This window comes from Rhizobacter sp. OV335 (genome assembly GCF_900142965.1).
Lineage (GTDB): Bacteria > Pseudomonadota > Gammaproteobacteria > Burkholderiales > Burkholderiaceae_C > Rhizobacter.
In genome coordinates this window covers 1-52,608 of record NZ_FRCQ01000039.1, presented here as the reverse complement: position 1 = coordinate 52,608, position 52,608 = coordinate 1, and the positions used below count along the sequence as shown (strand labels likewise).

General features: G+C 69.5%; 47 protein-coding genes and 1 pseudogene. 28 read left to right on the top strand and 20 right to left on the bottom strand.

What is annotated here, in order from left to right:
- Window positions 1–187: 187 nt before the first annotated feature.
- The 5 genes from BUE42_RS28400 to BUE42_RS33990 all read right to left on the bottom strand — a co-directional run bounded on the left by BUE42_RS28400 (window position 188) and on the right by BUE42_RS33990 (window position 5,176).
- Window positions 188–808: a PqiC family protein gene (locus BUE42_RS28400; protein ID WP_083614696.1), complete on the bottom strand. Its 621-nt coding sequence runs from the start codon at window positions 806–808 to the stop codon at window positions 188–190.
- Window positions 805–2,433, bottom strand: a complete 1,629-nt coding sequence (locus tag BUE42_RS28395; RefSeq protein ID WP_235002665.1) for a PqiB family protein — start codon at window positions 2,431–2,433, stop codon at window positions 805–807. The genes BUE42_RS28400 and BUE42_RS28395 overlap by 4 nt, the downstream gene beginning before the upstream one ends.
- 130 nt (window positions 2,434–2,563) lie before the next feature.
- Entirely contained in the window at window positions 2,564–3,211 is a 648-nt protein-coding gene (locus tag BUE42_RS28390; protein ID WP_073468641.1) for a paraquat-inducible protein A, read from the bottom strand.
- Window positions 3,208–3,921 (bottom strand): paraquat-inducible protein A, encoded by a 714-nt coding sequence (locus tag BUE42_RS28385; RefSeq protein WP_083614692.1) that lies wholly within the window; start codon window positions 3,919–3,921, stop codon window positions 3,208–3,210. The genes BUE42_RS28390 and BUE42_RS28385 overlap by 4 nt, the downstream gene beginning before the upstream one ends.
- Window positions 3,922–4,015: 94 nt before the next feature.
- Window positions 4,016–5,176 (bottom strand): sigma-54-dependent Fis family transcriptional regulator, encoded by a 1,161-nt coding sequence (locus tag BUE42_RS33990; RefSeq protein WP_159445510.1) that lies wholly within the window; start codon window positions 5,174–5,176, stop codon window positions 4,016–4,018.
- 269 nt (window positions 5,177–5,445) lie between these two features.
- On the opposite strand from BUE42_RS33990, the gene BUE42_RS28375 reads away from it, so the two are divergent.
- Genes BUE42_RS28375 through BUE42_RS28365 form a run of 3 tightly spaced genes read left to right on the top strand, consistent with a single transcriptional unit; the run spans window position 5,446 to window position 9,141 of the window.
- On the top strand, window positions 5,446–6,453 hold the full coding sequence (locus tag BUE42_RS28375; protein WP_235002663.1) for a sialidase family protein: 1,008 nt from the start codon (window positions 5,446–5,448) through the stop codon (window positions 6,451–6,453).
- Window positions 6,450–7,088: a hypothetical protein gene (locus tag BUE42_RS28370; protein WP_073468638.1), complete on the top strand. Its 639-nt coding sequence runs from the start codon at window positions 6,450–6,452 to the stop codon at window positions 7,086–7,088. Before BUE42_RS28375 ends, BUE42_RS28370 begins: the two co-directional genes overlap by 4 nt.
- 13 nt (window positions 7,089–7,101) lie before the next feature.
- Entirely contained in the window at window positions 7,102–9,141 is a 2,040-nt protein-coding gene (locus BUE42_RS28365) for an LTA synthase family protein (protein WP_073468637.1), read from the top strand.
- A 7-nt stretch (window positions 9,142–9,148) separates the two neighbouring features.
- Here BUE42_RS28365 and BUE42_RS28360 read toward each other — a convergent pair whose 3' ends face one another.
- The 4 genes from BUE42_RS28360 to BUE42_RS33980 all read right to left on the bottom strand — a co-directional run bounded on the left by BUE42_RS28360 (window position 9,149) and on the right by BUE42_RS33980 (window position 13,485).
- Window positions 9,149–9,658, bottom strand: coding sequence for a hypothetical protein (locus BUE42_RS28360; RefSeq protein WP_143171821.1), 510 nt, complete (start codon window positions 9,656–9,658; stop codon window positions 9,149–9,151).
- A 76-nt stretch (window positions 9,659–9,734) separates the two neighbouring features.
- Window positions 9,735–10,871 carry a DUF1513 domain-containing protein gene (locus BUE42_RS28355; RefSeq protein WP_073468635.1) on the bottom strand — a complete coding sequence of 379 codons (1,137 nt, stop codon included), beginning with the start codon at window positions 10,869–10,871 and terminating at the stop codon, window positions 9,735–9,737.
- Complete coding sequence (locus BUE42_RS33985) at window positions 10,868–12,301, bottom strand: di-heme oxidoreductase family protein (protein ID WP_073468634.1); 1,434 nt, start codon at window positions 12,299–12,301, stop codon at window positions 10,868–10,870. The genes BUE42_RS28355 and BUE42_RS33985 overlap by 4 nt, the downstream gene beginning before the upstream one ends.
- Window positions 12,298–13,485 carry an imelysin family protein gene (locus BUE42_RS33980; protein ID WP_143171820.1) on the bottom strand — a complete coding sequence of 396 codons (1,188 nt, stop codon included), beginning with the start codon at window positions 13,483–13,485 and terminating at the stop codon, window positions 12,298–12,300. Before BUE42_RS33980 ends, BUE42_RS33985 begins: the two co-directional genes overlap by 4 nt.
- A 180-nt stretch (window positions 13,486–13,665) precedes the next feature.
- Here BUE42_RS33980 and BUE42_RS28340 point away from each other — a divergent pair, with 180 nt between their 5' ends.
- Window positions 13,666–14,997 (top strand): DUF6445 family protein, encoded by a 1,332-nt coding sequence (locus BUE42_RS28340; protein ID WP_073468633.1) that lies wholly within the window; start codon window positions 13,666–13,668, stop codon window positions 14,995–14,997.
- Between the two features lie 77 nt (window positions 14,998–15,074).
- On the opposite strand, the gene BUE42_RS28335 is transcribed toward BUE42_RS28340, so the two are convergent.
- Complete coding sequence (locus BUE42_RS28335) at window positions 15,075–15,566, bottom strand: heme-degrading domain-containing protein (protein ID WP_073468632.1); 492 nt, start codon at window positions 15,564–15,566, stop codon at window positions 15,075–15,077.
- Between the two features lie 255 nt (window positions 15,567–15,821).
- On the opposite strand from BUE42_RS28335, the gene BUE42_RS28330 reads away from it, so the two are divergent.
- The 11 genes from BUE42_RS28330 to ntrC all read left to right on the top strand — a co-directional run bounded on the left by BUE42_RS28330 (window position 15,822) and on the right by ntrC (window position 27,313).
- Window positions 15,822–16,847 carry a hypothetical protein gene (locus BUE42_RS28330; RefSeq protein ID WP_143171819.1) on the top strand — a complete coding sequence of 342 codons (1,026 nt, stop codon included), beginning with the start codon at window positions 15,822–15,824 and terminating at the stop codon, window positions 16,845–16,847.
- 39 nt (window positions 16,848–16,886) lie between these two features.
- A complete protein-coding gene (locus BUE42_RS28325; RefSeq protein WP_073468649.1) occupies window positions 16,887–17,699 on the top strand; it encodes a TIGR00266 family protein in 813 nt (270 codons plus the stop codon).
- A 158-nt stretch (window positions 17,700–17,857) separates the two neighbouring features.
- Window positions 17,858–18,829, top strand: a complete 972-nt coding sequence (locus BUE42_RS28320; protein WP_073468648.1) for a YncE family protein — start codon at window positions 17,858–17,860, stop codon at window positions 18,827–18,829.
- Window positions 18,813–19,583 carry a polysaccharide deacetylase family protein gene (locus BUE42_RS28315; protein ID WP_073468630.1) on the top strand — a complete coding sequence of 257 codons (771 nt, stop codon included), beginning with the start codon at window positions 18,813–18,815 and terminating at the stop codon, window positions 19,581–19,583. Before BUE42_RS28320 ends, BUE42_RS28315 begins: the two co-directional genes overlap by 17 nt.
- A gap of 24 nt (window positions 19,584–19,607) precedes the next feature.
- The gene (locus BUE42_RS28310) at window positions 19,608–20,600 is read left to right on the top strand and encodes a sterol desaturase family protein (protein ID WP_073468629.1); all 993 of its coding nucleotides are present in this window, start codon (window positions 19,608–19,610) and stop codon (window positions 20,598–20,600) included.
- 45 nt (window positions 20,601–20,645) lie between these two features.
- A complete protein-coding gene (locus BUE42_RS28305; protein WP_073468628.1) occupies window positions 20,646–21,527 on the top strand; it encodes an EI24 domain-containing protein in 882 nt (293 codons plus the stop codon).
- Window positions 21,524–22,318: a competence/damage-inducible protein A gene (locus BUE42_RS28300; RefSeq protein ID WP_073468627.1), complete on the top strand. Its 795-nt coding sequence runs from the start codon at window positions 21,524–21,526 to the stop codon at window positions 22,316–22,318. The genes BUE42_RS28305 and BUE42_RS28300 overlap by 4 nt, the downstream gene beginning before the upstream one ends.
- A 246-nt stretch (window positions 22,319–22,564) precedes the next feature.
- Complete coding sequence (gene glnA / locus BUE42_RS28295) at window positions 22,565–23,980, top strand: type I glutamate--ammonia ligase (protein WP_073468626.1); 1,416 nt, start codon at window positions 22,565–22,567, stop codon at window positions 23,978–23,980.
- A gap of 154 nt (window positions 23,981–24,134) precedes the next feature.
- Window positions 24,135–24,644, top strand: coding sequence for a hypothetical protein (locus BUE42_RS28290; RefSeq protein ID WP_073468625.1), 510 nt, complete (start codon window positions 24,135–24,137; stop codon window positions 24,642–24,644).
- A gap of 20 nt (window positions 24,645–24,664) precedes the next feature.
- Complete coding sequence (gene glnL, locus BUE42_RS28285; RefSeq protein ID WP_369823016.1) at window positions 24,665–25,768, top strand: nitrogen regulation protein NR(II); 1,104 nt, start codon at window positions 24,665–24,667, stop codon at window positions 25,766–25,768.
- A gap of 42 nt (window positions 25,769–25,810) precedes the next feature.
- Window positions 25,811–27,313 (top strand): nitrogen regulation protein NR(I), encoded by a 1,503-nt coding sequence (gene ntrC, locus BUE42_RS28280; RefSeq protein ID WP_073468624.1) that lies wholly within the window; start codon window positions 25,811–25,813, stop codon window positions 27,311–27,313.
- Window positions 27,314–27,341: 28 nt separating this feature from the next.
- Here ntrC and BUE42_RS28275 read toward each other — a convergent pair whose 3' ends face one another.
- The 4 genes from BUE42_RS28275 to BUE42_RS28260 all read right to left on the bottom strand — a co-directional run bounded on the left by BUE42_RS28275 (window position 27,342) and on the right by BUE42_RS28260 (window position 30,245).
- Entirely contained in the window at window positions 27,342–27,689 is a 348-nt protein-coding gene (locus tag BUE42_RS28275) for an HrpB1 family type III secretion system apparatus protein (RefSeq protein WP_143171818.1), read from the bottom strand.
- Window positions 27,690–27,777: 88 nt separating this feature from the next.
- Window positions 27,778–28,149: a hypothetical protein gene (locus BUE42_RS28270; protein ID WP_143171817.1), complete on the bottom strand. Its 372-nt coding sequence runs from the start codon at window positions 28,147–28,149 to the stop codon at window positions 27,778–27,780.
- 120 nt (window positions 28,150–28,269) lie between these two features.
- Complete coding sequence (gene xth, locus BUE42_RS28265) at window positions 28,270–29,037, bottom strand: exodeoxyribonuclease III (RefSeq protein WP_073468621.1); 768 nt, start codon at window positions 29,035–29,037, stop codon at window positions 28,270–28,272.
- 35 nt (window positions 29,038–29,072) lie between these two features.
- On the bottom strand, window positions 29,073–30,245 hold the full coding sequence (locus BUE42_RS28260) for an acetate/propionate family kinase (RefSeq protein WP_073468620.1): 1,173 nt from the start codon (window positions 30,243–30,245) through the stop codon (window positions 29,073–29,075).
- An 88-nt stretch (window positions 30,246–30,333) separates the two neighbouring features.
- Here BUE42_RS28260 and BUE42_RS28255 point away from each other — a divergent pair, with 88 nt between their 5' ends.
- Together BUE42_RS28255 and BUE42_RS28250 are read left to right on the top strand one after the other, a co-directional pair.
- Window positions 30,334–32,721 (top strand): phosphoketolase family protein, encoded by a 2,388-nt coding sequence (locus BUE42_RS28255; RefSeq protein WP_369823015.1) that lies wholly within the window; start codon window positions 30,334–30,336, stop codon window positions 32,719–32,721.
- Window positions 32,722–32,794: 73 nt separating this feature from the next.
- A complete protein-coding gene (locus BUE42_RS28250) occupies window positions 32,795–33,364 on the top strand; it encodes a GNAT family N-acetyltransferase (protein WP_073468619.1) in 570 nt (189 codons plus the stop codon).
- Here BUE42_RS28250 and BUE42_RS28245 read toward each other — a convergent pair.
- Window positions 33,312–33,578 carry a hypothetical protein gene (locus tag BUE42_RS28245; protein ID WP_143171816.1) on the bottom strand — a complete coding sequence of 89 codons (267 nt, stop codon included), beginning with the start codon at window positions 33,576–33,578 and terminating at the stop codon, window positions 33,312–33,314. The genes BUE42_RS28250 and BUE42_RS28245 overlap by 53 nt on opposite strands.
- 256 nt (window positions 33,579–33,834) lie before the next feature.
- Here BUE42_RS28245 and BUE42_RS28240 point away from each other — a divergent pair, with 256 nt between their 5' ends.
- The 4 genes from BUE42_RS28240 to BUE42_RS28225 are packed head-to-tail and all read left to right on the top strand — an operon-like array spanning window position 33,835 to window position 39,935.
- Entirely contained in the window at window positions 33,835–37,302 is a 3,468-nt protein-coding gene (locus BUE42_RS28240; protein WP_143171815.1) for a response regulator, read from the top strand.
- Window positions 37,299–38,159: a CheR family methyltransferase gene (locus tag BUE42_RS28235; RefSeq protein ID WP_073468617.1), complete on the top strand. Its 861-nt coding sequence runs from the start codon at window positions 37,299–37,301 to the stop codon at window positions 38,157–38,159. The genes BUE42_RS28240 and BUE42_RS28235 overlap by 4 nt, the downstream gene beginning before the upstream one ends.
- Entirely contained in the window at window positions 38,156–38,758 is a 603-nt protein-coding gene (locus BUE42_RS28230) for a chemotaxis protein CheB (RefSeq protein ID WP_073468616.1), read from the top strand. The genes BUE42_RS28235 and BUE42_RS28230 overlap by 4 nt, the downstream gene beginning before the upstream one ends.
- Window positions 38,759–38,774: 16 nt before the next feature.
- On the top strand, window positions 38,775–39,935 hold the full coding sequence (locus BUE42_RS28225) for a hybrid sensor histidine kinase/response regulator (protein WP_083614698.1): 1,161 nt from the start codon (window positions 38,775–38,777) through the stop codon (window positions 39,933–39,935).
- A 187-nt stretch (window positions 39,936–40,122) separates the two neighbouring features.
- Here the strand turns inward: BUE42_RS28225 and BUE42_RS28220 are convergent, their stop codons facing one another.
- The 4 genes from BUE42_RS28220 to BUE42_RS28205 all read right to left on the bottom strand — a co-directional run bounded on the left by BUE42_RS28220 (window position 40,123) and on the right by BUE42_RS28205 (window position 42,432).
- Window positions 40,123–40,554, bottom strand: a complete 432-nt coding sequence (locus BUE42_RS28220) for an OsmC family protein (protein ID WP_073468614.1) — start codon at window positions 40,552–40,554, stop codon at window positions 40,123–40,125.
- 68 nt (window positions 40,555–40,622) lie between these two features.
- Window positions 40,623–41,198, bottom strand: coding sequence for a DUF4337 domain-containing protein (locus tag BUE42_RS28215; RefSeq protein ID WP_073468613.1), 576 nt, complete (start codon window positions 41,196–41,198; stop codon window positions 40,623–40,625).
- 18 nt (window positions 41,199–41,216) lie between these two features.
- The gene (locus BUE42_RS28210) at window positions 41,217–41,714 is read right to left on the bottom strand and encodes a dihydrofolate reductase (RefSeq protein WP_073468612.1); all 498 of its coding nucleotides are present in this window, start codon (window positions 41,712–41,714) and stop codon (window positions 41,217–41,219) included.
- Between the two features lie 37 nt (window positions 41,715–41,751).
- Window positions 41,752–42,432, bottom strand: a complete 681-nt coding sequence (locus tag BUE42_RS28205; RefSeq protein WP_083614688.1) for a GntR family transcriptional regulator — start codon at window positions 42,430–42,432, stop codon at window positions 41,752–41,754.
- Window positions 42,433–42,489: 57 nt separating this feature from the next.
- Here BUE42_RS28205 and scpA point away from each other — a divergent pair, with 57 nt between their 5' ends.
- The 7 genes and pseudogenes from scpA to BUE42_RS28170 all read left to right on the top strand — a co-directional run bounded on the left by scpA (window position 42,490) and on the right by BUE42_RS28170 (window position 51,919).
- Complete coding sequence (gene scpA / locus BUE42_RS28200; RefSeq protein WP_073468611.1) at window positions 42,490–44,679, top strand: methylmalonyl-CoA mutase; 2,190 nt, start codon at window positions 42,490–42,492, stop codon at window positions 44,677–44,679.
- A 34-nt stretch (window positions 44,680–44,713) separates the two neighbouring features.
- A pseudogene (locus BUE42_RS33975) lies at window positions 44,714–44,905 on the top strand (GIY-YIG nuclease family protein); the annotation flags it as partial.
- Window positions 44,906–45,178: 273 nt separating this feature from the next.
- Window positions 45,179–46,162 carry a methylmalonyl Co-A mutase-associated GTPase MeaB gene (gene meaB, locus BUE42_RS28190; protein WP_073468643.1) on the top strand — a complete coding sequence of 328 codons (984 nt, stop codon included), beginning with the start codon at window positions 45,179–45,181 and terminating at the stop codon, window positions 46,160–46,162.
- Window position 46,163: 1 nt separating this feature from the next.
- Window positions 46,164–47,696, top strand: a complete 1,533-nt coding sequence (locus BUE42_RS28185) for an acyl-CoA carboxylase subunit beta (RefSeq protein WP_073468610.1) — start codon at window positions 46,164–46,166, stop codon at window positions 47,694–47,696.
- 11 nt (window positions 47,697–47,707) lie between these two features.
- A complete protein-coding gene (gene accC, locus BUE42_RS28180) occupies window positions 47,708–49,708 on the top strand; it encodes an acetyl-CoA carboxylase biotin carboxylase subunit (protein WP_073468609.1) in 2,001 nt (666 codons plus the stop codon).
- A 115-nt stretch (window positions 49,709–49,823) separates the two neighbouring features.
- On the top strand, window positions 49,824–50,288 hold the full coding sequence (locus tag BUE42_RS28175; protein WP_073468608.1) for a VOC family protein: 465 nt from the start codon (window positions 49,824–49,826) through the stop codon (window positions 50,286–50,288).
- A gap of 71 nt (window positions 50,289–50,359) precedes the next feature.
- Window positions 50,360–51,919 (top strand): type 1 periplasmic-binding domain-containing protein, encoded by a 1,560-nt coding sequence (locus BUE42_RS28170; protein ID WP_073468607.1) that lies wholly within the window; start codon window positions 50,360–50,362, stop codon window positions 51,917–51,919.
- A gap of 19 nt (window positions 51,920–51,938) precedes the next feature.
- Here BUE42_RS28170 and BUE42_RS28165 read toward each other — a convergent pair.
- Window positions 51,939–52,608 (bottom strand): porin (locus tag BUE42_RS28165; protein WP_143171813.1); only part of this gene is annotated, 670 nt, incomplete at its 5' end.

Here is a 52,608-nt window from a genome sequence, read left to right as displayed (position 1 = left end):
GCGCAGCACGCTTCGTGAACTGACTGTCGCCGACTGTTTGACCACAACGAACGAAGTGAGTGACGGGAGTTTCGGCGACGGGCCATGAAACCAGTCAGCGCAGGGCAGTCATTGCCCCGCCAGGGGCGATGACCGCACCCGACGGCGAGCCACAGCCTCCCCGCGCGCGCCTTTGTCGCGCCACGCCTCAGCAAGCAGACACTGCAGTTGCCGATTGATCCATCGCCCTGAGTCGCTCACCGATCTGATCCGCCAGCCGCTGCACCGCGCGGCGATGCGCCGCAGCGATCGACGGCGGGTCGGATCCCGCGGTCTCATGCAGCCGACTCGTGCAAGCCACCGTGCGCACCGGCGTCGCGACGGACGTGGCCGACCAGGCCGCTTCGATCCACGCCTCGCGGCCGAGCATCGACTCGAAGCGCTGCACCTCGATGCGCAGTCGCCAGCCGCTCGCCGGGCCGGGCTGCGTGCGCGCATCGACCGCATTGAAACGCTCGGCCATCCGGGCCATCACCGCGGCACGCAACTCATCACGCAATGGCGCGACCCAGCGCTCGCCTTCGAGCACGCGCAGGCTGTCGTCGCTGGCGCGCAGCACCCACTGCGGCTGGTCAACTGCGGCGGGCACCGTGACCGGGCCGAGTTCGACGACCAGCGGCGTGGCGCTTGCCGGTGCGGAAGCCGCCGTCGCAGACGACGACGCCGCCAGCAGGCTGTGAAACCGCACTGGCGGCTGCGACGCACACCCCGCCATCGCGACGACGACCACCGCCATCGCCACCACCGATGCCTTCGCCCAAGCCCTCATCGCCCGTTCTCCAGCGAAGGCAGCGGCGGATCCGCCGGCTTGCCGCGCAGCAGCGATTCCGGGTGGCGCTGCAGGTAATCAGTCAGCACCCGCAGCGATTGCGCGGCCCGTTGCAAGTCGGTCATCGTCTGCTCCACGTTGCGTTGCACCGGCGCGTCGGGGTCGAGCAGGTTGCGGTCGAACTTGCCGAGCGAACCCTGCATCGCCTCGAGCGTCTTGCGCACCTCGGCCAGCGATTGCTGCGCCTCGGGCGACAGCTTCGAGATCGCCTCGCGCGCCTGCGCCAGCGTGGTCCGCAGGTCGCGGCCGATGTCGTCGAACGGCACCTTGTTGATCTTCGCGACGATCTCGGCGATCTGCGGCTGCACATCGGACAGCGTGCCCGGCACCGTCGGCACCTGCGGCACGCCATCGGCCATCGCGAGGGTGGCCGGCCGGCTCTTCGGCACGAAATCGAGCGCGACGTACATCTGCCCGGTCAGCAGGTTGCCGGTGCGCAGCTGCGCGCGCACCCCGTTCTCGACCAGCCGCTGGAACAGCCGCACGTTCAGCTCGCGCCGGTCACGCTGCCGCTGGTCCCGGTCCTGGCCTGGGCCTTGCCCCTGCGGCGCCTCGACCAGCGCACCGCGCACCGCACCCAGCCGCAGCGGGTACACGTCGGCGGTGACCTCCATCGGGTAGCGCTTGCGCTGCGCGTCGTAGCCCGGGCGGATGGCGCGCACCTCGCCGATCTCTACCCCGAGGAAATCGATCGGCGCCCCCACCGACAGCCCGCGCACCGACTGGTCGAACACGAACTTCAGCCGCATCGGCGGACCGTCCGGCGGCGAGATCGCGGCCTTGCGGTTGCTGAACAGCCAGAAGCGCGTGCCGGCCGCCGCCTCGACCTCGTCCTTCGCGTTCGGCGTCGCGAGTTCGGAATGCTCGAACGCGACGCCGCCCGCGATCACCGAGGTCAGCGCCTGCGTGTCCACCGTCAGGCCGCTGGCGTTCAGCGTGAAGTCGAAGCCGCTCGCGTTCCAGAAGCGCGAACGGTTGTTGACCAGCCGCTCGTACGGCGCCTCGACGAAGATCTGCACCAGCAGCTCGTCCTTCTCGGCATCGAGCGTGTAGCCGACGACCCGGCCGACGCGCGTGCGGCGGTAGAAGATCGGCGAGCCCACGTCGAGCGAGCCGAGGTCGGGCGCGCGCAGCACGAAGCTGCGGCCCGGCTCGCCGCGCAGCACGAAGGGCGGCACCTCGAGCCCGACGAAGGCCTTGCGGTCTTCGGTGGACACGCCGGCATCGGCGCCGATGTACGCGCCCGACACCAGCGTCGCCAGCCCGCTGATGCCGCCGACGCCGATGCGCGGCCGCACGACCCAGAAGTTGGTGTCTTCCACCGCGAGCGACGCGGCCGAGCGCGCGAGCCGCACCGACGCGATCACGCGCTTGCGGTCCTCGCTGAGCGACACCGCATCGACGCGGCCGACCACCACTTCCTTGTAGCGCAACTCGGTCTTGCCGGCCTCCAGGCCCTCGGCGGTGCGGAACTCGATCGTGATGTGCGGGCCGGCCTGCAGCAGGCTGTTGACGACCAGCGAAATGCCGACCGCCAGCGCGATCACCGGCACCAGCCACACCACCGAGGGCAGCGAGCGCTTGCGGCTGACGACGGTCGGAGACGGGGGTGGGGACGGGGGCGGGGACGAAGGCGGGGGCGGCGGCACAGGCGCCGGTGTCGGCGCAGAGTCGGATGCGGGTGTGGGAGCGTCGTCAGCCATGGGCAGGGGAAGGATTGTCGTCGACCTCGTCGGGCCACAGCAGGCGCGGGTCGAAGCTGGCGCTGGCCAGCATCGTCAGCACCACCACCGCACCGAAGGCCAGCAGGCCGGGCCCGGGTTCGACGATGCCGAACGCGCCGAAATTCACCATGCCGACCAGCAGCACGACGACGAAGACATCGAGCATCGACCAGTGCCCCACCGCCTCGACCAGCCGGTACAGGTGGGTGCGCGGCACGCCCCGCACGCAACTGCAGCGCTGCGCGGTGAAGGCGAGAAAGGACAGCGTGGCGATCTTCAGGATCGGCACCGCGATGCTCGCGACGAACACGATCAGCGCCAGGCCCCACGAGCCGGCATCCCACAGGTCGCCGATGCCGCCGAGGATGGTGTGGCTGTCGCGGCCGAACACGTTCGAGGTGATCAGGATCGGCAGCAGGTTGGCCGGCGCATACAGCAGCAGCGCGGCCGCCAGGCAGGCCCAGGTGCGCTGCAGGCTGTCGGGGATGCGCTGGTGCAGCGCATTGCCGCAGCGCGGGCACGCGATGTCGTCGTGGTCGTCCAGCACGCCGGCATCGATGCGTTGCGACACCAGCCCGCAGGCACTGCAGTTGTAGAGGCGGGCGCAGCGGGCGTTCATCGGGTGGCGGCCTCGCGATTCTGTTCAGCCTGCCATTCGCTGCCGAGCTGCCACAGCCGGTGCAGCCCGGCGGCGCTGCTCGACGTGAGCAGCATCGTCAGCACGCCGTACGCGAACAGCGCCGGCCCGGGCACCACGCTGGCCAGCCCGGCGGCGCGCACCACGGCGACCAGCGCGCCGAGCATGAACACCTCGACCATGCTCCAGCGGGTCGCGAAGCGCAGCAACCGCATCGCCGGCATGAAGCCCTGCGGCAGCCGGCGCCGGCTCATCGGCCACAGCAGGTACAGGCGCAGCGCGATCACGAGGAACGGGAACACCACCGCAGTCGCGCCGGCCAGCATCGCGCCGAGCGGCTGGCCGGCCTCCCAGGTCTGCCACAGCGCCTCGGGCAGGGTCACCGGATCGGGCGCGCCGCGCACCGAGATCCACACCAGCGGCGTCAGGTTGCCGATCACGAAGCACAGCAGCCCGGCGATCGCGAGCGCCAGCAGGCCGGGCAGCGAGACCCGGTGGCCACGGCCGAGCAGCGCCCGGCAGCGGCGACAGTGCGCGGTCTGCCCCGGCTGCAATGGCACGCGTTGATGAACCGCATCGCATTCCTCGCAGATCACCAGGTCGGGCCGCGGCTGCAGCACCACCGGCGCGTCGGCCGCCACGGCGGGCGGACCGGCGGGCGGGGCGGGGCGGGCGGTGGTGGAGTCGGTCATTCAGGTGCGCGGTACGGCGATCGCCGATCGTAGGGATGGAAGTGGGCGCGGAGTGTAGGACAAGGGCTGATTTGCAGGCGTGGCAGGGCCTCGCTCACTCGCTCACCCCCGGGCCGGCCGCGCGCAGCCGGCGGTAGACGGTGTTGCGGGCGACGCCGAGTTGCCGGGCCGCCATCGACACGTTGCCGCCGGCGGCCGCGACGGCACGGCGGATCGCGTCGGTCTCCAGCGCTTCGAGCGTCGCCGGCGGCCGGGCCGGCTCGGGCTCCGGCGCCCGCCCCAGGCCGGCCGGCAAGTCCACCTGCGCCAGCGTCGCCCGCGAAACCAGGCCCGCCGCCGACCAGAAGGCCGGCCACTGGAACACCGCTCGCACGTGCAGCGGCGCGCCGGCCGCCGGGCCGAGCACCGGGCGCAGCGTGAGCGGCGTGTCGCCATGGCGCCGGCCGTGCTCGGCGAACGCGCCGATGCCCAGCCCCAGCAGCCCTTCCAGCCCGAGCATGCGCAGCGCGCCGATGCTGAGGCCGAGTTGCGCGAGCGCGCTGCGGTTGGCGCCGAGGATCGCGCCATCGGTGTCGACCGCCAGCAGCCCTTCGCGCACCGTGCCGATGCAGGCCGGCTCGGCATGGAAGTGCAGCCGCAGCCCGCTGCGGAAGCGGTCGACGAAGCACTGGTTCTCGATCATCCGCGCCGACAGGTCGACCAGCGCCAGCGTGTGCGGGTGGTACGAGCGCTGGTCGCCGCTGACGTCGAGCACGCCCATCACGCGGCCGGCGTGGTCGAAGATCGGCGCGGCCGAGCAGGTCAGGAAGCGGTGGGCGCGCAGGAAGTGCTCGTCGCCGTGCACCAGCGTCGGTGCTTCGGTGAAGAGCGCGGTGCCGACCGCGTTCGTGCCCTTGCCCGGCTCCGACCAGTTGACACCGGGCGAGAGCGCCACCTGCTGCGCGCGTTCGAGGAAGGAGTCGTCGCCCAGGCTGTGCAGGATGCCGCCGTTCGGGTCGGTCAGCGCGACCATGCTGTGCGACGACGCGATCTGGTCGAACAGCAGCTCCATCACCGGCGTCGCCTGCTCGTGCAGCCGGCGGTGGCGCTCGCGCGCTTCGTTCAGCCGCGCCGCCGAGGCCCGGTTCAGCTCGGGCACCGCGGCCTCGTCGAGCCCGAGGGCGGCGCAGCGCTCGTGCGATTGCGCGATCGCCTGCAGGTGCTGCGGCGAGGCCACATCGGCGGCGTGCCGGCTGGCGGGGGACTGAGGGAACATGCTGCCTCCTTCGCGTGCCGGCATTCTGCATGTTCGAGCGGGATCGCGCTCGGCGCGGTGGTGGTGGCCCCCGGCTGTCACAATCTGCGCCTTTCAAGCAAGGGCACAGGCGTGGAATGAGACGGGCGCAGCGGTCGTCGAGGATGTTGGTGCTGGCACTGGCCTGTGTGATGTTGGGCGCAGCCGCCGAGTGGCGGCGTGCCGCGGCAACCGCTGCGACGGCGCGCGAGCCGCGGCTTGCGGTGAAGCCCGCGACTGCGCCCGCGAAGATGCCACGCCTGACCCCACGCTCGTCGCAACGCATTCCGATGCCCGACGGCGTGCCGGCCGCCCATGCGAGCGCGCTGGCGGTGCTGCCGAGCGGCGAGCTGCTCGCGTTCTGGTGGGCCGGTTCGCGCGAGAGCGCACCCGACGTCAGCCTCTACCTCGCGCGCTGGGCCGACGGCCGCTGGAGCGCCGCGCAGAAGGTGGCCGACCGGGCCTGGCTGGGCCGCGAACTCGGCTTCGGCGTGCGCCGCATCGGCAACCCGTCGGCCTGGGTCGCGCCCGATGGCCGGGTGCACGTCTTCATGGTCGCGACCGGGCTCGGCGGCTGGGCCGCGGCGCGCGTCGTGCAGCTCGAATCGACCGATGCCGCGCACAGCTTCTCGGTGCGCCGCGTGCTGCCGCTGACGCCGCTGGCCGACACCAGCGTGCTGGTGCGTACCAACCCGGTCGGGCTCGACGATGGCGGCTGGCTGCTGCCGGCGTATTTCGAGCTGCGCAACAAGTACCCGATGCTCATCGCGTTCGATGCCGACGGCGCGCCGCGCTGGCTGAGCCGCATCGGCCGCTCGACGACCGCGCTGCAGCCGGCGCTGCTGCCGGTGTCGGGCACCGAGCTGCGCGCGGTGATGCGCGACATCGGCCCGTCGCACCGCGTGCAGCAGGCGGTGAGCCACGATGCCGGCCGGCACTGGGAAGACGCACCGCCGCTGGCCATCCCGAACCGCGACGACTCGGTCGCCGCGCTGCGGCTGGCGAACGGCGGCTACGTGATGCTGCACAACGACACGTTGCCCGGCGGCTCGCCGCGCCAGTGGCTGCGGCTGTCGACCTCGGTGGATGCGCTGGCCTGGGCGCCGGCGCTCGACGTGCAGCGCGGCCAGGCCGGCGACGAGTTCTCGTACCCGAGCGTGCAGCAGCTGGGCCGGCAGCTGCACGTCACCTACACCGCGCAGCGGCAGGCGATCGGGCACCAGGTCTATGACATCGAGGACGGGGAGGGCGCGCCATGACGCTGCCGGAACTCGCCCAGCAAATGGTGTGGGCACGTCTGGCCTGGGGTGCCGTGGCGGCGGCGTCGTTGCTGTCGCTGTTGCCCCTGCGCGGGCTGAAGCGGCGCGCCGCCGTCACGCTGATCGCCTTCACCGCGATGTGGCTGCCCGGCCCCGCATCCCCCGCCTGGTGGCTCGGCCTCGCATTCCAGCAACCGAGCGCGCTGTTCGCCGCGCTGTGCGCCGTCTCGGTCTGGAAGCGCTTCGCCGATCGCCCCGGGCAGCAGACGCTGCCCGTCGCGCTCGCCGCGGCGCTGCTGCTCGGCGGCCTGGTGCTCTACGCCGATGCCGTCGGCGCGCTGTCGCTCGGCCTGTACCCGTGGGGGTTCGATGCGACGCAGGCGCCGGTCGCGGCAGTCGTGCTGTCGGTGCTCGCGCTCGCGGTGATCGTGCGCGGCCGCCAGGTCGCGGCCGGCTGGGCCGTGCTGCTGGCCTTGACCTTCCACGCCGTGACGCACCTGCCGACCGGCAACCTGTTCGACGCGCTGCTGGACCCGCTGCTGTGGCTGTGGGCGCTGGCGCGCTGTGTGACCTTCGCTTTCGCTGTCGTGTCCGCGCGGCTGCGTCGCCGCGCGGCCGTGGCGCCGAGCTCCTGAGACCAGATCGACCATGTCCCTGCTGCGCCTGCATCTTCGCCTCGCCCTCGCGATGGCCGCCGTGCTCCTCCTCGTCGGCACTCTCTGCCGCGCCGTCTTCGGCCTCTGGTTCGCACCGCCCGATGCGGCGTTGTCGCCCGGCGACTGGGCAGCGGCGCTGTGGCTCGGCGCGCGCTTCGACCTGCGCGTCGCGCTCGACACCGTGCTGCTTGCCTGGCTGCTGGCCACGCTGCCGTGGGTCGGCCGCTGGCTGCGCCCGCCGCGCGCACGCGCCTTCTGGTGGACGTACTGGATGCTCGCCGCCTTCGTGTGGGCGCTCGGCGTGGTGCTCGATGCCGGCCACTTCGCGTACCTCGCGCAGCGGCTGACGGCCGTCATCATCTCGCTGGCGCGCGACATCGGCGAGGCGACCGGCATGGTCACGCAGACCTACCCGGTCGGGCGCATCACGCTCGCCGTGGTGGCGTGGCTGGTGCTGTGCCACTTCATCTTCGGCTGGCTGTGGCAGCGCATCGTGTCCACGGATCAGCAGACCCGACAGGCGCCCCGCAAGCGCTGGCAGGTCGGCGTCGCCGAGACCGTCGTCGTGCTGCTCGCGGTGTTCGGCATCCACGGCAAGTTCTCGCAGTACCCGCTGCGCTGGAGCGATTCGATCGAGCTGCAGAACGCGTTCGCGCAGCAGCTGTCGCTGAACCCGCTGCACAACCTGTACGACACCTGGACCTTCCGCGCGCAAAGCCTGGGCGACGCCGAGATGCGGCCCGATGCCGATGCGATCCGCGCCTTCGTCGGCCTGCCGCCGCTGAAGCCGGGCGAGCCGATCTCGTTGCTGCGCACGGTGCCGCCGAAGCCCGAACGCGCCGGCCAGCCGCCGATGAACGTCGTGCTGGTGCTGCTGGAAAGCTTTGCGGCGCACAAGGTCGGCGCGATCGGCAGCCCGCTCGGCGCGACGCCGAACTACGACGCGCTCGCCAAGGACGGCCTGCTGTTCACCCGCATGATGAGCGCGCACGGCCACACCGCGCGCGGCGTCTTCACCACCGTCACCGGCATGCCCGATGTCTCGGTCGAATCGACTGCGTCGCGCAACCCGGCCGCCAGCAACCAGCAGTCGATCATCAACGAGTTCGCCGGCTACAAGAAGTTCTACTTCATCGGCGGCAGCACCTCGTGGGCCAACGTGCGCGGCGTGCTGACGGCCAGCATCGACGACATCGACATCGTCGAGCAGACGCGCCTGAAATCACCGGTGGTCGACGTCTGGGGCGTCTCCGACAAGAACCTGTTCCTGGAGGCGAACGAGATGTTCCGCGCCCAGCAGAAGCCGTTCTTCGCGATGATCCAGACCAGCGGCAACCACCGGCCGTACACCATCCCCGACGAAGACAAGGCCGCCTTCCAGCCGCCGACGCCGACCGACGCGCAGCTGGAGGACAACGGCTTCATCTCGGTCGACGAGTACCGCGCGTTCGCCTACCTCGACTGGTGCATCGGCCGCTTCATGGCGGCGGCCCGCCAAGAGACTTACTTCAAGAACACGCTCTTCGCGTTCATCGGCGACCACGGCATCATCGGCGTGACCGGCCCGCACCTGCCGAAGTCATGGCACGACCTCGCGATCACGCAGGGCCACACGCCCTTCCTCGTCTACTCGCCGGGGCATGTGGCGCCGCGCCGCATCGACCACTGGGCGCAGCAGGTCGACGTGCTGCCGACACTCGCGTCGCTGGCCGGCATCGGCTACCGCAACACCACGCTCGGGCGCGACCTGCTCGATCCGCAGTTCGATGCGAGCCGCGTCGCCTTCGAGTTCCAGTTCACCGGGCCGCGCCAGCTGGGCGTGCTGGTCGGCACGCACATGCTGGTCGACCGGCAGCCGCCGGCGCTGTTCGACATCCTGTCGGACAAGCCGTCGACCAACCTGCTGCAGCAGCAGCCGGTGGCGCCGGAGATCGCGGCGCTGCAGCAGCAGTGGGGGCACTTCCCGGCAGCGTACGGCCATGCGGCGCTGTACCTGCAGACGCACAACCACAAGCTGCCGAAGGCTCAGTGACCAGGACTCAATGACGCCTCGATTCCCCGAGCGGTGCCGCGGTGCGCTCGACGTCGCGGAGCTCGTCGAGCTGGCCGGGCGCGGTGTCCAGCGGCAGCGGTGACGAATCGAAGGGCGCGAGGTCGCTGTCGCCGTTGTCGGGGATCGCGGCATCGAGCTCGGGCAGCAGGATGTCGATGTCGGCCGCCAGCCGTGCAGCGCGCTCGGCGCGGCTGGTGGCCAGCGCGGCACGTGCCGCCTTCACGCGGCGCAGTGCATGGCGCGATTCGCGCTCGGCGAGGTCGATCTCGCGCTTCGGGCCGCACAGGAAGCCGCCGCCCTTGAACCACACATAGACCTCGGTGCCCGGCAGCATCGGCTGCTGGTTCGGCGCGATCAGCATCTCGACGATGCCGAAGGAAAGGGTGATGCGAACGGCCTGCTTGTCGGATACCACCGCCACGTGGCGGCTGCGTGCGACTTGCTCGAGATGCTGCGCGGGAAGCGGCAGCAACGGCCATGAGAGCACTCGGTTCATGGGTTGGATCCCCCTGTCGTGTTGTGCGCAAACGATAGCGAAGGAGCCGCAATTACGGACGAAGGTTTACGGGGCGTTACCCCTCTTTCGCCGCAACGTCTCGAAGCACCAACCAATGGTTGTCCAGTTGCAGACCAATTGGAAGACCAACTTGCGACCGATCGTCTTTTTTTGCGTCAGATACCTTTGTTGCCGATCGTTGGGCTTCCGATCGCCCGGCGGCCCACAGCGCACGAGATGCATCAAGTGCAACAGCGCAGGCCTCTCGCAGCGGCATGAGGCCCTGCCACTGGCCGTCGGCTTGCCAGCGCGCGAGGCCTTGCGCGCGTGGGCAGCCGATCACGAAGCCGTCATCGTCCGCGGTGATGTCGCCGCCGTAGCCGGCCAGTGCGGGCGATGCAGCGGGTTGCAGCGCGCGGCCGTCGAAGCGCGCCAGCACCGGCGCGGCGCTGCGCAGCGTCGCGTCGCCGTGCTCGGCCTGCATCGCGATGCCGAGCACCGCGTTGCTGCCGTGCCCATGCCACGCGAGATGGCGCAGGCTGAGCCGCGCATCGTCGACTTGCCAGCGGCCCTGCAAGTCGCCCTGCGCGGCATCGATCCGCACCAGCGAAGAATCCATGCGATCGAGACCGAGCTTCATGCGGCCGGTCTCGGGCCGGATCTCGATGCCGCCGTTCGCGACGACGAGGCGCGTGAACGGCGCGGCGTGTTCGTCCCACAGCAGCATGTGCGGGTCGCGGCCGTGCGTCGGCCATTCGGCGCGCTTGTCCAGCGTGCGGGCATCGCGCACGCCGATCAGGCCGGCACCGCTGTCGAGGTCCGTCTCGCTGGTGTACAGCGTGTCGCCCGATGCATCGGCGATCAGGTGGCCGTTGTACGCGCGGTTCGGTTCGATCCACGCGAGCGCGAGCACGCGGCCGTCGCGGTCCCAGCGCATCAGCCAGTCGCCGGGGCGGCGCGCGACGGCGAGCAGCGTGCCGCCGGGTTCCTGCAGCAGCCCGTGCGCGCGCGTCGGCACGGCGATCGAGCGGTGCACCTGCAGCCGATGGCCCTGCAGGCGCAAGACGCCGACGTTCGCGCCGCCGTCACGGCCTTGCCAGGCGGCGGCCAGCGAGGCCGATGCGGTGGCGGCCCATGGTGATCCGATCGCACCGCCCGACACCGCGGCGCACGCCTGCAGCCAGCGTCGCCGCGTCCAGCCGCCTCGGCTCACAGCGACTCCACGAAGCGCACCAGCGCCGCGCGTTCGGCGGCCGTCATCGTCAACACGCGCCTTCGGCTCGCGTCGGCCTCGCCGCCATGCCACAGCACCGCTTCGAGCACGCCGCGCGCGCGGCCGTCGTGCAGCAGTTGCTGGTGGTCGTTGACGTCGCGGATCAGCCCCACGCCCCACAGCGGCGGCGTGCGCCACTGGCGGCCGCCGGCGAGGAAGTCGGGCCGCCCGTCGGCCAGGCCGTCGCCCATGTCGTGCAGCAGCAGGTCGGTGTACGGCCAGATCGTCTGGCCCTTCAGCGCCGGGCTCGCGAAGTCTGGCAGCGGGCTGTCGCCGGTGACGTAGCTCGGCCGGTGGCAGGCGGCGCACTGCGCCTGCTCGAACAGCGCGCGGCCGTGCTTCACCTGCGCATCGCCCGGGCGGCGGCGAGCCGGCGGCGCGAGGCTCGCCTGGTAGAACACCACGTCGCCGAGCGTGCGGTCGTCGATCTCCGGCGCCTCGCCCTTCGCGCCGCGCGGCGAGGCGCGGCAGTCGTCCTGCGTGAAGGTGCAGGACTCTTCCGGGAAGCGGCTCGAGGTGATGCCGATGTCGCCGACGAAGGCGGCCGCGGTCTGGTGCGCGACCGTCGCGACGTTCGCCTTCCAGCCGAAACGGCCGAGCATCATCCGCTGCTCGAACGCGTCCCAGACCTGGTTGGGACGGCCCTTGACCGGGCCGGGTGCTGCTGCCTGGCGCGCCGCGTTGTCGAGGATCTGCTGTTCGGGGATGGCTTCCAGCAGCCCCATGCCGATCAGCTGCGGCGCGAGCCGCGGGCTGAACTGCAGGTCCTTCGAAGCCGGGCCGTAGGCGAGGCCGGCCACGCCGAAGCGTGGCTGGCGCAGCGTGTAGCGCGTGCCGTCGGCGAACCTGCCGCTCAGCGTGCGCACCTGCATCGTGATGCGGCCTTCGACGCGCACGCCCGGCACGGCCAGCGTGCGCAGCTGGTCGCCGTAGATCGGGTCGGGCCGCGGGCCGCCGTGCGGGCCTTCGCCGGGGATCGACAGGCGCAGCAGCAGCGCGACCGGCGGCTCGCCGCGCGCATCGAGCGGCTTCGTGTAGTCGGGCGGCGCGCCGCGGCCGCTCTGCACATGGCAGCCGCCGCAGGAGCGCGCGATGAAGTGAGGGCCGAGCCCGTCGCGTGCCGCGGTCGATGACGGCGCCTCGACCCAGTTGCGCCGGAAGAACGAGTTGCCGACCGCGAAGCGCGTGCGTTCGTCGTCGTTCAGGTTCGCGGCGGCGAACGAGAACGCATTGCGGCCGGTCGCGGCCACGGTGGTCGCGCCGCCGGTCTGCTCGTCGGGCGTCAGCGCGTCGTCGTTGGGCGCTGCGTGCAGCAGCACGGCATTCGCGGCCACCAGCGCCGCGAGCAGCCCCTGCGTGAGCCGCTTCACGGCTTCACCATGTTCAGCCGCGTGATGCCGATCGCGTTGGCGGCAGCGCCCAGTTCGCGCGCCTGCGCGAGCACGCTGTCGATCGTCGCGCGCACGCGCATCGGCCCCGGCGCGCTGCGGCTGCCGCGGATCTCGACGTCGAACGGCGGGTGGATCGCCTGCGCCGCGGCGATCGAGGCGGCGATCTGCCGCGTGGTGCGCTCGGCCTGCGCCGCGTCCTTGGCCGCCACCAGGTCGCGCAGCGACGGCCCTTGCAGCAGGCTGCCGTCGCGCCGCCTGAAGCGGCCCAGCCAGACGTTCTCGATGCCGAGCGCGTTGTTGACGATGTCGCGGTGCGTGTTGTCGGAGAAGCAGGACTGCTCGTCCTCCTGGTCCTGCGTGTTCAGCGCGACCTCCATGCGCTCGCCGGCCAGCTCGGCCCGCGACAGCGCGCCGATGCCGATGATGATGCGCCGCACCGATTCGAGCCCGCCGCGCTCGAACTTCGCGCGGTAGTTCGCCTTCGCGCCGGGCGCCCAGGCGGCGATCAGGTAACGCAGGTCGTCGATCAGCAGCCCGGTGACGGCCGCGAGGTACTGGCGGCGGCGGTCGGCATGCGCGCCCTTGCCGTCGACGTAGTCCTCGAACGGGCGCTCGCCGGGGCCGGTCTCGCTGAGGTCCTGGCCCCACAGCAGGAACTCGATCGCATGCCAGCCGGTGGAGACGTTCTCGAGCCCGCCGCGGATGTTGGCCGCCGCCAGCGCCGCCTTCGTCAGCGGGGCCTTCGGGTTGTTGATGAGGCCACTGTCGGGCCGGTCGCGCACGTAGTCGATGTACGACTCGTCGACCGGCCAGGTGTTCATGCGCTGCTCCGGTCCCTTGCCGTCGTCGACCGGGCCGGCGTAGAAGCGGAAGGCCTCCGTCTGGCCGTACCACTCGCGGGCGTCGAGCCACGCGGTGCGCGCGGCCTTCAGCGTGTCGGCCGAGGGCTGAGCGAGGAAGGCGGCGATGGCCTGCTGCATCGCGAGCGCGGCGGCGAGGCTGTCGCTGTAGGAGGCGTGGACGAGCATCGCGTAGTGTCGAACGACCGGCTGAACCAACGGCAGCACCGCGGCGTCGACCTCGGCGGCCGCGCCCGCCTGCGCCGGCCACAGCATCGTTCCCAGCCCCGCGGCCACGGCATGCAGCATCTCGCGCTTGTTCATCTTGTGGTTCTTCGAGGCCCAGGGGCGTTGCAATATAGATCAAGCCACGCCCGCTGGACATGCTTCATGTCGGGGGATGTCGTGGTGTGAAAGACCCTGCGTCAGCGAACGTTTTGGAAGCGCGTGTCTGATGGCGCACTTCGGTGCCTCGCGCATCGGCTTCGATCCGATTCCGAATCCATGAACAAGACTTCCCACCGGCCTGTCAGGGCAGCGCCGGCCGCCGCGCGTCCGGTCGACGCCGACGCTGCGCTGGCGCAGGGTCGCGCGCTGCATGCCCAAGGCCGGGTGAGCGAGGCCTTCTCGCTGTACCAGGCCGCGCTGTCCGCCCAGCCCGAGAACCCCGAGGCCTTGCACCTGCTCGGCGTCGCCTACCTCAGCCTGCGCCAGCCGGCGCTGGGCGTCGCCTTCGTGCGGCGCGCGATCGCGCGCAAGCCCGATGCCGCCGACTACCGGATGAACCTCGCGACCGCGCTGCTGCAGCTCGGCCAGGCGCCCGAGGCGCTGGCCGAGATGCAGCTCGCATGCGAGCTGCGGCCCGACGATGCGCAGGGGCTGGCGATGCTCGGCGGCTTGTGCGTGCAGCTGCAGCGCTTCGACGAGGCCGAGCGCCGCTATGCCGCCGCGCTGGCACTGCAACCCGATCACGCGGAATGGCACGAGGCGCTGGCGCGGCTGCGCTACCTGCGCTGGGCAATGCCCGAGGCGCTGCCGCATGCGCAGCGCGCCGTGGCGCTTGCGCCGCGCATCGCCGAGCGGTTGAACATGGGGTTCGCGCGCGCCGGCTCAGTGGCCTCGCGGGCGTCGCCCGCGCTGCTGCTGAACGCGGCGGCCAGCGTCGATGCCGCCGCGCTCGAGCGCGCCTGCATCGAGCGCGACCTGCTCGTCATCGACGATTTCCTGCCCGATCCGCAGGCCTTCCGCGCCGAGGCGCTTCGCCTGTGCGCGACGCAGGCGCAGCGCTCGCCGAATGGCAACTTCCCCGGCGTGCAGACGCCGCCGCAGCCGGTCGACGCGACGATGCAGCGCATCGCCGACCTGCTGGGGCGCGCGATCAAGTGGGATTCGCCGGACAACGGCGCGCTGCGCGTCAGCCTGGCCGCCGACGAGGCACGCGCCGACGTGCACGTCGACAACCCGACGCTGCCGCACATCTTCGGCGGCGTGCTGTACCTGAGTCAGCCGGAAGACTGCCGCGGCGGCACGCGCTTCTACCGGCACCGTGCGACCGGGCAAGACCGCCGCCCGGACGATGCGGCGCTGGCCGGCATGGGGCATGCGTCGTTCCTCGACTTCCAGAAGCGCCACCTGCCGATCAACCGGCGGCTGCCGTTCGCCGAATGGCAGCAGCAGCGGGATGCGACCTGGGAGTTCCTGTTCGAGGTGCCGATGCGCTTCAACCGGCTGATCGTGTTCCGCAGCGATTTCTTCCACGCGATCACCGAGCTGTTCGGCGACAGCCCCGAGTCAGGCCGGCTGGTGCAGCTGTTCCACTTCGAGTCGGAGCGCTGAGCTGAGCGCACCCACCGTTCGCCCTGAGCCTGTCGAAGGGTCGGGCTGAGCCTGTCGAAGCCTGCTCGCGCTGCGCCTCAATCCAGCCGCAGCCCCTCCAGCGACACCCCGCACAGCTCGGCCAGCGCCTCGACCGCCATCGCGTGATCCTCGCGCTGCGGCAGGCCCGAGACCGTCACCGCGCCGATGCAGCCGCTGCCGGCCACCACGATCGGGAAACTGCCGCCGTGGTCGGCGTAATCGCGCAGCGGCAGGCCCATCTTCGACTCGAGCGTGCCGCCGTTGAGCGCGTGGTCGAGCCCCGCGCGGTACGAGCTGTGGTGCAGCAGCTCGACCGTGTTGCGCTTGCGGCGCGCCCAGTCGGCATTCGACGGCGAGGTGCCCTGCATCGCGCAAAAGAACACCGTTTCCTTCGCCAGCCGCACCTCGATCGTGATCGCGACACCGCGCGCTTCGGCCATTTCCCTCAGCCGCACGCCCAGGGCCCATGCGGTGGCCTCATTGAAGTGTTTCATTTGAAAACAATCCTCTTGCCGGGCAATCGTTTTCAGATCTTTTTCGAGGTCCATGGGGTGTCGAAGCAAGGGTTGACGAGGGGGTGGAGCAGCGTTTTCGCTCCCGACTGTATCGGGAAGCCCTCAAAACTATGCAATCACCGCATGCGTCAGCGTAGGTGAATAGGGAGGCGGGACACACTTTCAGGTATTCGACGCGGCCGGCCTTTGACACCCGGGGGCTTTCTGGTCCGACGTCTGTGATCTCCCCGATCCGTGGTCTCCGACCTGTTGTTCCCCTGAACCCCTTTTTTTGAAAAGGATGGGCTCATGCCGTCCCCTATCGACACCCCGTTCGTTTCCGATGTTGTTCCCGTTCCCCTTCAAGTTCCCGTCCCCGACGCGGTCCCCGGCAGCTTCGAGGCCCTGGTGGCCTGGATCAACGCCCCCATGCTGCTGGCGCTGGGCGCGGTCGCCTTGCTCGTGGGGGCGTCGTTCGTGCTCGGCGTGCTGAGCCGAACGCCGCGTGCGACGCGCCACCGGCGCGTCGCGACCGTGCTGGCGCTGATGGTGCTGGCGGCGGCCCACGGGCTCGGCTGGCTCGCCCTCGAAGCCGTGCGGCACCAGGCCGCGCAAGCCCGCTCGCAGGCCGCCAACGACGCGATGGTGGGCAATGCGCTGGCCTACCTGGCGCGCCGCTGCGACAGCGATCGCCGGCTGACCACCGCGAGCGACGCGGACCGCGTGCGCGCCAACGAGGGCGTGCTGCTCGACATCGAGCGCTTGCACCGGCCGACGCTCGACGACCTGCCGCCGGTCGAGTGGTTCGATGCACCGACGGCCCGCGAGGTGCTCGCGTCGTCGCAGTTCGACTTCGTCGAGCAGGACCGGCGGGCGACCTCGCGCGGCGCGATCTCCGTGACGGCGCACCGGATGTGGTGGGAGTCCGCGGGCCGCACGCTGCTGCTGCCGTCGAATGCCGAGGAGTTCATGGCGCGCCTGGCGCAGACCGACCTGCTGCAGTTGATCGAAGGACCGGTGCGCGCGAGCACCGCGGGCTACCTGCTGACGGTGCAGGACACCTCGACCCCGGAAGACCGCAGCCACTGGGTCGCCCGGGTGCAACTGCAGCTGTTCGACCGGCGCCGCGGCGCGCTGGTGGCCGAGTACGTCGGCTTCGGCGCGAACCTGCTGCCGGCCCACCGGCCGCGCGACGGCATCGCGTGGCGATCCGTGCGGTTGTGCGACGGGCCGGAGCAGGAGTTCTCGAAGGGCGGGACCGGGTTCGACGTGACCGGCTTCTTCCTGAGGCGCGCGCTGCGCATGGCGAAGCTGCGCGCGAAGCTGATGACCTGAGGTGTCAGAATCCGCCCGTTCTCAACCAGGAGCATGAACGTGGCAATGGACGTGGTGGACTACGAGATCAAGGGCTCGGAGATGCAGTTCGTCGAGGTCGAACTCGACCCGGGCGAGGCGGCGGTCGGCGAGGCCGGCAGCATGATGTACATGGACGCCGGCATCGGCATGGACACCGTCTTCGGCGATGGCTCGGCCAGCCAGGGCGGCATCTTCGGCAAGCTGCTCGGCGCCGGCAAGCGGCTGATCACCGGCGAGTCGCTGTTCACCACCGTCTACACCAACCAGGGCCAGGGCAAGCGCAAGGTCGCGTTCGCGGCCCCGTACCCCGGCAAGATCCTGCCGATGGACCTGCGCCAGCTCGGCGGCACGCTGATCTGCCAGAAAGACGCCTTCCTGTGCGCCGCCAAGGGCGTGTCGCTGGGCATCTTCTTCCAGCAGAAGCTGTCGGTCGGTTTCTTCGGCGGCGAAGGCTTCGTGATGCAGAAGCTCGAGGGCGACGGCCTCGCCTTCGTGCATGCCGGCGGCACCGTGCTGAAGCGCGAGCTGCAGCCCGGCCAGACGCTGCTGGTCGACACCGGCTGCATCGTCGCGCTGACGCCCAACGTCAGCTTCGAGATCCAGTACGTCGGCAAGATCAAGACCGCGCTGTTCGGTGGTGAAGGGCTGTTCTTCGCGAAGGTCACCGGCCCCGGCACGGTGTGGCTGCAGAGCCTGCCGTTCTCGCGCCTCGCGTCGCGCGTGTTCGCGGCCGCGCCGCAGAACGGCGGACGCCGTGAAGAAGGCTCGGTGCTCGGCGGCTTCGCCGGCGGCGGACTGCTCGGCGGCATCCTCGGCGGCGACGACGACTGACGCCTGGCTTGACGAAGCGCAGAACAGAAAGACGCTCGCAGGCCAATTCGAAGGTGGGCGCACGCTGCGCCCGCCTAAAATGCCGGTTTCTCTTGCCGGTATTGGTCTTGAAACTGCTGTCTGCGCTGCCCCGCCTTCCGTCGCTCGTCCTGTCGGCCCTGTGTCTGGCCACCGCCCTGCAAGGGGCGCAGGCCGCTGGCGCCGCCGTCAAACCGCCGATCTTCGTGCTGAACTCGCTCGACGCGTCGATCAGCGTGATCGACCCGACCACGTTCACCGAGATCCGCCGCATTCCCACCGGCAAGGAACCGCACCACCTCTACCTGACGCCCGACGAGAAGTCGCTGATCGTCGCCAACGCGCTCAGCGATTCGCTGACGCTGGTCGACCCGATCACTGCCGAGGTGCAGCGCACGATCACGAAAATCCCCGACCCGTACCACCTGCGCTTCTCGCCCGACATGAAGTGGTTCGTCACCGCAGCGAACCGGCTGAACCACATCGACATCTACCGCTGGGAGCCGGCCGACGCCGCCAACCCGATGAAGCTGGCCGGCCGCGTGGCCGCGTCGCGCACGCCCAGCCACCTGTCGATCGACAGCAAGAGCACCGTCATCTACTCGTCGATGCAGGACAGCGACGAGCTGATGGCGATCGACATCGCGACCCAGAAGCCGCGCTGGAAGATCACCGTCGGCAAGCTGCCGGCCGATGTCTACCTGACGCCCGACGACAAGCTGCTGCTGGTCGGCCTGACCGGCGACGAGTTCGTCGAGGTCTACGACGTGAGCCAGGCGCAGCCCAAGCTCGTCAAGCGCATCCCGACCGGCGCCGGCGCACATGCGTTCCGCAGCCGCGGCGATGGCCAGCATGTGTTCGTGAGCAACCGCGTGGCCAACACCATCAGCATGATCGACACGCGCACGCTGAGCGTGGTCGACACCTACCCGGCGCCCGGCGGCCCGGATTGCATCGACGTGATGGCCGACGGCAAGACGCTGCTGGTCAGCTCGCGCTGGGCCCGCAAGCTGACGCTGATCGACATCGAGAAGAAGCAGGTGATCCGCCAAGTGGCGGTGGGCCGCTCGCCGCACGGCGTGTGGACGCTCGACCATGCGTCGCGCCGCTAGCGTTTTCATCGTTGCGGCATTGCTGGCTGGCCAGGCCCATGCCGCCGGCTGCGACAAGCCGGTCTACCTGACGCTGGACACCGGCCACATGGGCGTGGCGCCGCTGGTGGCCGAGGTGCTGGAGCGCGAGCAGGTGAAGGCGACCTTCTTCCTCGCCAACGAGAAGACGAAGACCGACGGCACCAGCCTCGACGACCAGTGGGCGCCGTGGTGGAAGGCGCGCGCGGCCGAGGGCCACGTGTTCGGCTCGCACACCTTCGACCACGTCTACTGGGTGGCTGACCTGAAGGGCGGCGGCTTCAAGGTGCGGCCGAGCGCGGGCCCCGACGCCGGCAAGCTGCTGACCTGGACCGCGGCCCAGTACTGCGCCGAGTTGCAGCGCCCCGCCGACCGCTTCCGCGCGATGACGGGGCAGGCGATGCCGCATCTGTTCCGTGCCCCCGGCGGCAAGACCTCGCCGGCGTTGCTGGCGGCGGCCAAGGCCTGCGGCTGGACCCACGTGCCGTGGAGCGCAGCCGGCTTCCTCGGCGACGAGTTGCCGAGCGATCGGTACCCGAATGCGCAACTTTTGCAGCGCGCGCTGGATCACATCCGCCCGGGCGACGTGATGCTGGCCCACCTCGGCATCTGGTCGCGCCAGGACCCGTGGGCGCCGGCGGTGCTCGAGCCGCTGATCCAGGGCCTGAAACAGCGCGGCTTCTGCTTCGCGACGCTGCGCGACCACCCGGCTTACCGGGATGCTGCCCAGCGCTGATCCTTTCCGCCGAAACTTCTCGCCATGATCGATTCGCTGCTGCTCGCCTTCACCGACGCCTTCGGCCGCGTGCAGCAGGCGCTGTTCGAGGGCGTCGTGCAGCCGCTCGCGTTCCACCTCGGGCTCGGCAACGTCGTCGAGGATGCGTTCGACGCGACCGGTTGGCTCTTGGTCGGCCTGCTGCAGATCGTCGTGCTGCTGGTGGTGATCGGCGCGCTGGAGCGCTGGCGCCCGGTCGAGCCGGTGACGGACCGGCGCGCGGTGCGCACCGACGTGCTGTACACGCTGATCCACCGGCTGGGGCTGTTCCGCGTGGGCTTGTTCTTTGCGGTCGATCCCTTGTTCGACGAGGCTTTCGGTGCCGCGCGGCTGGCGGGCCTGCCGACCTGGCAGTTCGACGAGTGGTTCGCGCCGTGGTGGCCGGGCGTCACCGACAGTGCGTGGTTCAGTTTCGTCGCCTACCTGCTGGTGTTCGACTTCGTCGACTACTGGATCCACCGCGGCCAGCATCAATTCCGCTGGTGGTGGGGGCTGCATTCGCTGCACCACAGCCAGCGGCAGATGACGATGTGGAGCGACAACCGCAACCACCTGCTCGACGACCTGATCCGCGACAGCGTGATCGTGATCGTCGCGCGGCTGATCGGGATCCCGCCGGGGCAGTTCATCGCGGTGGTGGCCTGCACGCAGCTGCTCGAGAGCCTGTCGCACGCGAACCTGCGGGTCTGGTTCGGCACGGTGTTCGAGCGCGTGCTGGTCAGCCCGCGCTTCCACCGGCTGCACCACAGCATCGGCCTCGGGCACGAGACGGCGGGGCAGGGCACGCTCGGCGGCCACAACTTCGCGGTGCTGTTCCCGGTGTGGGACGTGCTGTTCCGCACCGGCAACTTCGAGGTCCGCTACGACCCGACGGGCATTCGCGACCAGCTGCCCGACGCGGGTGGGCGCGAGTACGGGCAAGGGTTCTGGCACCAGCAGTGGCTGGGGCTCAGGCGGGCGTTCGGACGAAAGAACTGAACCCGTCGGGAACGGGACCGGGAGCACCGGTTATCCTGCCGGCCCATGGTGAAACCGCTGTTCGATTCCTTCTGGCGCGCCGCCGCCTACTGCCTGCACCCGCGCGTCGTCGTCCTGTCGCTGCTGCCACTCGCGCTGCTCGTCGGCCTGAGTTTCGGCCTCGGCTACTTCTTCTGGGAAGCCGCGATCGACGGCGTGCGCGACCTGCTCAATTCGTGGGACCTGCTGCATGCCCTTTTCAACTGGCTCGAGAGCATCGGCGCCGGCAACCTGAAGTCGGTGCTCGGCCCGCTGGTCGTGATCTTCCTCGCGACCCCGGTGCTGGTGCTGCTGTCGCTGCTGGTGGTCGCGACGCTGATGACGCCGGCCATGCTGAACCTGGTGGCCCAGCGCCGCTTCCCGCTGCTGGAGCGCCGCCGCGGCGGCACCTTCCTCGGCAGCGTCGTCGTCAGCCTCGGCTCGACGGCGGTCGCGGTGGTCGCGCTGATCGCGTCGATCCCGCTGTGGTTCGTGCCGCTGATGGTGCTGGTCGTGCCGCCGTTGATCTGGGGCTGGCTGACCTACCGCGTGATGGTCTACGACGTGCTCTCTGAGCACGCCAGCAAGGACGAACGCCGCGAGCTGATCCGCCGCCACCGCACCAGCTTCCTCGGGCTCGGCATCGCCACCGGCTACCTCGGCGCCGCGCCGTCGCTGGTGTGGGCCTCGGGGCTGATGTTCCTCGCGCTCGCGCCGATCCTGGTGCCGGTCGCGATCTGGATCTACACGCTGGTGTTCGCGTTCTCGTCGCTGTGGTTCGCGCACTTCGCGCTGGCGGCGCTGGCCGAGCTGCGCGCCGAGCAGCAGCTGGCCGCCGCCGTCGTGCTGCCGCCGCCAACCGACCCGACACCGCTCCCGCCGCCCCCCGCTTCACAGGACATCGCATGAACTTCGGCGTCATCATCATCGGCGACGAGATCCTCTCCGGCAAACGCGAGGACAAGCACCTGCCCAAGGTGATCGCGCTGCTGAACGAGCGCGGCATCGCGCTCTCGTGGGCCCGCTACGTCGGCGACGACCCCGCGCGCATCACCGCGCACCTGCGCGAGGCCTTCGCCAGCGGCGACGTGGTGTTCTCGTGCGGCGGCATCGGCGCGACGCCCGACGACCACACCCGCCAGTGCGCCGCGAATGCGCTCGGCGTGCCGCTGGCGCTGCATCCACAGGCGCGCGACCTGATCCTCGAGCGCATGCGCGACATCGCCGCCGAGCAGGGCCTGCCGTACGAGCCCGAGCGCGCCGACAACCTGCACCGGCTCAACATGGGCATGTTCCCCGAGGGCGCGCAGATCATCCCGAACCCCTACAACAAGATCGCCGGCTTCTCGGTCGGCCATGTGCACTTCGTGCCCGGTTTCCCGGTGATGGCCTGGCCGATGCTGCAGTGGGTGCTCGACGAGCGCTACCCCGGCGAGCACAGCGCCGAGCGCCCGCGCGAGCAGTCGGTGATCGTGTTCGGCGCGATGGAGTCGACCCTCACGCCGCTGATGGAGGCCATCGAGGCCCGCTTCGACGGCGTCAAGGTGTTCAGCCTGCCGAGCGTCGACCACCCGCAATGGGGGCGCCACATCGAACTCGGCGTCAAGGGCGCGGCCGGCCCGGTGGCCGAAGCCTTCGCCGAACTGCTGGCCGGGCTGCGTGGCCATGGTGCGCAACTCGGCCCCGAGTTGGTGCGGTGAACGCCGGATTCCGCGTCCAGCCTGGTGCCGGGCGATGCACCAATGTGGCGTCACTGACCTGCATCCATCGCGGGTTTGGGGCCCTCGCTCACCCGGTGGGGCGCATGCCGGCTGGGCCTGCGCTGTCATCGGGCGCGGGCATGCTTTCTGCTACATTCCTGTGCGCATTTCCAGGCCCCTCCCGGCACTGAATCTGTCGTCTCTACCCACCCACTCACCCCACAAGCCTCTCGCTAGGAGAACCTGATGGCAAAGACCGTCGCCGACGTGATGAAGATGGTGAAGGAAAGCGAGGTCAAGTTCGTTGACTTCCGCTTCACCGATACCCGCGGCAAAGAGCAACACGTTTCGGTGCCCCTGTCTGCGTTCGACGAAGACAAGTTCATCTCCGGTCATGCCTTCGACGGTTCGTCGATCGCCGGCTGGAAGGGCATCGAAGCCTCCGACATGCTGTTGATGCCGGACCCGAACACCGCCAACGTCGACCCGTTCTTCGAAGAGCCGACGCTGATCCTCACGTGCGACGTGATCGAGCCCACCGACGGCAAGCCCTACGAGCGCGATCCGCGCTCGCTGGCCAAGCGTGCCGAGGCCTACCTGAAGTCGTCCGGCATCGGCGACACCGCCTACTTCGGCCCGGAACCCGAGTTCTTCATCTTCGACAGCGTCCGCTGGAACGTGGACATGTCCGGTTCGTTCTCGAAGATCGAATCCGAAGAAGCGGCCTGGAACACCGGCAAGGAATACGACCACGGCAACTCGGGCTACCGTCCGGCCGTCAAGGGCGGCTACTTCCCGGTGCCCCCGGTCGACAGCGCGCAAGACCTGCGCTCCGAGATGTGCCTGATCCTCGAATCGCTGGGCATCCCGGTCGAAGTGCATCACCACGAAGTGGCGAACGCCGGCCAGATGGAAATCGGCACCAAGTTCAGCTCGCTGGTGCAGCGCGCCGACTGGCTGCAGCTGCAGAAGTACGTGATCCACAACGTGGCCCACGCCTACGGCAAGACCGCGACCTTCATGCCGAAGCCGATCGTCGGCGACAACGGCTCGGGCATGCACGTGCACCAGTCGGTCTGGAAAGACGGCAAGAACCTGTTCGCCGGTGACGGCTATGCAGGCCTGTCGGAATTCGCGCTGTTCTACATCGGCGGCATCATCAAGCACGCCCGCGCGCTGAACGCGATCACGAACCCCGGCACCAACAGCTACAAGCGCCTGGTCCCGGGCTTCGAAGCCCCGGTGAAGCTGGCCTACTCGGCCAAGAACCGCTCGGCCTCGATCCGCATTCCGTACGTTGCCAACCCGAAGGGCCGCCGCATCGAAGCGCGCTTCCCGGACCCGCTGGCGAACCCGTACCTGGCGTTCTCGGCGCTGCTGATGGCCGGCCTCGACGGCGTGGAAAACAAGATCCACCCGGGCGAAGCCGCCACCAAGGACCTGTACCACCTGCCGCCGGAAGAAGACGCGAAGATCCCGACCGTCTGCCACAGCCTCGACCAGGCGCTCGACTACCTGGACAAGGACCGTGCGTTCCTGACCAAGGGCGGTGTCTTCACCGATGCCTACCTCGACGCTTACATCGAGCTGAAGATGCAGGAAGTCACGCGCTTCCGCATGACGACGCATCCGGTCGAGTTCGACATGTACTACAGCGCCTGATCGCGGCGCGCGGAACCTTGGCCGGGAGCGCAGGCTCTCAGGTCTGGTGGCTCCGCCCGACGACATTGGGAAACAAAGGGACGGCACGCGCCGTCCCTTTTTACATGGCGGGATCAGCCACAATCCGACCAGATTCCACGGCCCGAGGACTTTCATGCGCTCTCATCGAACCACGACCCGTTGCGCGCTCGCGGTGGCTGCCGTCGCCACCGTGATCGCCCTGCCTGCACGGGCGGCCGACGAAAAGACCGTCTACCGCTGCCCCGGCAACCCGGTGCTCTACACCGACACGCTGTCGGCCAAGGAGGCCAAGGAAAAAGGCTGCAAGACGATCGAGGGCACGCCGATCACCGTGGTGCAGGGGCTGCGCCCGGCGAAGGCGGCCTCGGGTGCGGCCGCCAGGACCGGTGAGAACAAGGTCGACCCGAACGAGCAGCGCGCCCGCGACAGCGATGCCCGCCGCATCCTCGAAGCCGAGCTGAAGAAGGAAGAAGACCGCCTGGCCGAGCTGCAGAAGGCCTACAACAACGGCGAGCCCGAGCGCCAGGGCGACGAGAAGAACTACCAGAAGTACCAGGATCGCGTCGCCGAGATGAAGGCGAACATCATGCGCAAGGAAAGCGACGTCGCCGCGCTGAGGCGGGAACTCGCGAAGCTTCAGTGAACAAGCCGGTGGCCAAACCGGTGAACAAGCCGAAGCCCGCGCGTTCGGCGGTGGCGGGCGACCTGCCCGGGCGCTACGAGGCCTTCGACCACCTGGCGACGATGGTCGCGGTGGTGCGCGACGACGGCAGCTGCCTGTTCGCCAATGCCGCGTTCGAGAACGTGCTGGGCCTGCCGCGGCGCAGCGTGCTGGGCGGCTCGCTGTTCGACTGGTTCATCGATGCCAACTCGGTGCGCGACACCGTGGCCGCGGTCGTGCGCAACGATTTCTCGACCAGCCGCTTCGAGGCGCTGCTGCGCCGGCCGGTGTCGGCGCATGGCGATGCGCTGCCGGTGCACGTGATCGTCAACCAGCTCGACCGGCCGAACGAGGCGATCGTCGAGCTGGTGGAAATCGAGCAGCAGACCCGGCAGGACCGCGAGGAGCGCGCGCTCGGCCAGGCGCGGGCCAACAAGGAGCTGATCCGCAACCTGGCGCACGAGATCAAGAACCCGCTGGGCGGCATCCGCGGCGCGGCGCAACTGCTCGAGATGGAGGTCGAGTCGCGCGCGCTGACCGAGTACACCCAGGTCATCATTCAAGAGGCCGACCGGCTGCAGGCGCTGGTCGACCGGCTGCTCGCGCCGCACCGCAAGCCGCACGTGGTGAGCGACGTCAACATCCACGAGGTCTGCGAGCGGGTGCGCTCGCTGATCATTGCCGAGTTCCCGCGCGGGCTGGCGGTGATGCGCGACTACGACATCTCGATTCCCGATTTCCGCGGCGACCGCGAGCAGCTGATCCAGGCGGTGCTCAACATCGCGCACAACGCGGCGCAGGCGCTGTCCGAGCGCATCCAGCAGGGCGATGCCCGCATCACGCTGCGCACGCGCATCGCGCGGCAGGTCACCCTGGGCAAGCAACGATATCGATTGGCACTGGACTTGCATATCGAAGACAACGGCCCGGGGATACCGGAGTCGATCCGGGATCGCATTTTTTACCCGCTGGTATCGGGGCGCGATGGCGGGTCGGGCTTGGGACTCACGCTGGCGCAAACGTTCGTGCAGCAACACCAGGGCATGATCGAATGCGAGAGCAAACCGGGCCAGACCCTTTTCAAGATCGTGATCCCCTTGCCCTGAGCCAGAAGCCGGGGCGGGCGGGACCGGAACCACAGGCAGGGCATGAAACCCATCTGGATCGTTGACGACGACCAATCCATCCGCTTCGTGCTGGAGAAGGCGCTGGCGCGTGAAGACCTCGCGGTGCGCAGCTTCACCAACCCGCGCGACGTGCTCCTCGCGCTCGAAGACGATGAACCCCAGGTTCTCGTATCCGACATCCGGATGCCGGGCGGCTCGGGCATCGAGCTGCTGAGCAAGGTCAAGGAGCGCCATCCGGGCCTGCCGGTCATCATCATGACGGCCTACTCCGACCTGGACAGCGCGGTCAGCGCGTTCCAGGGCGGTGCCTTCGAGTACCTGCCGAAGCCGTTCGACGTGCCGAAGGCCGTCGAGCTGATCCGCCGTGCGCTCGACGAGAGCATGCGCGAGGAGGTGCGCGACGAGCGCATGGCGCAGATGCCCGAGATGCTCGGCCAGGCGCCGGCGATGCAGGACGTGTTCCGCGCGATCGGGCGGCTGAGCCAGAGCGTGGTCACGGTGCTGATCACCGGCGAGTCGGGCTCGGGCAAGGAACTGGTCGCGCAGGCGCTGCACAAGCACAGCCCGCGCGCGAGCGGGCCGTTCGTCGCGATCAACACCGCGGCGATCCCGAAGGACCTGCTCGAGAGCGAGCTGTTCGGCCACGAGCGCGGTGCGTTCACCGGTGCGCAGACGACGCGGCGCGGGCGCTTCGAGCAGGCCGACGGCGGCACGCTGTTCCTCGACGAGATCGGCGACATGCCGTTCGACCTGCAGACGCGGCTGCTGCGCGTGCTGAGCGATGGGCAGTTCTACCGCGTCGGCGGGCACAACCCGCTGCGCAGCAACGTGCGCGTGATCGCGGCGACGCACCAGAACCTGGAAGAGCGGGTCAAGCTCGGTGCTTTCCGTGAGGACCTGTTTCACCGGCTGAACGTGATCCGGCTGCGCTTGCCGGCGCTGCGCGAGCGGCGCGAGGACGTGCCGTCGCTCGCGCGCTTCTTCCTGCAGAAGAGCGCGAAGGAACTGGGCGTCGAGGCCAAGCGCATCACCGAGGCGGCGCTGGCGCGGCTGATGCAGTTCGATTTCCCGGGCAACGTGCGGCAGCTGGAGAACATCTGCCACTGGCTGACGGTGATGGCACCGGCCCAGGTGGTCGAGGCCAAGGACCTGCCGCCGGAATTCCAGGGCGACCTGGTGGCGATTCCGTCACGCGTGCCGGTCGGCGAGCCGGCCGAGCTGCCGGCGTCAACGGTGGGTGCAGCGGCTCATGTGGCCGCGCCGGTGGCGGCACCGCTGCCCGATGCGGTGGCCGCGGTGGCGACCAGCACGCACTGGCTGGTCGACCTGGAGCGTGAATCGCGCGCGATGCTGCAGGCCGGGTTGCCGGAGGTGTGGGACACGCTGACACGCAAGTTCGAGGCGCAGCTGATCCACACCGCGCTCGAGATCACGCGCGGGCGGCGCATCGAAGCCGCGCAGAAGCTCGGCATCGGGCGCAACACCATCACCCGCAAGATCCAGGAACTCGGGCTCGACGATTGAGGCCGGCGGGCCCGGGTCCACGCCCGGGCTAGGCGGCCAGCAAGGCCGTCATCGACTGGCGGATCAGCGGATTGGGGCTCTCTTCGAGCGCCTGCGCGTGGGCGTGCCAGATGGGATCGCCCAGCAGGTAGTAGCACATCGCCTTCAGGTCCGGGCAGCAGCCTTCGGGCAAGGTGTCGATGTAGTGCATTGCGTCGAGGATCTCGCCGCGCTGGATGTGGATGAAGGCGCCGATGGCCAGGTACTCCGGCGCAACGTCGTCCATCGCCCGCAGCTGGAACCAGTGGCTGTGGGCCTGCTCGATCTGGCCCTGCAGCAACGCGTTCGTCATCGACGCAGTGATTTCGCGGATTTCCGCAGTGGTGTTGAGTGTCACGGTGGGGCACCTTCACGAAGGGTCACGAACAGCCATTGACCGAAGCCGGCCTCAAGAGCCTCGGGTGAGGCCGACTTCGAGGAAACACTCAGTCGTCGCCCCCACCGCCCTGCTTCAGCAGGCGTCCGAGGATGGCCTGGATGGCAGCGGCTTGCGGATCCTGGGCACCACCAGCGGCTTGCTGACCGCCCGGGCCTTGCTGAGCGAAGGCGGCGGCGTTCGCATTGCTCGCACCTTGTGCGCCGCCCGATTGGCCGCCGCTGAGCATCTTGTCGACGGCATGCCCGCCAAGCGACGAGGCGCCGCCGCCCAACAGCCCCAGGCCGCCGGTCTTCGCGGCCTCACGGCCCAGTCCGCCCGGGCCCATCAGCCCGCCGGCCTTGCCTGCGGGGGCCGCGCCGCCCGCAGCGTTGGCGCCACCTGCGGCACCGGCTCCGGCATTTCCACGAGATGCATTCACGCGCATAGGAACTCCTCAATGAAGCGTCACTGAAATTAGTTGACGGGTCCATTGTGCGAACGCCCCGGTGCGGCGCTGCCCTGCGAGGCGTTGCGGCGTGTGGAAAGCCGAAGCGTCAGGTCAGGGCGTGAGCTCGGCGATGACGGGCGCGTGGTCGCTGGGTCGCTCGTTCTTGCGCGTCGGCTTGTCGATCACGCACGCGGTGACCTGGCCCTTCAGCGCGTCGCTCACCAGGATGTGGTCGATGCGCAGCCCCTGGTTCTTGCGGAACGCGAGGTTGCGGTAGTCCCACCAGCTCCAGCTTTTCGGCGGCTGCTCGAACAGCCGGAACGAGTCGTGCAGCCCGAGCGACAGCAGGCCCTGGAAGTGCGCCCGCTCCTCGGGCGTGCACAGCACCTGCCCGGCCCACGCGACCGGGTCGTGAACGTCGCGGTCTTCGGGTGCGATGTTGTAGTCGCCCATCAGCACCAGGTGGGTGTGGCGCGTCAGCTCGTCGGCCAGCCAGGTGCGCAGCGCCGTCAGCCACTTCAGCTTGTACTGGAACTTGTCGCTCTCGACCGACTGCCCGTTCGGGATGTAGGCGCCGACGATGCGGATGCCGTTGACGGTGCCGGCGATCACGCGCGCCTGCTCGTCGTCGTGGCCGGGGATGTTCCTGACGATGTCGCTCGCCACCGCGCGCGACAGCAGCGCGACGCCGTTGTACGTCTTCTGCCCGAACCACTGCACCTGGTAGCCGGCGGCCTCAATCTCGGCGCTCGGGAACTTGTCGTCGGTGAGCTTGGTTTCCTGCAGCACGATCGCGTCGGGCTGGTGCAGCGCGAGCCAGTCGATCAGCTGCGGCAGGCGCACCGCGAGGGAGTTGACGTTCCAGGTGGCGAGTTTCACGGGCAAACCTTTCGGGCGGAGGCGCGCATCGTACGTCAGCGCAGCAGCGCCCAGGCCTCGTCGGCGATCGTGCGCTCCTCGTCGGTCGCGATCACGAACACCGCGATCCGGCTGCCGGGCCCGTCGATGCGCAGCGCATGGCGTGCGTTCGCGTCGGCGTCGAGCACGACACCGAGCCAGCCGAGCCGCTCGCACACGGCGGCGCGCAGCGCGGCATCGTGCTCGCCGATGCCGGCGGTGAACACCAGCGCGTCGAGCCCGCCGAGCGTGGTCGCCAGGCGCGCCGCTTCACCGGCACAGCGCAGCGCGAACAGCGCCAGCGCCTCGCGCGCGGCCGGCGCATCGCTTGCGCGCAGCGTGCGGGCATCGGCGCTGATCCCCGACACGCCGAGCAGCCCCGAGCGGTGGTACAGCAGGTCCTCGATCTCGTCGTGCGACAGGCCGCGCTGCTGCATCAGGTACAGCGGCACGCCGGCGTCGAGCGCGCCGCAGCGCGTGCCCATCGGCACGCCGTCGAGGGCCGAGAAGCCCATGCTGGTGTCGATGCTGCGGCCGGCCTGCAACCCGCACAGGCTGGCGCCGCTGCCCAGGTGCGCGACGACGACGCGCCCGTCGGCCGCCTGCGGCGCGAGCCGCGCGAGTTCGCGCGCGATGAAGGCATACGACAGCCCGTGGAAGCCGTAGCGCTGCACGCCCGCGTCGTGCAGCGCGCGCGGCAGCGCGAAGCGGCGGGCGAGCGGGTCCTGCGTCTGGTGGAACGCGGTGTCGAACGACGCCGTCTGCGCCAGCGCCGGCCGCAGCCGCCGCAGCGCCCGGACCAGGCGCAGGCTGTGCGGCTGGTGCAGCGGCGCGAGCGGCGTCAGCGCGTCGAGCGCGGCCAGCGCCGCGTCGTCGATGCGCACCGGGCCGCGGTGCTGCAGGCCGCCATGCACGACGCGGTGTCCGGCCGCGTGCAGGCCGGCCAGCACGCCGTCGCGCTCAAGCGCATCGAGCATCGCGTCGGCCACCTCGTGCAGCGACTCGGTCACCGGGGCCTGCAGCGGCAGGTCGGCATGGCGGCCTGCGCGGTCGAGCGACAGCGTGAGCGGCACCTGTTGCAGGTCGAGCCGGCCGCGGCCGACCGGTGACGGCCCGCCGTCGCCGAGCCGGAACAAGCCGAGCTTGATCGACGACGAGCCGGCGTTCAGCGTGAGCAGCAGGGGTTCCATCGCGACAGGCCTTCAGTGCGGGTATTGATCTGCAGCATAGTCCGCCGGTTCTGGTGGGCCCATCATCGGCGCCGCAAGGAGGATTCCCATGAACGACTCCGTCATGACGAGCGCCGAACATCCGGCCGGACCGCTGTCGCCCGAGCAGTTGCATCGCATCGATGCGTGGTGGCGTGCCGCCAACTATCTGTCGGTCGGGCAGATCTACCTGCGCGACAACCCGCTGCTCGACGAGCCGCTGGCGCTGGCCCACGTGAAGCCGCGCCTGCTCGGCCACTGGGGCACGACGCCCGGGCTGAACCTGCTGTACGCGCACCTGAACCGCGTGATCGCCGCGCACGACCTCGACATGATCTACGTGATCGGCCCGGGTCACGGCGGCCCCGGCCTGGTCGCCAGCGCCTGGCTCGAAGGCTCGTACACCGAGCGCTACCCCGCCATCACGCGCGACCGCGACGGCATGCGCCGGCTGTTCCGCCAGTTCTCGTGGCCGTACGGCATCCCGAGCCACGTGGCGCCGGAGACGCCGGGCTCCATCCATGAAGGCGGCGAACTCGGCTACTCGCTCGCGCATGCCTTCGGCGCCGCATTCGACAACCCCGGGCTGATCGTCGCCTGCGTGATCGGCGATGGCGAGGCCGAGACCGGGCCGCTCGCCGCGAGCTGGCATTCGAACAAGTTCCTGAGCCCCGCGACCGATGGCGCGGTGCTGCCGATCCTGCACCTGAACGGCTACAAGATCGCGAATCCGACGCTGCTCGCGCGCATCGGCCGCGACGAGCTCGAGCAGCTGATGCGCGGCTATGGCTACACGCCGCATTTCGTGACCGGCAGCGACCCGGCGCAGGTGCACCAGCAGCTCGCCGCGACGCTAGACCGCGTGGTGGCCGACATCCGCGCGATCCAGCAGCAGGCGCGCGCCGGCGGCCCCATCGAGCGACCGCGCTGGCCGATGATCGTGCTCGACACGCCGAAGGGCTGGACCGGCCCGAAGACCGTCGACGGCAAGCCGGTCGAAGGCACCTGGCGGGCGCACCAGGTGCCGCTGGCCGACGTGAAGACGCCCGAGCACCTCGCGCAGCTCGATGCCTGGCTGCGCAGCTACCGGCCGCACGAGCTGTTCGATGCCGACGGCCGGCTGCGCGACGAGCTGGCCGCGCTCGGCCCCGCCGGCGCGCGCCGCATGAGCGCGAACCCGCATGCCAACGGCGGCGAGCTGCTGCAGCCGCTCGCGATGCCGCCGTTCCGCGAGCATGCGGTCGCGGTGCCGCAGCCCGGCACGGCGCAGGTCGAATCGACCCGCGTGCTCGGCGAGTTCCTGCGCGAGCTGGTGCGGCGCAACCTCGCGGCGCGCAACTTCCGGCTGTTCGGCCCCGACGAGACCGCGTCGAACCGGCTCGACGCGGTGTACGAGGTCTCCGGCAAGCAATGGCTCGCGCGCATCGACGAGGTGGACCCGAACCTGAGCGCCGACGGCCGCGTGATGGAGGTGCTCAGCGAGCACCTGTGCGAAGGCTGGCTCGAGGGCTACCTGCTGACCGGCCGGCACGGGATGTTCTCGTGCTACGAGGCCTTCATCCACATCATCGACTCGATGTTCAACCAGCACGCCAAGTGGTTGAAGACCTGCCGGCAGATCCCGTGGCGGCAGCCGATCGCGTCGCTGAACTACCTGCTCACCTCGCACGTCTGGCGCCAGGACCACAACGGCTTCTCGCACCAGGACCCGGGCTTCATCGACCATGTCGCGAACAAGAAATCCGACGTGGTGCGCATCTACCTGCCGCCCGACGCGAACTGCCTGCTGTCGGTGGCCGACCACTGCCTGCGCAGCCGCAACTACGTCAACGTGATCGTCGCCGGCAAGCAGCCGGCCTGGCAGTGGCTCGATGTCGACGCGGCGACGCGGCACTGCCGCACCGGCCTGGGCACCTGGGAGTGGGCCGGCAGCGGCGGCGATCCGGAGGTGGTGATGGCCTGCGCCGGCGACGTGCCGACGTTGGAGACGCTGGCCGCCGTGACCTTGCTGCGCGACTACGTGCCCGACCTGCGCGTGCGCGTGGTCAACGTCGTCGACCTGCTGGCGCTGCAGCCGCCGGGGGAGCATCCGCACGGGCTGAGCGACGAGGCCTTCGACGCGATCTTCACCGCCGACCGGCCGGTGGTGTTCGCGTTCCACGGCTACCCCTCGCTGGTGCACAAGCTGACCTACCGGCGCCGCAACCACGCGAACATCCACGTGCGTGGCTATCAGGAGGAAGGCACGACGACGACGCCGTTCGACATGGTCGTGCTGAACCAGCTCGACCGCTACCAGCTGGCCTTCGACGCGATCCGCCGCGTGCCGCGGCTGGCGGACAGGGTGCCGGCCGAGGCCGAGCGGCTGAAGGCCACGCTGGCGCGCCACCGCGCCTGGGTGTGCGAGCACGGCGACGACCTGCCGGAGGTGAAGGACTGGCGCTGGTCGCCGCGCTGACAGCTTCGCATCGGCGCACGCCGTTGCGCTCGCCCGGCCGCCGCCGCGAGGCCGGGATGCCATCCTCCAGGCGATGACGATCCCCTCGCTTCGCGACGTTCCCGACAGCTTCGACACCGAGCGCCTGACGATCCGCTGCCCGCGCGCCGGCGAAGGCCCGCTGCTGCACGAGGCGGTCGTCGCGTCGCTCGATGCGCTGCGCGAGTTCCCGGCCTCGCTGCCGTGGGCGATGGCCGAACCGACCGTCGAGACCGCCGAGCAGTTCTGCCGAGAGGGCCGCGCGCATTTCATGATGCGTTCGATGATGCCGATGCTGCTGTTCCTGAAAGGCAGCGACACGCTGGTCGGTACCGGCAGCCTGCATGCCTTCGACTGGGCGGTGCCCAAGTGCGAGATCGGCTACTGGGCCCATTCGGCCTTCACCGGCCGTGGCCTCGTCACCGAGGCGGTGCAGGCCATCACCGAGCTGGCTTTCGGCATGCTCGGCATGCGCCGCATCGAGGCCTTGCCCGATGCCGGCAACACGGCCAGCTGGCGCGTCTGCGAGCGGGCCGGTTACCTGCTCGAAGGCACGCGCCGCAACGACCGCATCACGCCGGACGGTGTGTTGCGAGACTCAAGGGTCTACGCGTTGATTCGCTGAACGGGGCTGCCGCTTCGAAGCGGATGTCGCCGTGCTGCACGCACGACTGGTACTCGCGCACCGACAGCGTGGCCGACTGCCGGTCGCCGTCTGCGTGCCAGACCAGCTTGACCCACAGCGCGCCTTCGATGATCCAGCACACGCCCGGCGGCACCTGCCGCAGGCCTTCGTCGGTGAGCACCTCGATCCCTGCAATGACCATCCCTCGTTTCATCGCTACCTCCTGTGGTGGGTGCCTTCCGGGGTTCTTCGATCCCGGCGCAGCCTCACTGTAGGTTGGGCCTGTCGTGCCGACCGTGGGCAAGCTTCCGACGCGTTTGTAGGACATCGCCGCGACCTGCGGGCAGGCGCGTCGTTTGCTCCGGGCCGCCCCTTCAAACGGTGCAGCGCTGCGATACGATCCCGCGCGCTTTCGAGCTTCTCCGCATGCCATTGCGTGCTGTCTCCCCTTGAATCACAGGATCGCGCCGATGGCACCGCTTTCGATGAAGTTCGCCCCGGTCCGCAGTGCACGCAGCGGCCTGCCGCTGCCGCCGGGTCCGCTGATCGGCTTCGGCCTTGCGGTGCTGGCGGTGGTGCTGATCGCGTTCTTCTCGTACCGCTCGCTGCAGAGCCGCGCCAGCACCGCCGAGCTGGTGACGCACACGATCGAGATCGGCCAGCAGCTGCAGACGCTGCTGTCGGCGGTGAAGGACGCCGAGACCGGCCAGCGCGGCTTCCTGCTGACCGGCAACGAGATCTACCTCGATCCGTACACCACCGCGCGCGCCGCGTTGCCGGGCCTGGTCCAGCGGGTGCGCCAGCTGACCGCCGACAACCCGCGCCAGACGCAGCGCATCGACACGCTCGACCGGCTGGCCGTCGACAAGCTGGCCGAATTGGCCGAGACGATCGCGCTGCGCCGCGCCGGCAACGCGGAGCAGGCCCTTGCGCTGGTGCGGACCGACCGTGGTCGCGCGACGATGAACCGCATCCGCACCATCGTCGCCGACATGGACGACGAGGAGCGCGGCCTGCTGGCTGGGCGCCAGACCGATTGGCAGGAGGCGGTGAGCCTGTCGTCCAACATCACCTGGATCGGCTCGGCGCTGCTGCTGTTCCTGATCGCGGTGGCGATGGCGATGAGCTCGCGCGAGCACCTGGCGCGCGAGGCGCAGGCCTGGGTGCGCAGCGGGCAGATGGGCGTCGGCGAGCGCGTGCAGGGCGAGCACCGCCTCGATGCGCTGGGCGAGCGCGTGCTGTCGTACCTGGCGCAGTACATGGGGGCGCGCGTCGGTGCGCTCTACATCGCCGAGAGCGACGGCCGCTTCCGCCGCTTCGCCGCGCACGGGCTCGATGGCGGCACGGCGGCCGCCGAGCTGCGCCCCGGCGACGGCCTGCTCGGCCAGGTGCTGAAGGATGCGAAGCCGGTGCGCGTGACCGACGTGCCCGCCGGCTACCTGCCTGTGGCCTCGTCGCTCGGCCGTGCCGACCCGGCCGAGCTGCTGCTGGCGCCGGCCGTCATCGACGGGACGGTGCAGGCGGTCGTCGAACTCGGTTTCCTGCACCGCACGCGCGAGGCCGAGCAGGAGCTGCTGCTGCGTGTCTCCGAGGCGCTCGCGGTGGCGGTGCGCACCGCGAAGGACCGGACGCGCCTCGAAGAGCTGCTCGAGGAGACCCAGCGCCAGGCTGAGGAACTGCAGGCCCAGCAGGAAGAACTGCGCGTCAGCAACGAAGAGCTCGAAGAGCAGGGCCGCGTGCTGAAGGAATCGCAGGCCCAGCTCGAAGCCCAGCATGCCGAGATGGAGCAGACCAACGCCCAGCTCGAGGAGCAGACGCAGTTGCTGGAGCACCAGAAGGACAACCTCGCGGCGGCCCAGGTCACGCTGACCGGCAAGGCCGACGAGCTGGAGCGTGCCAACCAGTACAAGAGCGAGTTCCTGGCCAACATGAGCCACGAGCTGCGCACGCCGCTGAACTCGACGCTGATCCTCGCGAAGCTGCTCGCCGACAACAAGGAGGGCAACCTGAGCGCCGAGCAGGTCAAGTTCGCGCAGACCATCGCCGGGGCCGGCAACGACCTGCTGGCGCTGATCAACGACATCCTCGACCTGTCGAAGATCGAGGCCGGCAAGGTCGAGGTGCAGATCGAGCCGGTGCTGGTCAGCCGCCTGGTCGAGTCGTTGAACGGCAACTTCCAGCCGGCGGCGCAGCAGAAGGGCATCGTGTTCAGCTCCGAGATCGAGCCCGGCACGCCGCAGCGCATCGAGTCCGATGCGCAGCGCGTCGGGCAGATCCTGAACAACCTGCTGTCGAACGCGCTGAAGTTCACCGCGGCCGGCGAGGTGTCGCTGCGCATCGCACCGGACGGCGACGGCATGCTGTCGTTCGCCGTTCGCGACAGCGGCATCGGCATCGCCGAGCACCAGCAGGAGATCATCTTCGAGGCGTTCCGCCAGGCCGACGGCAGCACGCACCGCAAGTACGGCGGCACCGGGCTCGGGCTGTCGATCTCGCGCGACCTGGCGCGCTTGCTGGGCGGGGACATCACGGTGCGCAGCACGCCGGGAGAGGGCAGCGTGTTCACGTTGACGCTGCCGGTGGTCGGCGTGGCACGGGCCGCCGGCGACATGCAGACGCGACAGCCGGCGAGGCCGCAGGCCGAACCGGCGCCCCCGGAACCCCGGCCCGACTCCCAGCGCGAGCTGCCGATCCCGCGAAACATCCTGGCGCCGCTTCCGCTTGACGACGACCGCGACCAGCTCGCGCCCGGCAAGCGGCTGATCCTGGTCGTCGAGGACGACATGCGCTTCGCGGCGATCCTGCGCGACCTGATCCATGAATCCGGCTTCCAGTGCCTGCTCGCGCACACGGCCGGCGACGGCATCCGCGCGGCGCAGGAATTCCGCCCGAGCGCGATCCTGCTCGACATGAACCTGCCCGATCACTCGGGCCTGGGCGTGCTCGACCAGCTGAAGCACAGCGCGCAGACGCGCCACATCCCGGTGCACGTGATCTCGGTGGCCGACTACAGCCAGGAGGCCCTGCAGCGCGGCGCGGTCGGCTATGCGCTGAAGCCGGTCAAGCGCGACCAGCTGGTCGTGGCGCTGAAGCGCCTCGAGGCCAAGTTCATGCAGAGCGTGCGCCGCGTGCTGGTGGTGGAAGACGACGCGCGCCAGCGCGAGAGCATCCGCCACCTGCTCGGCGCCGACGACGTGCAGATCACCGACGTGGCGAACGCCGGCGAGGCGTTGGCCGCGCTGCAGTCCACCACCTTCGACTGCATGGTGATGGACCTGAACCTGCCCGACCTGAGCGGCTACGAGCTGCTCGAGAAGATGGCCGGCCAGGACGACGTGGCCTTCCCGCCGGTGATCGTCTACACCGGCCGCTCGCTGACGCGCGACGAGGAGCAGGGCCTGCGCCGCTTCTCGCGCTCGATCATCGTGAAGGACGCGCGCTCGCCGGAGCGGCTGCTCGACGAGGTGACGCTGTTCCTGCACCAGGTCGAATCGCACCTGCCGGCCGAGAGCCAGCGCATGCTGAAGGCCGCGCGCGACCGCGACGCGACGCTCGAGGGCCGGCGCATCCTGGTGGTCGAGGACGACGTGCGCAACATCTTCGCGCTGTCGAGCGTGCTGGAGCCGAAGGGCGTGAAGATCGAGATCGCGCGCAACGGCCGCGAGGCGCTGGAGGTGCTGGCGCGCATCGGCATCGGCCAGGGGCGGGTCGACCTGATGCTGATGGACATCATGATGCCGGAGATGGACGGCTTCACCGCAATGCGCGAGATCCGCAAGCGCGACGACTGGCGCAAGCTGCCGATCATCGCGCTGACCGCCAAGGCCATGAAGGACGACCAGGAAAAATGCCTGGCCGCCGGCGCCAACGACTACATCGCGAAGCCGCTCGATGTCGAGAAGCTGCTGTCGCTGGTGCGGGTGTGGATGCCGAAATGAAGACGGCGCCCGCGCGATCGGAGGTGGCTCCCGAGGGTTCGGGTGTCGACATCGAGCTGCGCCTGCTGATCGATGCGATCTACCTGAAGTACCACTACGACTTCCGCGGCTACGCGAACGCCTCGCTGAAGCGGCGGCTCGGCACCGCGATGACGCGCTTCGGCTGCCGCACGCTGAGCCAGCTGCAGGACAAGGTGCTGCACGAGCCGTCGACCTTCCCGGCGCTGCTCGACTACCTGACGGTGCAGGTCAGCGAGATGTTCCGCGACCCGTCGTACTTCAGGTCGCTGCGCGAGCAGGTGGTGCCGCTGTTGCGCACCTGGCCGTCGCTGAAGGTCTGGGTGGCCGGCTGCAGCGCCGGCGAAGAGGTGTATTCGCTCGCGATCCTGCTGCGCGAGGAAGGCCTGCTCGAGCGCACGCTGATCTACGCGACCGACATCAACGCGCATGCGCTGCAGCGCGCCGAGGCCGGCGTGTACGAGCTGGACCGCATCGCCGGCTTCTCCGCCAACCACCAGCGCAGCGGGGCGCGCGGCTCGCTGTCGGATTTCTACACCGCGGCCTACGGGCGCGCGGTGTTCGACAAGTCGCTGAAGAAGCACATCGTCTTCTCCGACCACAGCCTGGCCACCGACAGCGTGTTCGCCGAGGTGCAGCTGGTGTCGTGCCGCAACGTGCTGATCTACTTCAACCGCGAGCTGCAGGACCGCGCGCTCGGGCTGTTCCGCGAGGCGCTGTGCCGGCAGGGCTTCCTCGGGCTCGGCTCGAAGGAGTCGCTGCGCTTCTCGAGCCATGCCGATGCGTTCGGCGAGGTGGTGCGCGACGACCGGATCTTCCAGAAGCGGGGGGAGGCATGACCGCTTCGGTGACGGACCTCGGGCGCCCGGTCGATGCGGTGGTGATCGGAACGTCGGCCGGTGGCGTCGAGGCGCTGCTGGCGCTGCTGCCGGCGCTGCCGGCCACGCTGCGCGCGGCGGTGCTGGTCGTGATCCACCTGCCGCGCGAGCGCCCGAGCCTGCTGGTGGAGATCTTCGCGCCGCGCTGCGCGCGCCCGGTGCGCGAGGCGCAGGACAAGGAACCGGTCGAGCCGGGCTGCGTGTACTTCGCGCCGCCCGACTACCACCTGCTGGTGGATCGGGTGGACGAGGGGCCGTGCCTCGCGCTGTCGGCCGATCCGCTGGTCAATTTTTCGCGGCCGTCGATCGACGTGCTGTTCGAGTCGGCGGCTGACGTGTACGGGCCGCGGCTGCTGGGCATCGTGCTGACCGGCGGCAACCAGGACGGCGCGGCCGGGCTGGCCGCGGTGGCGCGTGGTGGCGGGCTGACGGCGGTGCAGCAGCCCGACACGGCGGCGGTGTCGTGGATGCCGGCCGCGGCGCTGAAGGCGCTGAAGACGGGGGTGCCTGATCATCTGTTGCCGCTCGACGGTCTGGCCGCGCTGTTGCGCGGGTTGTAGAGAAAGGATGCAACGCATGCTTGCACCGGTGAAATGCCTGCTGGTCGATGACCTGGACGAGAACCTGCTGGCGCTGTCTGCGCTGTTGCGCGGCGAGGGCGTCGAGCTGCTGCAGGCGCGCTCGGGCGCGCAGGCGCTGGAGCTGCTGCTGGTGCACGACGTGGCGCTCGCGCTGCTCGACGTGCAGATGCCCGAGATGGACGGCTTCCAGCTGGCCGAGCTGATGCGCGGCAGCGAGCGCACGCGCCATGTGCCGATCATCTTCGTGACGGCCGGCGGGCGCGACCAGCAGCGCATCTTCAAGGGCTACGAGAGCGGGGCGGTCGATTTCCTGTTCAAGCCGATCGAGGCGCACATCCTGCGCAACAAGGCGGAGGTGTTCTTCCAGCTGTACCGGCAGAAGCAGCAGCTGGCGCACGAGCTGCGCGAGCGCACCGAGACGCTGCGCCTGAACGAGATGTTCGTCGCGATGCTGGGCCACGACCTGCGCAACCCGCTGAACGCGATCCTGACATCGGCCACGCTGCTGCAGCGGCGCGCGGCCGACGAGATCACCGGCCAGACCGCCGGCCGCATCCTGCAGGGTGGGCGGCGCATGAGCGCGATGATCGAGAACATGCTCGACCTGGCGCGCGGCCGGCTGGCCGGCGGCATCGCGGTGCAGCGCGGGCCGGCCGACCTGGGGGCCATCGTCGAGCGGGTGCTGCAGGAGCTGCAGGCGGCAGTGCCCGAGGCGCGCGTCGTCGTCCGGCGCAGTGGCGACCTGGCGGGTGAGTGGGATGCCGAGCGGCTGTCGCAGGTGGTCGCGAACCTGGTCGGCAACGCGTTGCAGCATGGCGCGCCGGGCGAGGTGGTCGAGCTGGTGCTCGACGGCGACGACCCGGCTGAACTGACGCTGGTGATCGTCAACGAGGGCTGCATCGCGGCGGAGTTGCTGCCGTCGCTGTTCGACCCGTTTCGCAGTGGCGAGCGCCCGCGCGGGCGCAACGAGGGGCTGGGCCTGGGGCTCTACATCGTGCGGCAGATCGTGCTGGCGCACGGCGGGCGCGTCGACGTGGAGCCGTGCGGCGAGGGCAGGCGCACGATGTTCACGGTGCAGTTGCCGCGCCGGAACCCGAACTCCCGATCGGGCCCTTCGACAGGCTCTCAAGAAACAGCACACTCCCGTTCGCCCTGAGCAGCGACCGAGCTTGTCGAGGGCGCGTCCGTCGAAGGGTTGCGTCCGAAGCGGGGCAGGCCTTCGACGGGCTCAGGATGATCGGGCCCTTCGACAGGCTCAGGGCGAACGGGGTTTCTTTGCAACTGCCGGGTCCCTTCGAGGACCTCTTGGGCTCAGGGCGAACGGTTTGTTGTCGGCCGAAGGCTCAGTCCACCAGCGTCGCCTCAAGCGAGATATCGGCCTTCAACAGCTTCGACACCGGACAACCCGCCTTGGCTTTCGCCGCCAGCTCCTGGAACGTCGCGTTGTCCGCCCCCGGCACCTTGGCCGCGAGCGTCAGGTGAACCGCGCTGATCGCGAAGCCACCTTCGACTTGCTCCAGCGTGACCTTGGCCGTGGTGTCCATCTTCTCGGCGCGCAGCTTGGCTTCACCAAGGATCAGCGACAAGGCCATCGTGAAACAGGCGGCGTGCGCCGCGCCGAGCAGTTCCTCGGGGTTGCTGCCGGGCATGCCCTCGAAGCGGCTGGCGAAGCCGTAGGGGTAGTCTTTCAGCGCGCCGCTCTCGGTCGAGATCGAGCCCTTGCCGTCCTTGATGCCGCCCGACCATTGGGCCGAGCCCTTGCGGTTGATCTTCATGCTGCTCTCCTGGAAGTGGAGGGCGCAGCGTAGCGCTTCGGGCCCGACCCTGCCACCTCAGTGGGGCATCAGTAGTGCAGCCAGGCGGCGATGCCCAGTCCGAGGCCGAGCACGCTCATCACGTACACCGCGTACTCCGTCCAGCGCCGCTTCGTCAGCAGTGCGATCGCCGCCATCGCGATCGAGATCGACAGCGCGGTGGTGGCCTGCGCCCAGCGGTGGTGCTGGTGCATCTGCTCCTCGCTCTGCTTGTCGAAGGCGGTCGATTCGTCTTCCAGCTTCTTGGCCGCCGTCATGATCTCGGCCTTCTCGGTCTTGTAGCGCTTGATCTCCTCGGCGTAGAACGCGCGCCGGCCCTCGGGCGCCAGCTCGACCGCCAGCTCGGCCAGGTTCTGCTTGCTGCTCTTGGCCTGGTAGTAGTTCCACTGGTTCGACGCCTCGGTCTTGCGGATCGCGGCATCGTTCTTGAAGAGCCCGGCGTTGGCCTGCGTCGCGCCGCCCATGTACGAGAAGATCGCGCCGACCGTCGCGAGGATCGCGGTGATCACCGCCAGCTGGCCGGCGTGGCCGTCGGGGTCGTGCTGGGCCGCGTGCTCCAGCTCGTGGTCGTGCGGGCCGTGGACGTGGAAACCGTGTTCGGACATGTCATCCTCCTCGTGTTGTCAAAGCTTGCGTGTGTAGGTGACCCAGCGGTAGCGCAGGCCTTCCGGGCTGGTCTGGAAATCGCCGGGCTCGGCGCTGAACTGCGCGCGGTCCCAGTCGGGGAAAAAAACGTCGGCGTCGAAGTCGGCGTCGAGCTCGGTCAGCACCAGCTCGTCGACCCGCGGCAGCGCCTCGCGGTAGATCTCGGCGCCGCCGATCACGAAGGCCTTCGGGACGTCGCCGGCCAGCGCGATCGCCTCGTCCAGCGATCCGGCGCGCTCGGCGCCGTCGGCCTGCCAGCCCGGCTGGCGCGTGATCACGATGTTGCGGCGGCCCGGCAGCGGCCGGCCGATCGAATCCCAGGTCTTGCGGCCCATCAGCACCGGGGCGCCGAGCGTGGTGCGCTTGAAGAACTTCAGGTCTTCGGAGATGTGGCAGAGCAGGGCGTTGCCCTTGCCGATGGCGCCGTTGCGGGCGACGGCGGCGATCAGGCTGATCAGCGGTCGAGAGCGTGTCATGGGCGCGATTGTCGCCGCGGCCGGTGGCGCCCCGATATCAGGCCGGCATCGCGGCGTCACGTCCATTCGTCAGGTGCTGCTGCATCAGCTGCTGCACCTTCGTGCCGTCGCGCGCCTTCAGCGCCGCCATGATCCTGCGGTGCTCCTTCAGCGACGCGTCGAGCCGGCCCTGCTTGAACAGCGAGTGGTGCCGGTTCAGCTTCATCACCTTGCGCAGGTCGGTGACCAGCTGATGGCGCCAGCGGTTGTCGGCGATCTCCAGCAGCCGCATGTGGAACTGCTCGTTCGCGCGGAAGAACGCGTCGCGGTCGGCCACGCTGTCTTCGAGCGCCTGGTGCAGCGCCTGCAGCTCGGCCAGCTGCGCGTCGCTCGCCAGCGTGGCGGCCGCCGCGGCGGCATCGCTCTCGAGCAGCGCCAGCAGGTGGAACACCTCGGCCAGGTCGCGCTCGGAGACCTCGGTGACGTAGGCGCCGCGGCGCAGCTTCATCGTCACCAGCCCCTCGGCGGCCAGCACCTTCAGCGCCTCGCGCAGCGGCGTGCGGCTGATGCCGTACTCGGCCGTCAGGGCTTGCTCGTCGATCCAGCTGCCGGGCGCCAGCGTGTGGGCCATGATGCGCGCACGCAGGCGCTCGGCGACCTGCACGTAGAGCGCCTGGGTGGCCGGCAGCGTGGCGCTGCGGGCGAGGGGAGCCGCCTTGGCGGTGGAGACCTTGGACATATAATTCAATTTTGAATTATGGATGACGCCTGCCGGGTCGTCCAGCGGAGCAGGCCCATGTCTGACCAGAAAAAACCGGATGCGAAAGACGCGGTGTCGGGTGCGTTGTTGAATTCCGATGCGCTGCCCGCGTGGCAGAAGGCGGCCGCGAAATCCGCGCCGGGCGGGAATGTCGACGCGCTCGACTGGGTCACGCCCGAGGGCATCCGCGTGAAGCCGCTGTACACCGCCGCCGACACCCGCGAGCTGCGCTACACCGACACGCTGCCCGGCTTCGCGCCGTTCGTGCGCGGCCCGCAGGCGACGATGTACGCGGTGCGGCCGTGGACGATCCGCCAGTACGCCGGTTTCTCGACCGCCGAGGCCTCGAACGCGTTCTACCGCAAGGCCCTCGATGCCGGCGCGCAGGGCGTCAGCGTGGCGTTCGACCTCGCCACCCACCGCGGCTACGACAGCGACCACCCGCGCGTGACCGGCGACGTCGGCAAGGCGGGCGTCGCGATCGACAGCGTCGAGGACATGAAGATCCTGTTCGACGGCATCCCGCTCGACAAGGTGTCGGTGTCGATGACGATGAACGGCGCGGTGCTGCCGGTGCTGGCCGGCTACGTGGTGGCGGCCGAAGAGCAGGGCGTGCCGCAGGACCAGCTGAGCGGGACCATCCAGAACGACATCCTCAAGGAGTTCATGGTCCGCAACACCTACATCTTCCCGCCCGAGCCGAGCATGCGGGTGATCGGCGACATCATCGCGTACACCGCGAAGCAGATGCCGAAGTTCAACTCGATCAGCATCAGCGGCTACCACATGCAGGAAGCCGGCGCGAACCAGGCGCTGGAGCTGGCCTTCACGCTGGCCGACGGCAAGGAGTACGTGAAGACGGCGCTGGCCAAGGGGCTGGACGTCGACGAGTTCGCCGGGCGGCTCAGCTTCTTCTGGGCGGTCGGGATGAACTTCTACCTCGAGGTGGCCAAGATGCGCGCGGCGCGGCTGCTGTGGTGGCGGATCATGAGCGGCTTCGGCGCGAAGAACCCGAAGAGCCTGATGCTGCGCACCCACTGCCAGACCTCGGGCTGGAGCCTGACCGAGCAGGACCCGTACAACAACGTGGTGCGCACGACGGTCGAGGCGATGGCCGCGGTGTTCGGCGGCACGCAGAGCCTGCACACCAATGCGCTCGACGAAGCGATCGCGTTGCCGACCGACTTCAGCGCGCGCATCGCGCGCAACACGCAGCTGATCATCCAGGAAGAGACGCACATCACCAGCGTGGTCGACCCGTGGGCCGGCAGCTACATGATGGAGAAGCTGACGCAGGACATGGCGGACGCCGCCTGGACGTTGATCGAGGAAGTGGATGCGATGGGCGGCATGGTGAAGGCCGTCGACAGCGGCTGGGCCAAGCTGAAGATCGAGGCGAGCGCGGCCGAGAAGCAGGCGCGCATCGACTCCGGCCGCGACGTGATCGTCGGCGTCAACAAATACAAGCTGAAGCAGGAAGACCCGATCGACATCCTCGACATCGACAACCATGCGGTGCGCGAGAACCAGCTGAAGCGGCTCGCACAGGTGCGCGCGGCGCGCGATGCCGCGGCGGTCGAGCGGGCGCTGGCGGCACTCACCGAGTGCGCCCAGTCGGGGCAGGGCAACCTGCTGGCCTTGTCGATCGACGCGGTGCGTGCGCGCGCCACGGTGGGCGAGGTCAGCGATGCGCTGGAGAAGGTGTGGGGGCGCCACCGCGCCGATACGCAAAAGGTGACCGGTGTGTATGCAGCTGCCTACGACAGTGCCGAGGGCTGGGCCCAGCTCCAGCAGGAGATCGCCGAGTTCGCGCAGGCGCAGGGCCGGCGTCCGCGCGTGATGATCGCCAAGCTCGGGCAGGACGGGCATGACCGCGGCGCGAAGGTGGTGGCGACCGCGTTCGCCGACCTGGGCTTCGACGTCGACATGGGGCCGTTGTTCCAGACGGCCGAGGAGTGCGCGCGGCAGGCGATCGAGAACGACGTGCACGCGGTGGGCGTCAGCACGCTGGCGGCGGGCCACAAGACGCTGGTGCCGGCGATCATCGAATCGCTGAAGGCGCAGGGCGCGGACGACATCATCGTGTTCGTCGGCGGCGTGATCCCACGACAGGACTACGAGTTTCTCTACGAGGCGGGCGTGAAGGGCATCTACGGGCCGGGCACGCCGATCCCGGCGAGCGCGAAGGACGTTCTCGAACAGATCCGCAAGGCGATTGAAGGCTGAGCTCGGGGAATTCGTGAAGCCGTTCTTCGTCTACATGCTGCGCTGCGCGGATGGCAGCTTCTATGTCGGGCATACCGACGAACTGGAGCTGCGTGTTGCGCAGCATCAGGCCGGGGAGTTGCCGGGATACACGCACGAGCGGCGACCGGTGGAACTGGTGTGGGCGCAGGAGATGGCGACGCGCGAGGAGGCCTTGGTCGGGGAACTTCGGGTGAAGGGGTGGAGCCGGGCAAAGAAGCAGGCGCTGATTGAGGGGGATTGGGACAAGGTCTCCGTGCTGGCCCGCTCCCGCACTTCCGCTTCCTCCTCCGTTCGCCCTGAGCCTGTCGAAGGGGTGGTGCCAGGTGAGGCAAGGCTTCGACAAGCTCAGCCCGAACGGGGTATGGCTCAGCCAGAACAGGGTGCGGCTCAGCCCGACCCGTCGACAAGCTCAGGGCGAACGGGGGAAAGAGCCGTTCGCCCTGAGCCTGTCGAAGGGCCTGCCGGCAATGACACAGCGTTGATCGAAGGCATCCTCGCCCACCAGCGCCGCGCCATCGCCAAATCCATCACCCTGCTCGAATCCACCCGCCCCGACCACCGCCTGCGCGCCGACGCGCTGCTGAACACGCTGCTGCCCCACACCGGCCGCGCGCTGCGCCTGGGCATCTCCGGCGTGCCCGGGGTCGGCAAGTCGACCTTCATCGAGGCCTTCGGGCTGCACCTGATCGCGCAAGGCCACCGCGTCGCGGTGCTGACGGTCGACCCGTCGTCCACCGTCTCCGGCGGCTCGATCCTCGGCGACAAGACGCGCATGGAGCAGCTGTCCGTCAACGACGCCGCGTACATCCGCCCGAGCCCGTCGTCCGGCACGCTCGGCGGCGTGGCCGAGAAGACGCGCGAGGCGATGCTGGTCTGCGAGGCGGCCGGCCACGACGTCGTGCTGGTCGAGACCGTCGGCGTCGGCCAGAGCGAAACCGCGGTCGCCAGCATGACCGACATGTTCGTGCTGCTGCAGCTGCCCAATGCCGGCGACGACCTGCAGGCCATCAAGAAGGGCGTGATGGAGCTCGCCGACCTCGTCGTCATCAACAAGGCCGACCTCGATCCGGTGGCCGCGACCCGCGCCGAGGCCCAGATCACCAGCGCCTTGCAGGTGTTCAGCTTCCACGGCCGCCCCGACCACGTGCCACCGGCGCGCGTGATGCAGATCAGCGCGCTCAAGGTGCAGGGCATCACCGAATTCTGGCAACGCGTGCAGCAGTTCGCCGACGAGCGCCGCGCGAGCGGCGAGTTCGCGCGCCGCCGCGAGCGCCAGGCGCAGTCCTGGATGTGGGACTTGATCCACGCCCGGCTGCACGCCGACTTCAAGCACCATCCGCGCGTGCGCGCTGCGCTGGCCGATGTCACGCGCGACGTTGCGGCCGCGCGCATCGCCCCGTCATCGGCCGCACACACGCTGCTGCGCCTCTTTGCATCCGACGAACTACCCGGAGTGAGCTGACATGCACGACATCCTCGAACAACTCGAAGCCAAGCGCGCGCTCGCGCGACTCGGCGGTGGCGAGAAACGCATCGCCGCGCAGCACGGCAAGGGCAAGCTGACCGCGCGCGAGCGCATCGAGCTGCTGCTCGACGAAGGCACCTTCGAAGAATGGGACATGTTCGTCGAGCACCGCTGCCACGACTTCGGCATGGCCGACAACAAGATCCCCGGCGATGGCGTCGTCACCGGCTACGGGATGATCAACGGCCGCCTCGTGTTCGTCTTCAGCCAGGACTTCACGGTGTTCGGCGGCGCGCTCAGCGAAGCCCATGCCGAGAAGATCTGCAAGGTGATGGACCAGGCGATGAAGGTCGGCGCGCCGGTGATCGGGCTCAACGATTCCGGCGGCGCGCGCATCCAGGAAGGCGTGGCCTCGCTCGGTGGCTATGCCGAAGTCTTCCAGCGCAACGTGATGGCCTCGGGCGTGGTGCCGCAGATCAGCATGATCATGGGCCCCTGTGCTGGAGGAGCTGTCTATTCCCCGGCGATGACCGACTTCATCTTCATGGTGAAGGACAGCTCGTACATGTTCGTCACCGGCCCCGAGGTCGTGAAGACCGTGACGCATGAAGAAGTGACGGCCGAGGAGCTGGGCGGCGCCGCCACCCACACCAGCCGCAGCGGCGTCGCCGACCTGGCGTTCGAGAACGACGTCGACGCGCTCGCGATGCTGCGCCGCCTCTACAACTACCTGCCGCTGAACAACCGCGAGAAGGCGCCGGTGCGGCCGAGCAACGACCCGGCCGAGCGCATCGACTTGTCGCTCGACACGCTGGTGCCCGACAACCCGAACAAGCCCTACGACATGAAGGAGCTGATCGTGAAGACCGCCGACGACGGCGACTTCTTCGAGCTGCAGCCGGAGTACGCGAAGAACATCATCATCGGCTTCTGCCGCATGGAAGGCCAGACGGTCGGCGTCGTCGCGAACCAGCCGCTGGTGCTGGCCGGCTGCCTGGACATCAAGAGCAGCATCAAGGCGGCGCGCTTCGTGCGCTTCTGCGATGCGTTCAACATCCCGGTCGTCACCTTCGTCGACGTGCCGGGCTTCATGCCGGGCACCAGCCAGGAGTACGGCGGCATCATCAAGCACGGCGCCAAGCTGCTGTACGCGTATGCCGAGTGCACGGTGCCGAAGATCACCGTGATCACGCGCAAGGCCTATGGCGGCGCCTACGACGTGATGAGCTCGAAGCACCTGCGCGGCGACGTCAACTTCGCATGGCCGAACGCCGAGATCGCGGTGATGGGCGCGAAGGGCGCGGTCGAGATCATCTTCCGCGAGGAGAAGAGCGACCCGGCGAAGCTCGCGGCGCGCGAGGCCGAGTACAAGGCCAAGTTCGCGAACCCGTTCGTGGCCGGCGCGCGCGGCTTCATCGACGACGTGATCCAGCCGCACGAGACGCGCCGGCGCATCTGCCGCTCGCTGGTGATGCTGCGCAACAAGAAGATCGAGAACCCGTGGCGCAAGCACGGCAACATCCCGCTGTGAGGAGCGCCCCGATGTTTACCAAGATCCTGATCGCCAACCGCGGCGAGATCGCCTGCCGCGTGATCCACACCGCGAAGAAGATGGGCATCCAGACGGTGGCGGTGTATTCCGATGCCGACCGCGACGCGCGCCACGTCGAGCTCGCCGATGAAGCGGTGCACATCGGCGCGGCCGCATCGCGCGAGTCGTACCTGGTGATGGACAAGATCATCGCGGCCTGCAAGCAGACCGGCGCGCAGGCGGTGCACCCGGGCTACGGCTTCCTCAGCGAGAACGAGGAGTTCGCGCGCCGCGTCGAGGAAGAAGGCATCGTCTTCATCGGCCCGAAGCATGCGTCGATCGCCGCGATGGGCGACAAGATCGCGTCGAAGAAGCTGGCGGCTGCCGCGAAGGTGAACACCATCCCCGGCCACAACGCCGCGATCGACACCGCGCAGCATGCGGTCGAGATCGCGAAGGGCATCGGCTACCCGGTGATGATCAAGGCGAGCGCCGGCGGTGGCGGCAAGGGCCTGCGGGTCGCGTTCAACGACAAGGAGGCCTTCGAAGGCTTCACCGCCTGCCAGAACGAGGCCCGCAACAGCTTCGGCGACGACCGCGTGTTCATCGAGAAATTCGTCGAGGAGCCGCGCCACATCGAGATCCAGGTGCTGGGCGATGCGCACGGCAACACGGTCTACCTGTGGGAGCGCGAGTGCTCGATCCAGCGCCGCCACCAGAAGGTGATCGAGGAGGCGCCCAGCCCCTTCCTCGATGAGAAAACCCGCCAGGCGATGGGCGCGCAGGCCGTGGCGCTCGCGAAGGCGGTGGACTACCAGTCGGCCGGCACGGTGGAGTTCGTGGTCGGCAAGGACAAGAGCTTCTACTTCCTCGAGATGAACACCCGGCTGCAGGTGGAACACCCGGTGACCGAGGGCATCACCGGGCTCGACCTGGTGGAGCTGATGATCCGCGTGGCGGCCGGCGAGAAGCTGCCGTTCACGCAAGCCGGGATCAAGCGCGACGGCTGGGCGATGGAGTGCCGCATCAACGCCGAAGACCCGTTCCGCAACTTCCTGCCGTCGACCGGCCGGCTGGTGCGCTACCAGCCGCCGGCGCAGCAGAGCGGCGTGCGCGTGGACACCGGCGTCTACGAGGGCGGCGAGATCCCGATGTTCTACGACTCGATGATCGCGAAGCTGATCGTGCACGGCAGCGACCGCGCCGACGCGATCGCGAAGATGCGCGAGGCGCTGAACGGCTTCGCGATTCGCGGCATCAGCTCGAACATTCCGTTCCAGGCGGCGCTGCTGGCGCATCCGAAATTCGTCGCCGGCGACTTCAACACCGGCTTCATCGCCGAGCACTTCCCGAAGGGCTTCTCGGCCGAGCTCGTGACGCCGGCCGACCCGTTGTTCCTGCGCGCGCTGGCGGCGGTGGCGAACCGGCAGCACCTGGAGCGCGCCGCCGGCATCAGCGGACAGATGCCGGGGCATGAGTTCCAGGTCGGCGAGGAGTTCGTCGTCGTCGTGCCGCTGGGCGAGGGGCGCAGCGAGCGCACCGCGCTGACGGTGCGGCCGCAAGGGGGCAGCTACGAGGTGCGGGTGGGCGAGGCGCGCTACCTGATCGAGTTCGATTCGAACCTGCGCGACCTGGTGATCCGCGGGCATTGCAACGGCCGGCCGTTCTGCGCGCAGATCGAGCGGCTGGGCCTGGCGTACCGGGTGTCGCACGATGGCGCGCAGATCGACGCGCGGGTGCTGGCGCCTCGCGTGGCCGAGCTGCAGATGCTGATGCCGTTCAAGGCACCGCCGGACCTGTCGAAGTTCTTGCTGTCGCCGATGCCGGGGCTGCTGGTCGACGTGGCGGTCACGCCGGGCCAGCAGGTGCGCGCCGGCGAGCGGCTCGCGACGATCGAGGCGATGAAGATGGAGAACATCCTGGTGGCCACGCAGGACGGTGTCGTGGCCGAGGTGTCTGCGGCCAAGGGCGAGAGCCTGGCGGTCGACCAGGTGATCATCCGGTTTCAGTGAGGTGCGGGCAGGGCTTCGACAGGCTCAGCCCGAACGGAAAATCCCCGTTCGCCCTGAGCTTGTCGAAGGGCCGCACTGAGCCTGCCGAAGTGCCGTATACGACCAGGAAATCACGATGAACATGCGTCCCTTCAAGGTGCTCGGCATCCAGCAGGTCGCCATCGGCGGCCCCAGCAAGGACCGCCTGCGCACGCTCTGGGTCGACAAGCTCGGCCTCGAGGTCACCGGCAACTTCGTCAGCGAACGCGAGAACGTCGATGAAGACATCTGCGCGATGGGCCGCGGCGCGTTCAAGGTCGAGGTCGACCTGATGCAGCCGCTCGACCCCGACAAGAAGCCCGCCGTCCACACCACGCCGCTGAACCACATCGGCCTGTGGATCGACGACCTGCCGCGCGCCGTCGAATGGCTCACCGCGAACGGCGTGCGCTTCGCCCCGGGCGGCATCCGCAAGGGCGCGGCCGGCCACGACATCTGCTTCGTGCACCCGAAGAGCAACGAGGAGTTCCCGGTCGCGGGCGAGGGCGTGCTGATCGAGCTGGTGCAGGCGCCGCCGGAGATCGTCGCCGCACTCGGTTAGACGAATGTCCCCTGGTCGAACGGCCGGGGCTGCCTATATTTCGACCACTCCCCGCAGTCCAGGAGACGGTCATGGCAAGTCGGCAGAAGGCGCTCGGGTTCGGGCGGATCGCGATGGCGGCAGGCTTGATGGGCGGGGCGCTTGCGCCCGCGGCACGGGCCGTGACCTTCCCACCCACCTGGTGCGACATCGCGGGCCGCGCGCAATCCAACTTCGCGCGCATGAACCTCGCGGAGCAGCAGAAGTTCGAGACCAGCCGCAACGACTTCCGTTTCCGGCTCGTGCAGTACGACACCCAGGCCACCGGCCCGACCGTGCCGCCCGCGCTGCCCAATGCCGCGCAGGCCTACCAGCAATGCATCGACGGCCTCGATTCGCTCGGGCAACCGGCACTCGACCCGAGCGGCGCCGCCTACGGCGCGGCCAAGGTGCTCTTCGAGGCGACGAGCTTCACCCGACCGGCCTGGATCACCGCGGCGCTCGCGCACCCGGAGATCCAGTTCCTGGTGTACCGCGGCGCGGCACCGGCCACGCTGTTTCCGCAGAACAATGCCCACTGGTACCTGCCGCAGGAATACCGGGCCTGGTACGCGAAGGGCGTGGTGGCGGGGCTCGCGACGCAGTCGAACACCGTCGGGCTGCTGATGAACTTCGACGGACCGGCCACCGGCCAGGCCGCGCCGGTGCAGGACGCCACCAATGCCAACGCCTTCCTGCTCGGCGCCCGCTCGGTGAATCCGGCCGTGCAGGTGGTCACCGTTGCCAACCAGACTTTCGCCGCCACGGTGCAGCCGCCCAACAACCCGTGGCCGGGCTTCAGCAGCAGCACGCCGTGGGCGATCCCGGCCTACCTGAACTGCCGGGCCACCGAGCAGACGCCGGCCGGCCCGCTCACCGGCCAGGACATCTTCGACCCGTCGAAGAACCCCGATGCCAGCGCCGACCCGGTGACGAACCGGTTGCGCAACGGCCCGCCGATCGATTGCCTGGCCATCGACAAGCTGATGGCCGCCTGGCCCGCGATCGACGTGCTGGCGGGCATCCGGGCGAGCTTCCTGCCGCAGGTCTACGCGCTGACCGCCAGCGGCAACCCGCACCCGCCGCTGTTCATCGAAAGCGCGATGAGCGACACGATGGCGGCCGGCGACATCGACGGCTTCCTCGGCGATCCGCGCGTGCTGACCGCGTCGGTGTTCGATTTCCAGGCCTTCCTGCACCAGGCGGCCGATCGCTTCCTCGGCGGGCAGCTGGCAAGCGACCCGGTGCAGCAGGTGCTGCCGCAGCGGATCCCCGGCTATTCGCACGGCGTCTCAGGCATCGACATCGCGCGGCTGAGCCACCTGCTCAACGCGGTGCAGCGCGCGCGCATCAGGGCGAACACGATCGGGGTCTTGCTGGGGGTGCACGACCCGCTGTGCGGCGCCCAGGCGATGCAGTACCTGGGAGCCGGTGGCGGCGCCGGCTACAGCTTCGATGCCGGCGGCTGCATGGACACGAACGAGCGCTACGCCGGCATCGCGGGGGCGGCCAATCCTGCACCGCTCGCGCCGCAGTTCGCCGCGCACCTGCGCTGCATCCCGGTCGCAGCCGCCGACCCCGTCACGCAGTACCCGTGGCGCTGCGCGCCTTGAGCCGCTGCTTGCCGCCGCTTCAGAACGCGTGGCGAATGCCTGCGGTGAACTCGGTGATGTCACGATCGTCGGCGGTCGTCAGGCCAGCCGGGACGGCGCTGGCCCAGCGGTTGCCGTAGCCGTCACCCTCGTTCTTGAAGCGGGTCACCGCGCTGTACAGCGCGGTGCGCTTCGACAGGTCGTACTGGTAGCCGACGCCGAAGGCCTTGGTGGTGCCTTCGTTGACGTTCTTCGCCTTGTTCTCGACGAACTGCGCACGCACCGTGTTCGCGCCGAAGCGGTAGTCGCCGCCGACCCAGAAGCCCTGGCCGTCGGCGTCCACCGCGCTGCGGTCGTTCACCGCGATCACGCCGGCGGTGCCGTGCCAGTCGCCGTAGGTGTAGCCGACCGCGCCCGAGGTCGTGCGCACGTCCTGCGACGTCAGGTCCTGCTTGTCGTCGACGAACGAGACCATCGCGTCGAAGCCGTAGCCGCTGTAGCGGGCATAGATGTCGGCGACGCGCTGGTCGTTGGTGGCGCCGGTGGTTTCACCGAAGCCCCACAGTGCACCGGCCTTGAAGCCGGCGAAGGTGGGCGACTCGTACTTGACCGAGTTGTTGATGCGGGCCGGGCCGCCGTTGCCGGTGGCGCTGTAGGTGGTGCCGCCGCGCACCGGCTCGTAGCCGCCGAAGCCGCCGATCACGGCGGTG

What these genes read in the sequence shown, in the direction of transcription:
- BUE42_RS28400 (WP_083614696.1), bottom strand. Translation starts at nt 808, where the DNA reads ATGAGGGCTTGGGCGAAGGCATCGGTGGTGGCGATGGCGGTGGTCGTC.
- BUE42_RS28230 (WP_073468616.1), top strand. Translation starts at nt 38,156, where the DNA reads ATGACCGCTTCGGTGACGGACCTCGGGCGCCCGGTCGATGCGGTGGTG.
- BUE42_RS28175 (WP_073468608.1), top strand. Translation starts at nt 49,824, where the DNA reads ATGAACATGCGTCCCTTCAAGGTGCTCGGCATCCAGCAGGTCGCCATC.
- BUE42_RS28245 (WP_143171816.1), bottom strand. Translation starts at nt 33,578, where the DNA reads ATGAAACGAGGGATGGTCATTGCAGGGATCGAGGTGCTCACCGACGAA.
- BUE42_RS28300 (WP_073468627.1), top strand. Translation starts at nt 21,524, where the DNA reads ATGAACTTCGGCGTCATCATCATCGGCGACGAGATCCTCTCCGGCAAA.
- glnA (WP_073468626.1), top strand. Translation starts at nt 22,565, where the DNA reads ATGGCAAAGACCGTCGCCGACGTGATGAAGATGGTGAAGGAAAGCGAG.
- ntrC (WP_073468624.1), top strand. Translation starts at nt 25,811, where the DNA reads ATGAAACCCATCTGGATCGTTGACGACGACCAATCCATCCGCTTCGTG.
- BUE42_RS28330 (WP_143171819.1), top strand. Translation starts at nt 15,822, where the DNA reads ATGCCGTCCCCTATCGACACCCCGTTCGTTTCCGATGTTGTTCCCGTT.
- BUE42_RS28210 (WP_073468612.1), bottom strand. Translation starts at nt 41,714, where the DNA reads ATGACACGCTCTCGACCGCTGATCAGCCTGATCGCCGCCGTCGCCCGC.
- BUE42_RS28340 (WP_073468633.1), top strand. Translation starts at nt 13,666, where the DNA reads ATGAACAAGACTTCCCACCGGCCTGTCAGGGCAGCGCCGGCCGCCGCG.
- BUE42_RS28205 (WP_083614688.1), bottom strand. Translation starts at nt 42,432, where the DNA reads ATGTCCAAGGTCTCCACCGCCAAGGCGGCTCCCCTCGCCCGCAGCGCC.
- BUE42_RS33980 (WP_143171820.1), bottom strand. Translation starts at nt 13,485, where the DNA reads ATGAACAAGCGCGAGATGCTGCATGCCGTGGCCGCGGGGCTGGGAACG.
- BUE42_RS28240 (WP_143171815.1), top strand. Translation starts at nt 33,835, where the DNA reads ATGGCACCGCTTTCGATGAAGTTCGCCCCGGTCCGCAGTGCACGCAGC.
- BUE42_RS33990 (WP_159445510.1), bottom strand. Translation starts at nt 5,176, where the DNA reads ATGTTCCCTCAGTCCCCCGCCAGCCGGCACGCCGCCGATGTGGCCTCG.
- scpA (WP_073468611.1), top strand. Translation starts at nt 42,490, where the DNA reads ATGTCTGACCAGAAAAAACCGGATGCGAAAGACGCGGTGTCGGGTGCG.
- BUE42_RS28170 (WP_073468607.1), top strand. Translation starts at nt 50,360, where the DNA reads ATGGCAAGTCGGCAGAAGGCGCTCGGGTTCGGGCGGATCGCGATGGCG.
- BUE42_RS28305 (WP_073468628.1), top strand. Translation starts at nt 20,646, where the DNA reads ATGGTGAAACCGCTGTTCGATTCCTTCTGGCGCGCCGCCGCCTACTGC.
- BUE42_RS28315 (WP_073468630.1), top strand. Translation starts at nt 18,813, where the DNA reads ATGCGTCGCGCCGCTAGCGTTTTCATCGTTGCGGCATTGCTGGCTGGC.
- BUE42_RS28310 (WP_073468629.1), top strand. Translation starts at nt 19,608, where the DNA reads ATGATCGATTCGCTGCTGCTCGCCTTCACCGACGCCTTCGGCCGCGTG.
- BUE42_RS28215 (WP_073468613.1), bottom strand. Translation starts at nt 41,198, where the DNA reads ATGTCCGAACACGGTTTCCACGTCCACGGCCCGCACGACCACGAGCTG.
- BUE42_RS28220 (WP_073468614.1), bottom strand. Translation starts at nt 40,554, where the DNA reads ATGAAGATCAACCGCAAGGGCTCGGCCCAATGGTCGGGCGGCATCAAG.
- accC (WP_073468609.1), top strand. Translation starts at nt 47,708, where the DNA reads ATGTTTACCAAGATCCTGATCGCCAACCGCGGCGAGATCGCCTGCCGC.
- BUE42_RS28385 (WP_083614692.1), bottom strand. Translation starts at nt 3,921, where the DNA reads ATGACCGACTCCACCACCGCCCGCCCCGCCCCGCCCGCCGGTCCGCCC.
- BUE42_RS28225 (WP_083614698.1), top strand. Translation starts at nt 38,775, where the DNA reads ATGCTTGCACCGGTGAAATGCCTGCTGGTCGATGACCTGGACGAGAAC.
- BUE42_RS28260 (WP_073468620.1), bottom strand. Translation starts at nt 30,245, where the DNA reads ATGGAACCCCTGCTGCTCACGCTGAACGCCGGCTCGTCGTCGATCAAG.
- BUE42_RS28390 (WP_073468641.1), bottom strand. Translation starts at nt 3,211, where the DNA reads ATGAACGCCCGCTGCGCCCGCCTCTACAACTGCAGTGCCTGCGGGCTG.
- BUE42_RS28250 (WP_073468619.1), top strand. Translation starts at nt 32,795, where the DNA reads ATGACGATCCCCTCGCTTCGCGACGTTCCCGACAGCTTCGACACCGAG.
- BUE42_RS28185 (WP_073468610.1), top strand. Translation starts at nt 46,164, where the DNA reads ATGCACGACATCCTCGAACAACTCGAAGCCAAGCGCGCGCTCGCGCGA.
- BUE42_RS28235 (WP_073468617.1), top strand. Translation starts at nt 37,299, where the DNA reads ATGAAGACGGCGCCCGCGCGATCGGAGGTGGCTCCCGAGGGTTCGGGT.
- BUE42_RS28375 (WP_235002663.1), top strand. Translation starts at nt 5,446, where the DNA reads ATGCCACGCCTGACCCCACGCTCGTCGCAACGCATTCCGATGCCCGAC.
- BUE42_RS28255 (WP_369823015.1), top strand. Translation starts at nt 30,334, where the DNA reads ATGAACGACTCCGTCATGACGAGCGCCGAACATCCGGCCGGACCGCTG.
- BUE42_RS28335 (WP_073468632.1), bottom strand. Translation starts at nt 15,566, where the DNA reads ATGGACCTCGAAAAAGATCTGAAAACGATTGCCCGGCAAGAGGATTGT.
- BUE42_RS28370 (WP_073468638.1), top strand. Translation starts at nt 6,450, where the DNA reads ATGACGCTGCCGGAACTCGCCCAGCAAATGGTGTGGGCACGTCTGGCC.
- BUE42_RS28365 (WP_073468637.1), top strand. Translation starts at nt 7,102, where the DNA reads ATGTCCCTGCTGCGCCTGCATCTTCGCCTCGCCCTCGCGATGGCCGCC.
- BUE42_RS28290 (WP_073468625.1), top strand. Translation starts at nt 24,135, where the DNA reads ATGCGCTCTCATCGAACCACGACCCGTTGCGCGCTCGCGGTGGCTGCC.
- BUE42_RS28360 (WP_143171821.1), bottom strand. Translation starts at nt 9,658, where the DNA reads ATGAACCGAGTGCTCTCATGGCCGTTGCTGCCGCTTCCCGCGCAGCAT.